This window comes from Salinivibrio sp. VGrn1 (genome assembly GCF_009377995.1).
Taxonomy (GTDB): domain Bacteria; phylum Pseudomonadota; class Gammaproteobacteria; order Enterobacterales; family Vibrionaceae; genus Salinivibrio; species Salinivibrio siamensis.
Genome location: NZ_SATA01000013.1, coordinates 1 through 57,671 on the forward strand (window position 1 = coordinate 1; position 57,671 = coordinate 57,671).

The window sequence follows — 57,671 nt, forward strand, 5'->3', positions numbered from 1 at the left end:
CACAGATTGCATAGGTCAAATTGTTAAAGAGCGTGTTGACTGAGTGGTTGGCATTTCGTGACTTGCGTCTCGTTGCCCCGTCAACAGGAAGCGCAGTATAGAGATCTCAGTTTTTCCCGCAACCCCTTTTTGCAAAAAAAATGTCACCTGAACAAAAAGCGTACAGAGCAAGATATTTTGCCTACTTTACCTGCTATATTTTGCCGCTCGTGTTCACATTGGCTTACATGTCCGATCGTGTCTTTCACTCTTCTCTACTCAAAATGAGGCATACATCATAAAAATTGGCTGGTAGCATAGCTCACCTGTTTCTCACTTGGGAGTCATCGATATGAAGCATTGGCTTTTTCTAGGGTTTGCTATTGTGGCAGAGGTGATTGCAACCGCATCACTCAAAAATAGTGACGGCTTTTCTAAGCTCGTTCCTTCGATATTAGTGGTAGTGGGATACAGTTTCTCTTTCTATCTACTCGCCCTCACTTTACGCGCCATTCCTGTAGGCATCGCCTATGCGATATGGGCGGGCGCGGGCGTGACATTGATAGCGCTCATTGGTTGGTTGGTGTTCGACCAGAAGCTCGATACGCCGGCGGTGATTGGGATGACACTGATTGTTGCCGGTGTGGCCGTGATGAACTTATTCTCATCCACTTCAACACACTGACGATTAAAATCGATTCTGGCAGCACACAACGAAAAAACCCAGCCGAAGCTGGGTTTTTCATTTCTGAGGGAAAGGCGATTACATCATGCCGCCCATTCCGCCCATGCCACCCATACCAGCAGCCGCGCCCATATCAGCACCGCCGTCTTTTTGTGGCAGATCGGTAACCATGGCTTCCGTCGTGATCATCAGACCCGCAACAGAGGCAGCGAACTGTAGTGCACTACGTGTCACCTTGGTTGGGTCAAGGATGCCCATCTCAATCATGTCACCGTATTCGCCGGTTGATGCATTGTAGCCAAAGTGGTTGTCGCCAGATTTCACTTTGTTAGCAACCACTGAGTCTTCATCACCCGCGTTAGTCGCGATTTGACGAAGTGGTGATTCCATGGCGCGCAGTGCAACACGGATGCCGACGTTTTGCTCTTCGTTGTCACCTTTCAGCTCGCCAACTTTGCTCGCCGCACGGATTAAGGCAACACCGCCACCGGCAACCACGCCTTCTTCAACCGCCGCACGTGTTGCATGCAGAGCATCTTCAACGCGATCTTTCTTCTCTTTCATTTCGACTTCGGTCGCTGCGCCGACTTTGATCACTGCAACACCGCCAGCCAGTTTCGCGACGCGCTCTTGCAGTTTTTCTTTGTCGTAGTCTGAGGTTGCTTCTTCGATTTGTTGACGAATCTGCGCAACACGCCCTTCAATCGCCGCTTCCTCACCGACACCGTCAACGATAGTGGTGTTGTCTTTAGTGACAGTGACGCGCTTCGCTTGACCTAGGTCTTCCAGCGTCACTTTCTCTAGATCCATGCCGATTTCTTCAGAAACCACAGTGCCTGCCGTCAAGGTTGCGATATCTTGCAGCATCGCTTTACGACGGTCACCAAAGCCAGGCGCTTTCACGGCAGCGACTTTGACGATGCCACGCATGTTGTTGACAACCAATGTCGCCAGCGCTTCACCTTCAAGGTCTTCTGCAATGATCAGCAGAGGACGAGACGCTTTTGAAACCGCTTCTAGCGTTGGTAGCAGCTCGCGGATGTTCGACACTTTTTTGTCGATCAGTAGGATAAATGGGTTATCCAGTTCAACGTTACCGGCTTCTTGGTTATTGATGAAGTAAGGAGATAGGTAACCACGATCGAACTGCATGCCTTCTACGACGCTCAGTTCGTCTTGCAGTGATTGACCTTCTTCCACGGTGATCACGCCGTCACGGCCCACTTTTTCCATCGCTTGAGCGATGATCTTACCAACGGTGTGGTCAGAGTTCGCTGAAATCGTGCCCACTTGCTCGATGGCATTATTGCTGGTGCAAGGCGCTGACAGGTTTTTCAGCTCTTCCACCGCGGCCACAACCGCTTTATCGATACCGCGTTTCAGATCCATTGGGTTCATGCCCGCTGCAACCGCTTTCAAGCCTTCATTGACGATAGATTGCGCCAATACAGTTGCAGTTGTCGTACCGTCACCCGCCGCGTCGTTTGACTGAGACGCCACCTCTTTCACCATTTGTGCGCCCATGTTCTGGAACTTGTCTTCCAGTTCAATTTCACGGGCAACAGAGACACCATCTTTGGTGATGGTTGGGGCACCGAATGATTTGTCTAGTACTACGTTACGGCCTTTAGGGCCCAGTGTGACTTTCACGGCATCAGCCAGAACATTCACACCTTCGAGCATTTTCGCACGCGCGTCGTCACTAAATTTAACGTCTTTAGCAGCCATGATTCTATTCCTTTCTTAATTTATTGATTGGAGGTGAAATGAATTATTCAACGATTGCCATGATGTCGCTTTCAGACAAGATCAGAACTTCTTGACCCTCGATTTTTTCCGTCTTGGTGCCAAAGCCTTCAGAGAAGATAACAGTGTCACCCACTTGAACGTCCAATGGCTGCACGTTGCCGTTTTCAAGAATACGGCCTTTGCCTACCGCCAGCACTTTGCCGCGGGTAGACTTTTCTGCAGCAGAACCAGTTAACACGATGCCGCCTGCTGATTTAGACTCAGCTTCTTGGCGCTCAACGATAACGCGATCATGTAGTGGACGAATGTTCATCGGTCGTCTCCTGAATTAGTAATGATGTTCCGTTTGATGAAGTAAGTATGCACACAGGCCGTACATGCGTCCGGTTCCTGATGTAATTCCCTATGTGGGGACGCCCTTTTTCTTTCCCAAGGGTTTTACAGTAATTTTTTTGTTTTTTTAGACTGGCAACTTTCTCCGATTGTGAGGATCCGCTAGGGTAAGCCGTCCCAACCCAGTGATAAGCGATTATGAACGACAAACACGGGCTACTCTCCGCCCCGATCAACCTCACATTGCGTAAGATGACCGTGCCCATGGTATTTGGGCTGTTCGCGATCATCATGTTCAATGTGGTGGATACCTTCTTTATTTCACTGCTTGGCACGGAAGCACTCGCCGCGGTGAGCTTCACCTTCCCCATCACCTTTGCGGTTAACTCCATCACGCTCGGGTTAGGGGTCGGCATTGCCGCCTTGGTGGCGCGATTGCTTGGTCAAGGCGATCATCAAGATGCCGCGCGGGTGTCGAGTCACGGCTTGATCTTGGCGGTATTCATTGTGATGACCGTCGGCTGGTTAGGGGCCGTCACCATCAATCCAGTGTTCTCCGCACTGGGAGCAAGCGACAACTTATTGCCGTTGATCCACGACTATATGCAGGTATGGTACTTCACCATTCCATTACTCGTGGTACCCATGGCAGGAAACGCCGCTATCCGCGCCACGGGCGACACCAAAACGCCGGCGAAAATCATGATGGTCTCCGGCCTGATTAATGGGACGCTCGACCCCTTACTGATTTTTGGCTTGGGTCCGTTTCCCGAGCTGGGCGTAAAAGGGGCCGCCATCGCCAGCGCCGTCAGTTGGGCGGGGGCATTGATAGCCGCGCTAAGTATACTGATTCGCCGTGAACGGCTACTAATCGCACCACAATGGACCAAACTGGCGACAGACGTGCGTCAAATCCTTAAAATTGGCATGCCCGCTGGGATGACCAATGCCTTAAACCCGGCGGCAGGTGCCATTTTAATGATGATGCTCGCCTCGCAAGGGACAGAGAGCGTTGCCGCCTATGGCGCCGCGCAACGCATTGAAGCTATTTTATTAATTGTGATGATGGCGATGACGTCATCGCTCACGCCCTTAATGTCGCAAAACTTTGGCGCGCAATACCATCAACGGGCCTTTCAGGCACTGTTTAGCGCGATGCGCTTTGCCATCTTGTTCCAGTTTGCCTTGTACTTGTCGCTATGGCCTTTTATCGATCTGATTGCGAATTTGTTTAGTGACGATGTGCGGGTTCAACAAGAAATTGCCCACTATTTGATGGTGGTTCCGGCCAGTTACGGCTTACAAGGCACCTTGATGTTATTGGTCGGCGGCCTGAATGCGATGAAGCGTTCATTGCATTCGTTCGCCTGCAACCTCGTCCGTTTGTTTGTCTTCTTGGTGCCCTGTGCGTGGCTGGGCGGCATGGTCAACGGCACCCATGGCCTGTTTGCGGGAATCGCCATTGCTAATCTACTGGCCGGTATTATGGCGTACCTGTATGCCGTGGTGCTGCGCCGTCAGACACTCGCGGCATCATTGTCCGTCTGAGCCAACTCAAGAACGCGGTGCTGCAGAGCGTCTAACGCCTGATAAAGCGCTTGATACTGCGCCGCACTGAGTCCCTCAAGCATGGCTGTTTCCCACTCCAACACCTTGGGGACAATAGTCTGATAATGGGTGCGTCCTTTATCGGTCAAATGGACTAACGCGGCGCGCTGATCACCTTGGCACGCGCGTCGCTCTACCAGTTGGTGCTGCTCTAAACGGGTAAGCAAGCGCGACACTTTTACTTTATCCAGCCGCGTTTCTGCGGCTAAATCTTTCGCCATCACGCCATCCCGTGCCCCCAAAGAGGCCAGCACGCGCCATTCTGGACGCGATAATCCAAACTCTGCTTCATAACGTGCCGCAAGACTATCGGCCACCAACTCCGCCGTGTGAACCAGCTTATAAGGCAAAAAGCTATCGAGCGCTAAATGAGGAAGGGTCATATCAGTTAGTTTCAAGTGAAATCATATAACCTACTTTACGAGAGGCTTCGATAAGATGCAAAGGTAGTGCTTTGTTTACACTTACGATTTTTAGGCGGCAAAAATACTGAACACTCAAAGTAAAATATTTGTTAACAGAGCGTTGCTTTTTCTCGTCTCTGATCGCTAGTATAAACGGATAGATTGTTTCTTTTGAAACTATTTGGCCGTCCCGGTGAGCACGGCCGCCCAGCACAAGGAGCGAGTTATGCGAAAGTGGTTTTCATTCCCCATTCGTGAAGGGGATGCCTCACGTCAAGCCCACTGCGACTTTCCCGAGGGAACCTACGAGCGCGAGTGTGGCAAGGAAGGCTTTTTTGGCCCGGCCAGTCATATGTATCACCGCCATCCCCCGACGGGCTGGAGCGAGTGGGAAGGCCCATTACGACCGCATGCTTTTGATACCAACCGAGTTGAAACGCAAGGCACGTCGCCAATGGATGCACCTGTGCTGTTATCCAATGCCAACGTTCAGGTTCGCTTATGGCGCACCGATACCGCCATGTCTTATCTGGTGCGCAACAGCGATGGCGACGATTGCTTGTTTGTCCATCAGGGCGAAGGCTCGCTGTATTGCGATTATGGCCACTTGCGCTACAGCAAAGGCGATTATTTGATCGTTCCTCGCGCCACCAGCTGGCGACTGGTGCCGGATGAGGTCACCACCTTGCTGATGATTGAAGCGACACATGGCTCCTACATGAGCGCCGAACGAGGCATTGTCGGCGAACATGCGGTGTTTGACCCTGCGGTGTTAGAACATGCGCGCATTGACGATAGTTTTAAAGCCCAGCAATCCGACAGCGAAAGCTGGCAAGTGATGATCAAATCGCGCCAACAGCTTAACCGTGTCACTTACCCTTATAACCCACTCGATGCCGTGGGCTGGAAAGGCAACCTCACCGTATTCCGGCTCAACTGGCGAGATATCCGCCCGTTGATGAGCCATCGTTACCACTTACCACCATCCGCGCACACCACCTTTGTCGCGCAAGGTTTTGTGATTTGTACCTTTGTCCCCCGCCCGATCGAGTCAGATCCTGGCGCACTGAAGGTGCCTTTCTACCACAATAACGATGACTACGATGAAGTGCTTTTCTATCACCAAGGTGACTTTTTCAGCCGCGATAACATTGATGCCGGCATGGTGACTCTACACCCTTGTGGCTTCCCACATGGTCCTCACCCAAAAGCCTTTGCCGCAGGCAAAAAGCATCAGAAAAAAGAGACCGACGAAGTGGCGGTGATGATTGATACCCGCATGCCACTTGATATGGGCGACGCGGCGAAAGCCACCGAACTGACCGATTATGTTCACTCTTGGCGCACGCCAAGTGACGCAGAATAGCGAAGGAGAAAGCAATGAAACTGGCTTCACTCAAACACGGACGTGATGGCAAATTGATTTTGGTCTCTCGTGACCTTACTCGCGCCGTCCACGCCGACGATATTGCGCCCACACTACAAGCGGCGCTCGATAACTGGGCGACACTTGCGCCCAAACTGACTCAACGCTACGACGCGCTCAACGACAACCAAGTCAGTGAGTCCTTTGCCTTTGACCCGAGTGTCTGCGACTCTCCACTGCCCCGCGCCTTTCAGTGGGCGGATGGTAGCGCCTACGTTAACCACGTTGAACTGGTGCGCAAAGCACGCGGCGCACAAATGCCTGAGAGTTTTTGGACCGACCCACTGATGTATCAAGGCATGTCTGATGGCTTTCTCGGCCCACGTGACGAGATTGAATTGGTCGATGATGCGTGGGGCTGTGACTTTGAAGCCGAGCTTGCCGTCGTCACCGATGATGTCCCCATGCATCTTAGTGCTGACAAAGCGGGCCAACACATTAAACTGCTGATGCTGGTCAACGACGTTTCACTGCGCAACCTCATCCCCGGCGAGCTTGCCAAAGGGTTCGGCTTTTTCCAATCCAAGCCGGCTTCTGCATTTTCACCAGTGGCGGTTACCCCAGATGAGCTGGGCGATCACTGGTGCGATCATAAAGTCCACTTACCGATGCATGTCACCCTCAACGGCGAATGGTTCGGGTCACCCGACGCCGGTGTCGATATGACCTTTGATTTTGCCGAGCTGGTCGCGCATGTGGCGAAAAGCCGCCATGTCAGTGCGGGGACCATTATTGGCTCCGGTACTGTGTCCAACACCGATCGCAGCAAAGGCTCGTGCTGCTTAGCCGAAAAGCGCATGCTGGAAATTATCGACCAAGGTGAGGCAAAAACCCCGTTTATGACCTTTGGCGATAGCGTCACCATCGATATGCGCGACAGCCAAGAGGCATCTATTTTCGGCGCCATTGAGCAAACCGTGACCCGTTACATCCCGGAGTAACCTTGATGCGCGCCTAGAGTCTCTAGGCGCGCTTGACGTTGACGCCGTCTAGGAGCTTGTATGCTGCTTTATGATTACAGTAAGTCGACCGCGGCCTACCGCGTCCGCATCGCCCTTGGCCTTAAAGGCCTCACCTACCAACGAGAAACCGTGTCCCTGCTGGATAAACACCAGCACAGCGACGCCTATCGGTCGCTCAATCCCGCCGGTTTAGTGCCTACCTTGGTCGATGGCGATGTCACCTTGAGCCAATCGCTCGCCATTATCGAATACCTCGACGAGCGCTATCCACAGGTCAAACTGCTCCCCAGTGATCCAGTGCAAAAAGCCCAGTGTCGATCACTGGCGCTCGACATTGCCTGTGATGTGCATCCACTCAATAACTTGCGGGTTCTGCAATACTTAACCGGCCCCTTTGGCCACAGTGATGACGACAAAATCACTTGGTATCACCATTGGCTAAAACAAGGGTTCGATGGTTTGGAAGCCAAATTACAAGGATTAGACAGCTCCTTTATTGGCGGCGAAGCGCCCAATTTGGCCGATATTTGTTTGGTCGCGCAGCTGTTTAATGCACGCCGGTTTGCGTTTGATTTAACGGCCTACCCAACCCTGACGCGCATTGAATCACAATGCCAAGCGCTGGATGCATTTATACAGGCACACCCTGATAAGAGCTAAGGAGAGGACATGAAAGACGGATTGTTGTGGGCACCGGATAAGGAACGTCAAACCCACACCTTACTCGCCGCGTTTATCCGTGCCGTGAATCAAGATCACGACACCCAGCTGAGTGGCTATGACGATCTTTATGCATGGTCAGTACGCCAAAGCGGCGATTTTTGGCAACAGTTATGGCAATTTGCTGGCGTGATCGGCGATCCGGGCGAGAGAGTGTGCGATATCGACCCCGAGCACCCTAATCGGGATAGCCAGTGGTTTCCCACCGCACGTCTGAACTATGCCGAAAACCTGCTCAAGCACGCAGAGCAATATGCCGACCAACCGGCGATGATTTTTAGCGGTGAGCATGAGGTAGCACGCACCCTCACTTGGCGTGAGCTCGTCGATCAGGTGGCGGCCATCCGTCACTACCTAGATACGCAAGGCGTTCAACCAGGCGATGTGGTTGCCGGCTATTTACCCAACCTACCGGAAACCGTGATTGCGATGCTTGCCACCGCGGCACTAGGCGCGATTTGGACCTCAACTTCACCGGACTTTGGCGTCGACAGTGTGTTGGACCGTTTTGGCCAAACCGAGCCCAAAGTGCTGTTTACCACCGATCACTATCATTACAACGGCAAAACCTATGACTGCCTGAATAAAGCGCAGCAGGTGGTGGATAAGGTATCGGCCATTGAGCGCCTAGTGGTGATCCCTTTTGATGGCGATCGACCTTCTTTACCTGCTGGCGTGGATAACTGGCAAGACTTATTAGCTAACGACGCGCCGCCGCTTCGCTTTACCCGCGTGGCGTTCAATGCCCCACTCTTTGTGCTGTACTCTTCCGGCACCACGGGAAAGCCCAAGTGCATTATTCATTCGGTGGGGGGGATATTGCTCAATCATTTGAAAGAGCATCAGCTCCATTCGGATGTGCGCCCCGGCGATCGCTTTTTCTATTTCACCACCTGCGGCTGGATGATGTGGAATTGGCAAGTCAGCGCTTTAGCAAGTGGCGCGACCTTGGTGCTTTATGATGGCTCGCCGTTTTATCCGGATGCGGGAGTACTTTGGCGACTGGCCGAGCGGCACCAGCTCACCCTTTTTGGCACGGCGGCGAAATACTTAGAGGCATTGGAAAAACAAGGTGTGGCGCCAAAAGATGATTACTCGCTGGCGTCGTTACGTGTCCTGTGTTCGACCGGCTCGGTACTTGCGCCCGAGCAGTTTGATTATGTCTATCAAAAGATAAAGTCCGATCTGCAGTTAAGTTCGATTGCGGGTGGTACCGACATTTGTGGCTGTTTTGTTCTTGGCAGCCCACTGTCACCGGTTTATCGCGGCGAAAGCCAAAAGCGAGGCTTGGCGCTCGATGTACAAGTGTTTAACGCCCAAGGGCAAGCGGTTGAAGAGCAGAAAGGGGAGCTGGTGTGTTGTAATAGCTTCCCCAACCAGCCGGTTGGCTTTTGGCACGATACCGATGGCAGCCGCTACCACAATGCCTATTGGAACAAGATTGATGATATCTGGTTTCATGGTGACTATGTACGCCTGACTGCACAAGGTGGTATGGTGTTCTATGGCCGGTCTGATGCGGTATTAAATCCAGGCGGGGTACGAATTGGTACGGCGGAAATCTATCGCCATGTGAATCAGCTTAGCGAGATCATGGATTCGGTGGTCATTGGTCAGCAATGGCAAAATGATGTCCGCGTGGTGCTATTCGTCAAACTCGCCGCCGGAGTCACACTGGATGAGTCACTCAAGCAAACCATCAAAAAAACCATCCGCACCCAGTGCACGCCGCGTCACGTTCCCGCCGTAATTGCCGAGGTGAGCGATATTCCACGCACCAAGTCAGGGAAACTGGCCGAGTTGGCAGTGCGCGATGTGGTCCATGGCCAAGACGTGGCGCAGTTAAGTGCGCTGGATAACCCAGCATCACTCGACCAATACCGTCAGCGCCCCGAGCTCACCGAGTAAGCGGGACGCCATGATCGAAAAAGGCCGCATCCTCATGCGGCCTTTTGGCTGGGTTTAACCCCGACATGGCTTAGCGCAGGCGATGGTCATCATCGTCGTCATCTTTGCGCTCATATTCCCCCTCAAAGGTATTGCCATCCTCACCACGGCCTCCGCGACGGAACGGATCCTCACCAAAAGGACCTTGCGCATTGCCCCCTTGATGGAAGTTACCTTGGCTAAAGCTCGCTTGAGACACAGTGACGCGCTTCATCACTTGTTTGGCGAGCGCGGCTCGCGGCCCAGGCAAAAGCACCAACATCCCCATCGCATCGGTCATGAAACCTGGCGTTAACAGCAGCACACCGGCGACGGCCAGCATCACGCCTTCAAGGATTTGCTGGGCGGGTAACTCACCGCGGTTGAGCCTATCTTGCACCGAAGCCAGAGTCATCAGTCCTTGACTCCGTACCAAAGAGGCGCCGACGAATGCGGTGATCAAAACCAGCGCCAGTGTTGGCCACAATCCCAACCAACCACCAACCTGAATGAACAGGCCGATTTCAATCACTGGGACCAGAATAAATAGCAGCAATAAGATTGGAAACACGGTTCACCTCGCGCTGGAAATGGACTGTTCATCCTAACATCAAAATCCGCCAAAAGCCGAACAACGAAACCGAATTTAGCCCTTGAATCAAAGTGCAAGAAAGCGCATTTTGTCTGTGCGCCATGCTACAGCTGTGACCGGGGTCAGCCCTTTTCACCGCATTATATGCTGTAATGGCGGCTGAAAGGATGTAACAGATAATACATCCAGCCAAAATCTCTGAGGAATGGATTCTACAGCAAAATTTGTGGCGACGTTTTAATCATTATAATAACTTGATGTTAAGGCCAACGCATGTCTCAGACGATTATAACACCCAATGAAACCTCAACCCTAACCACAGCAACCCGTTTAGAAGAAGATTTACTCGGCCAACGCGCGGTACCTGCCGATGCCTACTACGGCATCCATACGCTGCGGGCGATCGAAAACTTTACTATTTCCGGCACCCGGATTTCTGATATCCCCGATTTCGTACGCGGCATGGTTTACACCAAAAAAGCCGCCGCGATGGCAAACCAAGAGCTCGGCGTGATCCCCGCAGATGTCGGCGATTACATCATCAAAGCCTGCGACCAAATCCTACAAACAGGCAAATGCATGGATCAATTCCCCTCGGACGTCTTTCAAGGCGGCGCAGGGACGTCAGTCAACATGAATGCCAATGAGGTGATTGCCAACCTTGCGCTTGAGCTGATGGGGCACGAAAAAGGTGACTATGATGTGATTAATCCCAACGATCACGTCAATAAGAGCCAATCGACCAATTGTGCCTACCCCACCGGTTTTCGTATTGCCGTTTACAACAGCATTCTAAAACTAATGGATGCGATTGATTATCTGCAAAAAGAATTCGACGCCAAGGCCGAAGCCTATGCACACGTGATCAAAATGGGCCGCACCCAGCTGCAGGATGCGGTGCCGATGACGGTCGGGCAAGAGTTCAAAGCCTTCTCAGTGCTACTGCGCGAGGAGATTAAAAACATCAAATACACCGCAGCGTTACTGTTAGAGGTAAACCTCGGCGCGACCGCGATTGGTACTAAGTTGAATGCCGCCGAAGGCTATCAACAACTGGCGGTAAAACGCCTAGCTGAAATCACGGGCTTACCCTGTATCCCGGCCGAAGATTTGATTGAAGCCACGTCAGACTGTGGGTCCTATGTGATGGTGCATGGTGCGCTAAAACGCCTGGCAGTGAAACTATCGAAGATTTGTAACGACCTCCGTCTACTTTCCTCGGGCCCACGTGCGGGGCTCAATGAAATTAACCTACCCGAAATGCAGGCCGGTTCATCCATCATGCCCGCTAAGGTTAACCCGGTGATCCCTGAAGTGGTTAACCAGGTTTGCTACCGGGTAATGGGGAATGACACCACCATCACCTTTGCCGCCGAAGCCGGTCAGCTCCAGCTTAACGTGATGGAGCCCGTCATTGGGCAGGCGCTGTTTGAGTCTATCTCGATTTTAGCCAATGGTTGCCGCAATCTCGGTGAAAAATGTGTGAGCGGGATTACCGTTAACCAAGCGGTGTGCGAGCACTATGTGCATAACTCGATTGGCATCATCACTTATCTTAACCCCTTTATCGGCCACCATGAAGGCGATATTGTCGGCAAGATTTGTGCTGAAACAGGTAAGAGCGTTAAAGAAGTGGTGCTCGAGCGTGGTTTAATGACCGAGGCGGAGCTGGACGAGATCTTCTCGGTTGAAAACCTGATGCATCCTAAGTATCGCGGTAAACGTTTTAACGCGTAGTGGGTCAGTCATCGTAGTGGGTCACTCACAACAGACACCGACGACCGATAGAGACAACAAAGGGCGCTGATAGCGCCCTTCTTTTATACCGTAAACCGCCGTTACAGCACCTGCGTAATCAGCAAACCACAAGCGATACTGAACACCATACTCAGCAAGCCTGGTGCCATAAAGCTGTGATTAAAAATGTACTTACCTATCCGCGTGGTGCCGGTTCGGTCAAAGTCGATGGAGGCAATGATAGGCCCGTAGTTAGGAATAAAGAAGTAGCCATTCACCGCTACAAAGGTCGCAATAATCATCGAAGGCGGTAGCCCCAAGGTAATCGCCACCGGCACCAACACCGCTGTCGTTGCACCTTGGCTGTTCACCATCACTGACAAGGCGAACAGCGCAAACGCAAATGTCCACGGTGCCATCTCAACCAAGCCAGACACCGCCTCTTTGACCATCTCGCCATGGCCACCAATCAAAGTATCACCTAGCCAAGCAATACCAAAGATTGCGACGATGGCACGCATCCCCGCATGGAATACCGAACCTTGGCTAATCGCATTGCCGTCCGGCTTACAGGTCAAAATGATCAATGCACCCACTGACAGCATCACGATTTCAATGGTATGCGCCATCCCCATTGGCTCGCCATCAAAGGCCGGGCGCAGGGTTGGGAATGCCCCCATTATGACCACGGCTAAGGCACCAAATAAGAACAAGCCAACCGATTTCTTCGCCTCCGGCGTGACTTCGATATCTTCCACCGCCAAATCCGCTTCCATTTCTCGACGAAAGTCGGGATCTTGTAAACGGCGTTGATATTCAGGATCGTCTTTAAGCTCTTTACCCAGCTTATTAACAATCACACACGCCAAAGCAAGACCAATAAAGGTGCTAGGAATGGTGACCGACAGCACATCGGTAAGGGTAATGCCTTGCGGCTCTAAAAAGGCCACACATGCAACCACCGCTGCCGCGATGGGGCTGGCTACAATCGCAAATTGCGAGGCAATGACCGCCATACCCAAAGGGCGAGCCGGACGAATGCCGCTTTTGCGACTGACTTCAGCAATCACCGGCAATACCGAATAGGCAACGTGTCCGGTTCCCGCCATCATGGTGAAGACATAAGTCACTAAAGGGGCAACAAAGGTAATGTGACGTGGGTTTTTACGTAATATATTGGTGGCAATTTTAATTAAAAAATCCAAGCCACCTGCAGCTTGCATGGTGGCTGCAGCGGCGACCACCGCCATGATCATCAGCAACACGTCGATAGGTGGATGCGTGGGTTGCAAACCGAAACCAAAACTGAGTACCGCGAGCCCGACCCCGCCCATCACACCTAAACCAATGCCGCCGATACGGGCACCGATTAAGATGCAGCTGAGTACCACTAATAACTCAACCAAGAACATAACTTTCTCCTACTTTGGATAGACGTCCCCACGCGTCCGTTCACATGCATTCATTGTCTATGGCACGCCCATGGCGTATTGGGGGTAGATACGATATGACGGCTCCTCCGTCGGCCTATCGCCACTAATAAGCACCATCCTTGGTGGGAGATGTGAGCAACCGCGCTCAGCACCATGGCCAAATCCTAACCAGGTGCCGTCACGCGCATGTTGATTCAGGTAAGAAAAAGTAACACTTTTCGCGAACTGACAACAAAAAGTTGGGGAAATGAGATCTTTAACCTGGACGCTGATGCACTTTTCATCCTCCTTAGTAAGTGTTATGTTATATCATAACAAACAATAGGGAGTCGTTATGAAAGCCAATATCCATCCCGAATACCGTTCTGTCGTTTTTCATGACACCAGTGTTGACGCCTATTTTATTGTCGGCTCAACCTTGCAAACATCACGTACCATCGAGTGGCAAGATGGCAAAACCTATCCTTACTATCCACTGGATATCTCGAGCGCCTCACACCCGGTATATACTGGGAAGGCACGAGCGACGAACAAAGAAGGGCGCGCGGCACACTTCGCGCGTAAGTTTGGCCAAGTAGGCCGCCGCAAAAAGGCGTCGTCATGAAGGTCGTTAACTCACTAAAAAGCGCCCGTCAACGTCATCCTGACTGTCAAGTCGTTCGGCGTCGCGGACGCATGTTCGTCATTTGCAAAACCAATCCACGTTTTAAGGCGGTGCAAGGCCGCGCGAAAAAACACGCCTAAGCGTCGGCGACGCACTGCCACTGATGGGGCAGTGCTTCTCGGCGTGCAAACATCTTGATGTGGCTACTGACCGTCTCAGTCACCAAGGTTAAGCTCGCTTCATCATCGGCATGGCATGTAACACGCAACTGGGTTCCTTGCACCTGCATATCACACACTCCCGCAGGGAAATGTACGCGTCCTGTTTGCTCATCCCAGCTCGCCTCGACTTTGCGACCAAAGTGACGACACAAGGTCTGCAAGTAACGTGGGGCATGCTCGGAGTCAATCATCGTCGTCATACTAGGCATCAATGCTCCTTGATAGGTGGGCGCAAGCGCCCACCTCTTTGCGATTAAAATTGATAGGATGCCGTCAATTTAATATTGCGACCGGGCTCGTAATCGAGGATTTCTGCGCCTCGTTTACCTGACGTTGACGCATGCGAGCGATAGCGACTGTCAAACAGATTGTCGACCCCTGCCGTCAAAGTGAATCCGTCTACTGCCATCGGTTGCCACTGAGCGAACACGTTGTGGACTGTGTAGCCCGGCTTGGTCAAGTTGCTATCAGGAACGGTGGTCGATCGCTGAATTTGAGTGTTCCACCCCAGCAAAACATCCCAACGGGTCAACGCGTAATCCGCATTCAAGGCTACGGTATCGCCGAGGTGGCGGGCGCGACCAAAAATCTGATCCAGTTGATACGCCTCTGAATAACTCACATCCGTGCGACTGTAACTGGCTGACGCCGTCCACTGCTGCCATGCCCAATAGGTACTGGCCTCAAAGCCACGATAGGTGGCATCGCCACGGTTGGTGGTTTCATACGCCCAATTACCACTGCCATCTTTGTAACTACGCACCACAATTTCATCATCGAGCTCAGTGCGAAACACCGTCAGATTGGCGGTTAATAAATAGTTTTCTTGCGCCGCGGCATTCGAGAGGCGCACACCAATTTCATCGGTCCGGCCATGCTCGGCTTTCAAGTCTTTATCCGCGCTTTCACTCAGTGCTGTGGTGGTAAATGATTCATTCAATGGCGGTGCTTTGTGCAGCTCTCGACTGTTGGCAAACACGGTGAGATAGTCGTTAGCGACAAACTCGGCCCCCAATGCCAACGACACATCATCATAACGCTGACTCGAGCTGGTCGCTCGGCGATCAAAGCTGTCATAACGCGCCGCGGGCGTCACCGAAAAACGTGGGGTAAGCGCGATCTTGTCTTCCACATACAGCGCAATCTTGTCGGCCGATTCCAAAATCTGTACACCCGGTTTGGCAAATTGGGTGTCGTTGTCTTGATTTTCATAGTGCGCACCGTACGCGAGTTGGTGATCGCCAATACGCTGTGACACACTGAGTTTTACCCCAAGGTTCGTGTCTTCCGCCACGTTGACGCCTTTGCGGTCAGCAAGAAATGGGTGGGTGGCAAATTCGGTTTCATCACGGGTGAGTGACAGCTGGTTATAATAGGCCAGCGCTTTCAATTCGATAGCTTGTGACGGGGTGTATTCGTAATTGATCGTGGCGGTATCACGATCGTAGGTCACTGGCAGTATCATTTCACCGGTACGATTACGGTTGAAGCTTACACCCATATCAGGACGCGGCAGATAGTCGCCCTTATCGCGATACTTATCATAACTGAGTTCAAAGCGATGCCCACTTGCAGGCTCCCAGCCTACTTTTACTAAGCCATTAGTGATCTCTCCCTCACCGCCAAAGGTGCGATGCCCATTACCATCTTTAAAGTTGTCCCGATCAAAACGGCTAATATATGCCATCGCATCCCATTCATCACTCAACAACCCATAAACGGTCAACGAGCCTTGTTGGGAGTCATTACTGCCCCAACCAGCACTTAGGCGTGCTCCAAATGTCTCATTAGCACGCAAGAGATCGTAGGGATCTTTGGTTTCAAACGCGACCGCGCCCCCCAGCTCGCTGGTGAGAATCGACGAGGCGCCCACCGCGACATCAACACGCTGCAAAATGTCAGGATTTAAAGTGAGGTTGCTGATGTGGTGGAACATTTTACCGCCTTGAGAGGCGCCATCGACGGTGATATCCAGATCTTGTTCGGTAAAACCACGGATATTAATGCGCTGGGTGAGCGAGTGCGTGCCCCCCACATCCACACCGGGGATATCACGCAATAGATCAGAGAGGTGATCCGGTTGCTTGACGGTGAGATCCGTTTCTCCCAGGTAACGGGATGAGCTGGACACTTGCGTCCCCCATACTGAGACAGTTTCTATGCTTTCATCCTCAAGATTATCAGCAGCCACCGCAGGGGCATATAGAGCACTGGCTATACTAAGCGTCAGCAAGCCCAGACGTGCTGGGACAGGTAGTAACAACGTCATACTTCATTTCCTTCGTCGATAACCCAAACAACTAAATGGTAATAATTCGCATTTATGTTACTATTTCAGTGCTTTTCAGGAAGAAAAAACAATTATGCGCACGCATCAAGCTTTTATGCGCAGAGCGTTTATGCATAGCACGTTTATGCGGCGTGTTACGGAGGAATACGATGGCAGCACCCGTCTCTGTTGTTTGCACACAGCGAGAGTCCAGCGCAGATGGTCACGCCGAGATCATGGCTAATCACTCAAAACGGACGCAACCCTTGGTACGGGGACAGTTTTTACATACTTCATGTCCGGGTGGGTTGCATATCGATAGCGGGATCACCGATGAATTATGTGATGCCAATGTCCTCCACCGTGCCCATCAGGGGATCATGCTAGTGATAGTCCTCGAGGGCGTGCTGGAGTTTGCCTACGATGACCACACGTATCGGTGCAATGCATGCCACCAGCCCCAAGCACTTGCCGTCTCCGTGTGCCGTGACAGCACCTTTCGTCGTCGCTTAATTGCAGGGAATCACCTTAAAAAAGTGAATATATTGCTACCGCCCGAGTGGCTTGATGGATATGCAGACGAGCAAGCCTTGCCACTGCTTAGTGCCTTGCATCGTCATCATTTAGGCTGTGTACGCTGGCAACCTAGTACCGCCATATTCGACCCCATTCAAGCCTTATTACCCCGCTTTAGTAGGCAAAACGAGGCTGATCCCCTGACCCAGCACTTACATGCACTCACCATCATCAAGCACCTGTGTGAGCAAGCCTCTCATCTCACCATTGAGTCTGTTACCGAACTCATCCCTGCAACTCATGAACCACAAATCGCAAAAGCCGTCGCGTATATTGAAACTAAGCTGCACACCGCATTAACCTTATCGACCATTGCACACGCATGTGGCCTGAGTCGCAGCACACTGCAGCGCCGTTTTCGTACCCATCTAGGCATGCCCGTTTCAGATTACATCCGTCGTCGTCGGTTGGTGGTGGTCAAAGAAAAGTTACTGCATGAGGCGATTTCAATTGGCGAAGCGGCTTACTGGGCGGGCTACCATCATCCCTCTAATTTTGTTACCGCCTTTAAGCGTCAGTTTGGCATGACCCCCGGCCAGTTGATTCAATCGCAAACCCATACAATGTGATCATGGTATGTGTGTATACTCATCCTATTGGCATGAAAAGGAAAAAGTATGAGACAAGGTCGCCGCTTTGCACTAACGGCTGGGTTATTGATTGCCGCACTGGGTGCTGGTGCGCTTCACATCGTTCGCTCGCAACAAGTCACCGCGCCGCCAAAAGCGTCTGCTACCGCACCGCCATTTATCACCGTCAACTCGCAAGAAGCACTTGATGCAGAGCTCGCCAGCGCTGCGGCTAATCAACAAATAGCCTTGGTTGATTACTACGCCGATTGGTGCATTCCGTGTAAACAATTCGCCCAAAAAACCTTCACGGATCCGGCTGTGGCTCAGCAGCTCAGCCGCATGCACCGCATTAAAGTGGATCTGAGTGAAAATCGTCCTGATGATTTTGCGTTAATGCGCACCCAAGACGTGGCCGGGCTGCCCACACTCGACTTTTGGTTGCCCAATGGAGAGCGTCATGCGACAGCTCGCATTACCGGCTTTTTAGCACCTCAAGCTTTCATGACTCACCTACGCCAGCATGGATTGAAACATGAAGTAAAAAGCGAGCAATGATCAATCTCTTAGTTCTCTTGTTACAAAATTGATAAACCCCATATCTGGTGGTAGCTTTATTGAAAACAAAGGGAAGATAGCCGCATTATGGAAGCGCAACACACCATCGTTATCGCTGATGATCATCCACTGTTTCGGAACGCCCTCTTTCAATCCGTGCATATGGCGATAAGCGGAGCCAACCTGCTAGAGGCAGACAGCTTAGACAGTTTAAATCAGATCTTAGCGCGAGATGCTGAGGTCGACTTGGTGCTGCTCGACCTAAAAATGCCTGGCGCGAATGGCATGTCAGGGCTGATTGCGCTGCGTCACCAATATCCCACCCTACCGATTGTGGTGATCTCTGCCAGTGAAGAGCCGAGTGTGATCCGTCAGGTACGCGCTCATGGTGCCTTTGGCTTTATTCCTAAATCCAGCGATATGCGTGCGTTGGTACAGTCGTTAACCCAAGTGCTCGACGGCACGCCCTGCTTTCCAGATAATCTCGGCGAAGACGATGAGAGCGAAAGCTTATCTGACAAACTCGCCACACTGACCCCACAGCAGTACAAAGTATTGCGAATGCTTTGCGATGGCTTGCTGAATAAGCAGATCGCTTATGACTTAGCGGTATCCGAAGCGACCATTAAAGCCCACATGACGGCTATATTTCGTAAATTGGGCGTGAAAAACCGCACGCAAGCGGTGATTTTATTGCAGCAATCTAATATCGAACTTTGATACGCTAGCGCTCTAGACACCGACTTTGGAGCGCCTATGTTAAGTATTCTTGCGACGCAATTCGTAATTTTATGGGCCGTAATCGACCCTGTCGGTAGCGTGCCCATCTATCTGTCACAAACCAGCCACATGTCTGCCAAACAAAAGCGCCGCGTCGCGGTGAAAGCCGTGGCAATTGCCTTTGCCATTTTGCTGTTCTTTTTAATTGTCGGTCAGATTTTGCTTGAAGCCATGCAAATCCCGTTACCCGCATTCCAAGCGGCCGGTGGCTTGGTGTTGCTATTGTTTTCCCTCACCATGATTTTCGGTGAAGGAAAACCCGGCCAAGAAGCCAAAATGCTGAGTGAAGACGTTGATAAAGCAGAAATTGCCGCCACCGCGGTTTATCCACTCGCCGTCCCTTCCATTGCCTCCCCCGGTGCCATGATGGCGGTAGTCATGCTCACAGATAACAATCGGTATGCCATTGCGGAACAAGCGGTGACCGCTGGGGTGATGTTTGTTGTTTTGGTCGCGACCTTGGTCTTACTCCTCGGCGCCAATGTGATTCACAAAGTGATTGGGAATGTGGGGGCGTCGATTATCAGCCGCGTCATGGGGCTGATCCTTGCCTCGGTCGCCGTTGCGAATTTACTCGAAGGCATCCAAAAGTTTTATCACCTCAGTTAGACCTTTGGCGAAAGACTTGGCTGGCTCAACCCGAGTCAGCCGTACCTAGCTCACAAAAACCCTGCTTTTTCCGCTCATTATCGCTGACTGCGCTCGACTAAAGTTGCAATGTCGCTTCGTCCATCCCCTGCTATCGTCTTCAAGTAACATTCCATTAACGTGCTAAACAAGGAGAAGGCGATGGCGTTTCAAAGCAAGGAACACGCGAAAGCCTACTGGGACAGAAACGTCAAACTGATGATCAGTCTGCTGATTGTCTGGTTTGTTGTCTCATTCGGCTGTGGGATCTTATTCGTGGATGCCCTCAATACTATTCAAATTGGTGGCTACAAACTTGGGTTCTGGTTTGCTCAGCAGGGATCGATTTATACCTTCCTCGGCATCATATTTGTGTATGCCAAACAAATGCGCAAACTCGATCGCGAGTTCGGCGTGGACGACGAGTAAGAGGACTAACACATGGATTTAAGAACCATTACTTATATTGTTGTCGGGTTCACGTTCGCCCTCTATATTGGGATTGCGATCTGGGCACGCGCAGGCTCCACCAAAGAGTTCTATGTCGCCGGTGGCGGGGTGAACCCAGTGGCGAACGGGATGGCGACCGCTGCCGACTGGATGTCAGCTGCCTCGTTCATTTCTATGGCCGGCTTAATCGCGTTTATGGGCTATGGGGGCTCGGTCTTTTTGATGGGCTGGACGGGCGGCTTCGTGCTCCTCGCACTGTTGCTCGCCCCTTACCTACGTAAGTTTGGCAAGTTTACCGTGCCAGAGTTTGTCGGTGAACGCTTCTATTCAAAAACCGCGCGCATTGTTGCCGTTGTTTGTTTGATCATCGCCTCCGTCACCTATGTTATCGGCCAGATGAAAGGGGTGGGCGTCGCCTTTGGCCGCTTCTTAGAAGTCGACTATTCCACCGGGCTATTAATCGGTATGGTCATTGTCTTTATGTATTCCGTGATGGGCGGGATGAAAGGCATTACCTACACCCAAATTGCTCAGTATTGCGTGCTCATTTTAGCTTACACTATTCCCGCAATCTTCATCTCCCTCAAACTGACGGGTAACCCATTCCCACAGCTTGGTTTAGGTAGCACCATGGCGGGGACGGATCAGTACTTGCTCGACCGACTCGATCAGGTGGTGACCGAACTCGGCTTTGTCGAATACACCACCGCCGTGCGGGGTAGTACACTCAACATGTTTGCCTACACCATGTCACTGATGATAGGTACGGCCGGTTTACCCCACGTTATTATTCGCTTTTTCACCGTCCCTAAGGTGCGTGATGCACGGACATCTGCCGGTTGGGCACTGTTCTTTATCGCGATTTTGTATACCTCAGCACCTGCGGTGGCGGCAATGGCGCGCTTGAACTTAATGGACACGGTGAATCTACCGAACGGTGACAACCTCGCCTATGACCAGCGTCCAGACTGGTTTAAGAACTGGGAAACCACCGGGCTGCTAGGCTTTGAAGATAAAAACGGTGATCAGAAAATTCAATACACCTCGAATGCAGAAACCAATGAGCTACGTGTTGACCGCGACATCATGGTGCTGGCCAACCCAGAGATTGCCAAGCTACCTAACTGGGTGATAGCCCTGGTCGCCGCCGGTGGCTTAGCCGCGGCACTGTCGACTGCCGCCGGGTTGTTGCTTGCGATATCGTCAGCCATATCCCACGACTTAATTAAAGGGGTCGTCAATCCAAATATCAGCGAAAAAGGCGAGCTGCTGGCAAGCCGGATATCTATGGCATTAGCCATCGCTGGGGCCGGCTACTTAGGGCTCAACCCACCAGGCTTTGCGGCCGGGACGGTGGCACTGGCGTTCGGCTTAGCCGCGTCATCGATTTTCCCGGTACTCATGATGGGGATCTTTACCAAGACCATTAACAAAGAAGGGGCGATTGCCGGTATGGTCGCGGGGATCAGCGTTACCCTGTTCTACGTATTCCAACACAAGGGGATTTTGTTTATCTCTGACTGGACATACTTAGAAAGCCTCGGTAGCAACTGGATACTGGGTATCGAGCCCAATGCCTTTGGCGCAGTAGGGGCCGTGTGCAACTTTGCCGTGGCGATCATTGTCTCGCGCATGACCAAAGAAACACCGCAAGAGGTGCAAGATTTGGTCGAGCACGTTCGTATGCCGTCTGGAGCCGGCGATGCGCAATCACACTAATCCCGTGTTAACCTATCAAGCCCCTGCGGGGGCTTTTATACTGTTGGTTACGACCAGCCAAGGAGAGGCATGATGTCAACGGTCACGCGTTTACTCACCAATAAACATGTGGTTATTGCGATGCTGGTTGCGCCAGTGTTAGCGGTGATCGCCTATTTTGCCGTCGATGCCAGTGTGTCTGAGACGCCCAAAGCCGCTCAGCCAGGGCAAAGCTATCCGCTGGCGGTCCGTTCTAATTGCCGTTATACCAGTGGGTTTTGTCAGCTCGAAAATGGCGATATGAAACTCAAACTGGAATCGCAAGGCGTCGAAAACAATCGGCTAACGCTGCGGTTGGTCAGCGAGCTGCCCCTGGAAGGCGCACAAATCGGCCTGACAAACATCGCACCGCAAACCATGCAAATCCGCGATGAACAAGGCATGACCTGGACGGTCTCTCTGCCAGCACCACGCAGCGAAGAGACGCAAATCCGCCTGGCCGTGAGTATGAAAGGAAGCCACTATTATGCCGAAACGCCAGTGACCTTTATCGAACATAAAACGTTTTATACCGAGCACCAACAGGCGCAGGATGCGTCATAATGTGAGACGGTTGCCATTCACGCGTCAATTGACATCAACGATGTTCGGATCGCCGCTACGATGGTGGCGATTTTGTTTTCATACGCTTGCTCTGTCAGCCAATGACTCACATCCGCCCACCCATCACCGTCTAGGTGTGCCAATTCATCAACCTCGATATGCCCATCAACAGGGTTAAAGTGCCCTGCCACTTTAACAATACCCACATCTGTCTCTAGGCGCGGTAGGGTAAAAGGGGTCATTGTTTTCCTCGCTGTTGTAATAATGCACGCAACTTAAGCGGCTTTACCGGTTTAGAGAGATACATAAAGCCTAGTCCAGTCACGGTCTGTTGTGTCTCGGCGCTGCGGTCAGCACTGATGATCACCCCCTGAAAGCAGCACCCTACTTTTAGTTGGCATTGTTGTAGCACTTGCAACCCCGTTTGCTGGTTCGTTAAGTGATAGTCACTCAGGACAAACTCAGGCTGCCATTGCTCGCCGATCGTCTTGATCGCACCACTCACGTCAGGGGCGCAGCGAACGTCGCATCCCCACCGTGATAAAAGCTGCGCCATCCCATCCAAGATGTCTTGCTCATTGTCCACACATAAGACACGGCAACCTTCGAGCTCTCGCGCCGATGAAGTGACAGGCGCCACAGGACTTGGCTCGATCTTTTCCGCTTGACTCGCATTCACTGTCATCGAGAACACCGTGCCTCGACCCGGCCAGGATTTCAACGCCAGAGGCTGAGAGAGGATTTGGCTAATGCCCTTCGCGATCGCCAACCCTAAGCCCAACCCCTGCTCCGCACCTTCGTGATCAATGCGTGTGAACTCTTGAAAGATATCTTGCTGACGATCGACAGGGATCCCGTCGCCATCGTCCCACACCTCAATGCGGTAGTCGCGCCCTGCCCGTCGCACACCTAACAACACTCGGCCCTCAGGGTTGTAGCGAAAGGCATTGGTCAAAAAGTTTTGCAGCACCCGGCGCAGCAAGTTCTTATCAGACTGAACAAACACCTGGCTGGTCACAACGCGAAAGTCCAACCCCTGGCGGCGAGCCAGTACGCCAAACTCCGCCTCTAGCGCATGAAACACCTCGCTTAATGCAAAGGTCTCGATACGTGCTTTCATTTTGCCCGACTCCAGGCGTGAGATATCGAGCAAATCACCAATCAACACTTCCGCACTTTCTAGTGCGCTTTCTATGTGCTGAGCAACGGCTTCAGTATCTCGGTTTGCCGCCATCTCACTGAGTGACGAAGCAAACAAACGTGCAGCATTAAGTGGCTGCATCAAATCGTGACTGACCGCGGCCAAAAAGCGACTCTTCGACTGTGAGGCGGATTCAGCCTTGCGGGTCGCATCAATCAATCGGCTATTTAGCCGCTCTAATTCACGCGTTCGCTCAGTCACCCGCGCTTCAAGGGTTTCATTAGACTGCTTGAGCGCCGCTTCCGCATCCCGAAACGCGGTGATATCGGTAAATGTCATAACAAAACCACCGCCCGGCATCGGGTTGCCCTGCAGCTCAATCACTCGTCCGTCTGGATGCACTCGCGAAGAGGTATGCGGTTTTCGTCGTGTTAAGTGCAGCACTCGCTTGCTGACATGCTCTTCCGGATCACCCGGCCCACAAAGTCCGCGCTGAGCATTGAATCGGATTAAGTCCGCGACCGGTCTCCCGACCTGAATAAGCCCAGGTGGAAATTGAAACATATCAATGTAGCGCTGATTCCATGCCACCAGCCGCAGTTGCTTGTCCACCACAGAGATCCCTTGGTTGATATGCTCGATAGCCCCTTGAAGTAATCCCCGCGAGAAATCAAACAGCTCAGAGGCCTCATCAACAATGGTGGCAATTTCTTCCAACTGCATATTGCGCCCCTGAAGGGCCGATGAAAGGACTAAGCGTGCCGACGACGAACCAAACACGCCTGCCAACACCCGCTCGGTATGACGTATCAGCGGTGCGCTGGCTTGTTGTTGGGGCATCAGCTCTTCACCACGCTGCTCTGCAAATTGGCTAAACGCCTGGCGCATGCGCCGGCGACCCACGAAGCGAGCCGCGAGCATCTCCAGCTCCGCCACTGTCACCCGGCTTTGATACAAGCGCGCATCATCGTTTTCCGGCAGTGGCATGCCAACAAACGCGGCGGCCTGTAAACGCTCACTCAGTGATGGTCGCGTGAGTAAAGAAATCACCACAAAGCCAAGAGCATTCATTAACACACTGAAGGCCAGGCCCCAATCCACGGTATTGAGGTGAGTAAACGGTGAAAAGTCGGGAGGGGTGATAAGCCAAATCAATAGGTTAGATTGGCCATCTCCTGCCAGCATGCCGGTTTGGGTCATCATGGTCACCAGCCACAGTGAAAACCCCACGAGTAAGCCAGCATATACGCCTTTTTTGTTGCCTTGACGCCAGTACAAGGCGCCAATCATCGCAGGGGCAAACTGAGCAATGGCCGCAAAGGAGAGAAAGCCAATTTCCGATAAAGTGGGCACAGTGAGGATCAGATGATAGAAGCCCCACGCGGCAATTAAGATCAAAAAGATCAGCGCACGGCGAACATTAAGTAACAGCCCAGAGAACTGCGCAAAGTTACGGGATTTCAGCTTCATTCGCCGCAACAACAGTGGCATCACCAGATCGTTCGATACCATGATCGCCAACGCAATGGTTGAAACAATCACCATCCCGCTGGCAGCCGATGCGCCCCCCATAAAAGCCAGTAGCGCCATCCCCTCAGCCCCTACCGATAGCGGCAGCCGAATCACATACGTATCAGCAGGTGCCCCAGGTAACAACGCTTGCCCCGCATAGGCGAGCGGTAGCACAAAAATCAGCATCAGTAACAAGTAGGTCGGGAAGACTTTACGCGCCGTATTCAAATCACTCGCGCGCGTGTTTTCCACCACCATGGTGTGAAACTGGCGCGGCAAGCAAATGATTGCCGCCCCTGTGAGCAAGGTGTGAATGATTAAGCTGCCCACATCCGGGCGACCAATCACGCCAGAGTCCTCAAGACTCACGGGCAAGCTGGGCGCTTGGAATAGCAGCCATACCACAAAAATACCCACCCCGAGAAACGCGACCAGCTTGACGATCGACTCGAAAGCGACCGCCATCATCATCCCTCGGTGGTGCTCCGTACTGTCAATATGACGCGTACCAAATAACACGGTAAATGCAGCCAAGGAGAGACACACGAGCCAGGCGATTTGGGGCTGTGCCAAGCCAATGCTTTGCCCCAGCTCTGGCGACAGAACATCGAGCCCCATGGCAATACCGCGCAGTTGCAACGCGATATAGGGCAGCACACCGACCACGGCAATCAAGGTCACCATCACCGCTAAGCCCTGCGATTTGCCATATCGCGCCGCGATAAAGTCGGCAATGGAGGTAATGTGCTCGCGCTTGGCGATCAAGATCATTCGGGCAAGAAAACGCCACCCAAGGGTAAACACCAAGATAGGGGCAAGGTAAATCGGTAGGAATGACCATGGTGAGCTGGACGCTTGGCCAACCGTGCCAAAAAAGGTCCAAGAGGTGCAATACACCGCGATAGAAAGGCTATAAATCCACGGGCGCCATGAGCGTAACCAGCGCGGTTGACGATCACCATACCAAGCAATCGCGAACAGTGCGCCCATATAAAGCAGTGAAACAGAGACAATTACCCAGCCTTGTGTCATGGCTCCCTTCCTGACGCAATCCTTTGCCGAACCCTTGAGCTGGGTGTAACACGGTATCGGCGCCCACTCAATCGTCTCGTATTCGCTTTGTGGGCACCTTAGCTAACTTTACTGCAAGCCTAATCGTGGTTTATTACAGCTTAGGCCTGTTTATGCCACCTTAGCTTGCTTGGCACGCCAAAATGCCGGCTCACGCAGGGGTAAAACGAAAACAGGCAACGCAAGCAGCGCCATGGTATAAAAAGTGCCAGAGGGCGATACAGCATAAATCCACCCACTTGCCGTGGTCAGCGCCGCCACCACTGCGCCCATTGGTAGCGCATTGTACGCCGCTTGTGTGGCCACCAATCGCGCCCCACACTCGCGCTGAATGTACTGCATCGCGCCAAGGTGTGCGCCGGCAAACGTAATACCATGAAGCAGTTGCACCAGTATCACAGGCACCGCAGCGGTCGTCGTCCCTGTGATCCCCCAGCGCAGCAATACACCCACAGCCGCCAATTGGAACAAGGCTTTTGATGACCAGCCATTAAAAAGCCGCGCCCCCAAGGCAAATACTGCCACTTCCGCGACAACCCCGAGGCTCCACAAATAGCCCACGATGCTCTCGCTATATCCAGCCTGCTTCCAGTAGATCGCACTAAAACTGTAGTACGCTGCGTGGCTGCCTTGCAGCAGGGAGGCGATTAACAAGAACACGACCACCTGACGGTCGCGGAAAAGCTGACGCATCGAGACTTTGCTATTGGTCATATCGTGCTCGCTTTGTGGCATCAATGTCGGTCGACGCAACGTCAGTAGCAAACAGGCAGACAAGCCGCCAATCGCGATCCAGGGAATAATCGCCGCCGATTGCTCGGTCACCAGCCATCCGGTCAAACTCGACCCAACAATAAAGGCTATCGATCCCCAGAGGCGAGTTCGACCATAGTCGATAACTTTATGGCGCGCATAATAGTTGGCGAGCGCATCTGACAGGGGGACGGAGGGACCAATGGCTAAATTAAATAACACGGTCACCAAAGCCAGCCACCACACATTGGCACCCATCATAGGATGCAAGGCACACGTCACTAACGCCATGAGTGTCAAGGCCCGCAGCGCCGGCAACAAGGCTTCAACCTGTTGTACGCGCGGTGTGAACACTAAGTTGGCCACACAACGGGTTGCAAAACCAAGCCCAATCAAGGTGCCGATCACGCCTGAATTGAGACCAAGATACTCAAACCAAACCGCCCAAAACGGGAGATACACACCATAGGAAAAAAAGAAACCGCCAAAGTATTCTGACAGCCAGCGAAACGGGGAACATTGGGTTAAGGTCATCTCATTACTTCACATTAAGATAGATACCCGCTAAGTGTCGCAGCTCTGTGCGAGGAAAAAAAGACACGCGCGCCACGATTGTCGACAAATACATGGTGGTGACCAGTCCAGGTGCATGACTGGCTAGACTAAAGTCGGCTAGCGAGATCGGAAAGGGTGAGACACACTGTGAATATCACAGTGAGGAGTGCGACTATGCCTGAACCTTTTGACACCTCTCATGCGCCCTTTGACTGCCTAACCGCATCACAAGTCAAACAATGCCGCCAAGCACTCGACGTCGCCTACTTTCGCCGTGGCGACACCCTGATCCAGCCCGGTGATACGGGCGAGCAGCTCTTTATCATTATCAAAGGCAGCGTGGAAGAAGTGTCAGAAGACGGCAAGGAAGTGTTTTCTCATTACACCACCGACGACTTGTTCGACGTGCCAGCACTGCTTAATGGCACCGCCAAACACCGATACCGCGCGCTAGAAGATACCCTCTGCCACCTGTTACCCGCCGAGGTGTTCCTCGCCATTTATCATCATAATCACGCGTTTCGAGGCTACTTTGATACCAACCTTCAGCGCCGACAAGCACTGATGGTGCAAGCTCGTCAGCAACAAAATCTCGCCGAGTTTATGCTGACAAGAATTGATGACAGCAATATTCAACCTGCCTTGTGTGTCTCCCCCGACGTGCCCCTGCATGCCGCTACCGCCCAGATGAAAGCGGAGCGCTGCGACTGCGCCTTGGTCGATGATGAAAATGGCGACTGCGGTATTATCACCCGCACCAATTTGCTTCATGCGCTCGTGCTCGAAGGCTACGATCAATCCGTGCCTGTTGGCGAGGTGGCCACACGTCCGGTGATCAGTGTGGAACGCGGCGACTTTCTCTTTCACGCCATGATTAAGATGACACGCCAGCGTGTAAAACGTGTCCGGGTCGTCAATGAACACGGAAACACCGCAGGGATGCTCGATCTTCCTCAGGTACTGAGCCTCTTTTCGACTCACTCTCACGTGCTTAACTTACAGATTGCCCGCGCACAAACCATCGACGAACTGGTGATCGCCGCAAACAGCCAGAGCAAGCTGGTACACACCTTATTTAACAATGGCATTCATACCCGCTTTGTGATGCAGCTTATCGCCACGGTGAATGAGCAAATCATGGAAAAAGCCTTTCGCTTGTTAGTGCCCGAGGCTTACCAACGTCAGTGCTGCTTGGTGGTCATGGGCTCTGAAGGGCGCGGCGAGCAAGTACTCAAAACCGACCAAGACAACGCCTTGATTCTCGCCGACGATCTCAACTGGCCCGATTGCCAGCAAGTGATGGAGACCTTTTCACATACACTGTATCAACTCGGTTACCCGCCCTGTCCAGGTCACGTGATGGTCAGTAATCCCAAGTGGGTAAAAACCGCCACGCAATGGCAACAAACCGTGCGTAATCTGGCACAAAGTGCCAACCATCAAAGTGTCATGGACTTGGCGATCCTTGCTGACAGCCAGCCGATCGCTGGCGATCTTAGTCTGATTGATGCGATCCAAGCACCACTCAAAGACAGCTTGACCGACAATATGTTGACGCTCAACACCTTTGTCCGTCCTGCGCTCGCCTTTCGCGTTCCTTTGACCGTATTTGGCTCCCTCAAAAGCAGCAAAGAAGGGCTGGATATCAAAAAAGGGGGGATTTTTCCCATCGTCCATGGCGTACGTACCATGAGCTTGGAAAAAGGTGTACCACACACCAACACCTTTGAGCGGCTGGAGCAGCTTGCCAACCTAGGGGCACTGGCGGAAGAAACGGCGGAAAACCTCTCCGAAGCCTTGAAGCTATTTATCCGATTACGTTTAAGACAACAATTGAGTGGCGAACCACAAAGCAACTACCTCGACGTAGCTCAACTCCCTTCTAGCGAACGCGACTTACTGCGCCACGGGCTGCATGTGGTGAAAAAGTTCAAAGAGTCACTCGCTTTCCATTATCACGTGAGGGATTAATTTGAATTGGCTGACTCGGCATTGGTACCGTCATCGTCTACGACACTCACCCTATCGGGACTTATTTTTGCCCCCCGACTCAAGCACGCTGATTTCACTGGACTGTGAAACGACCAGCTTGGATCCGCGCCGTGCAGAGCTGGTTACGATTGCGGCCACTCCGATTAAAGGCAATCGGATCCTCACCAGTCACGCTCTCACCTTGACACTGGCCGCGCCAGAGAGTTTGAGCGCCGGCTCGGTCAGAATTCATCGTCTGCGCCACCAGGATCTGGTTCACGGTGTCACTGCAGATCAAGCAATCACCGCACTGGTCGACTTTATTGGTAATCATCCATTGGTCGGCTATCACATTCGTTATGATAAAAGTATTCTCGATCGCTACGCGCGGCATTTTCTCGGCTTTCCTCTCCCCAACCCTCTGATTGAAGTCAGTGATATTTATCAACGCAAACTCGATCGCCTGCTACCTAATGCCTATCACGACATCAGCATGGAAGCCATTAGTCGTCACCTCGATGTCCCTTTGCCGGCCCGGCATGATGCATTGGATGATGCGCTCGCCGCCGCATTGATTTATGTCCGCCTCACCCAAGGTGAGATGCCCATGCTGCAATCCAAATAACGCATCGAAGCCGCGACTTGCGCACGAACGCAAAGACAAAGTGGGATCTAGCCCCCACTATCTGGCCTGACAACTGCGCAAATCGCTTAAAAATCAATGGGGTCATCCTAAAGTCTAATTGTCGGACGTCCCGATATGTCACATCTTTACTGCATGGTTTTCGTTTGCCAGGCAGCGGTAACGCCTGACATCTCATGACATGGAAGCGCCGCGTGGAGCATCGCGGACACGAGGAGAAACAGGATGAGCGATAGTCACGTATACCCCGTCATGCCTTCAATAGCACAAAAGGCACACGCGGATGAAGCCAAGTATCAAGCACTCTATCAGCAGTCAGTGGCCGACCCAGAAGGCTTTTGGCGCGAGCACGGGCAAATTCTGGATTGGATGACGCCTTATACCAAAGTCAAACACACCTCGTTTGATACCGGCCACGTGGATATCCGCTGGTTTGAAGATGGCACACTCAACGTCGCAGCCAACTGTATCGATCGTCACCTCAAGGCGCGAGGCGATCAGGTTGCCTTGATTTGGGAAGGCGACGACCCCAAAGACGATGCCACGCTCACCTATCACCAACTCCACCAGCAGGTATGCCAATTTGCCAATGTCCTAAAAGATAACGGCGTAAGAAAAGGCGATGTGGTGTGTCTTTATATGCCGATGGTGATGGAAGCCGCCGTCGCGATGCTGGCGTGCGCCCGTATCGGTGCGGTGCATACCGTGGTATTTGGCGGCTTTTCTCCCGAAGCATTGGCCGGTCGGATTATTGACTCCAATGCCAAAGTGGTGGTGACAGCCGATGAAGGGATACGTGGTGGCCGTGCGGTGCCCCTGAAGAAAAACGTCGATGATGCCCTAGCAAACCCCAAAGTGAAATCGATTGAAAAAGTGGTGGTGTACCAACGCACCGGGGGACACATTGACTGGCACAGTCATCGTGATGTGTGGTGGCACGAGGCCGCCGCGAAGGTGTCAGACGACTGCCCCGCCGAAGAGATGAAAGCCGAAGACCCTTTGTTTATTCTTTACACATCAGGCTCCACAGGCACCCCAAAAGGGGTACTGCACACGACCGGTGGCTATCTGGTGTACGCGGCGATGACCTTTAAGTATGTCTTCGACTATCAAGAGGGAGACGTGTTCTGGTGTACCGCAGATGTCGGCTGGATCACCGGTCACAGCTACCTTGTCTATGGTCCGCTTGCCAATGGTGCGAAAACAATCTTATTTGAAGGTGTCCCCACTTATCCAAGCACGGCACGCATGAGCGAAGTGGTCGATAAGCACCAAGTGAATATTCTTTACACCGCGCCCACCGCGATTCGCGCACTGATGGCAAAAGGCAACGAAGCGGTCGCGGGCACCCAACGCGACTCACTGCGGATCATGGGCTCGGTGGGTGAACCCATCAACCCAGAGGCTTGGGAGTGGTATCACAGCACCATAGGGAACCAAGCCTGTCCGATTGTCGACACTTGGTGGCAAACAGAAACCGGTGGGATCTTGATTACCCCGCTACCGGGCGCCACCGCGTTGAAACCAGGCTCGGCAACCCGTCCTTTCTTTGGCGTACAGCCTGCATTAGTGGATAACATGGGCAATATACTCGACGGTGCCACCGAGGGTAACCTGGTCATGCTTGACTCGTGGCCAGGACAAATGCGCACCGTCTTCGGTGATCATGACCGCTTTGAGCAAACCTACTTTTCCACCTTTAAAGGGATGTACTTTACCGGCGATGGGGCGCGTCGCGATGAAGATGGCTATTACTGGATAACCGGCCGTGTCGATGATGTCCTCAATATCTCGGGGCACCGGATGGGAACGGCAGAGATCGAGTCGGCGCTCGTCGCATTCGATAAGATTGCCGAAGCCGCGATTGTTGGTGTGCCACACGATATCAAAGGCCAAGCGATCTATGCGTATATCACCCTCAATGCGGGTGAAGTGCCCAGCGCCGAACTCCACAAGGAAGTCAAAGAGTGGGTGCGCAAAGAGATTGGCCCCATTGCGACACCCGACTTCATCCACTGGACGGATGCACTGCCTAAAACCCGTTCAGGCAAGATCATGCGTCGCATTCTGCGCAAAATCGCCACTGGTGATACCGGTAGTCTTGGCGATACTTCCACATTGGCCGATCCTAGTGTGGTCGATAAGCTTATCGCAGAAAAAGAAAGTGTGGTTTAACCCTAACGAAAGATTGCTTAGCAACCTTTGCCGCCTTCGGGCGGCTTTTTTGATCCCCAGCACACGGTAAACTGAACTCTTTCCCTCCCTCGCAATCACACAAAAAGTAGGGACTTGCGGTGTCATCCCGCATCAAACCGCCGACGAGCAACCCTTTTGATATCGCTAACAGACAAACTGTGCTGATTAGACCAGTATTTTGCTGCGATTTGCGCTGAAGTCTCTATAATTGCTGTCAGTAAGGACAAAATTGCATGGTATGCGCCGTCATAACATGTCCATCGGCTGGAATCCGCGTTAAGCTGCACAATAACAGCGAATAGGAGAAGTAAGCGTCAAGATGTCTACAAGAAACCAAGTTTTAGTGTTAAATGGCCCAAACCTTAATTTGCTCGGTCAGCGTGAGCCCGAACATTACGGCGCCCAAACGCTTGGCCAAATCATGGCGGCTCTCGAGGCACAAGCCACGACCTTGGGGCTCAATCTTGAACACTTTCAATCCAATAGCGAAGCTAGCCTTATCGATAAAATCCACCAAGAGATGGAGACCGTGGATTTTATCATCATCAACCCAGCCGCGCTGACCCACACCTCCGTAGCCCTGCGTGACGCTTTACTGGGTGTGAGTATCCCCTTTATCGAAGTGCATTTGTCGAATGTTTATGCCCGAGAGCCCTTCCGGCATCACTCGTACTTATCAGACAAAGCCGTCGGGGTGCTCAGCGGGTTTGGCGCTGATGGTTATGAATTCGCCTTAACAGCGGCCGCGCGTCATTTAGCGTTTGCGGCTGAGTAAAACAAAACATATAGAAGAGACCTATCATGGATATCCGTAAGATTAAGAAACTGATCGAACTTGTTGAAGAGTCTGGCATCTCCGAGCTAGAAATTGCCGAAGGTGAAGAGTCAGTTCGTATCAGCCGCTCTTCCCCTGCTGCACCGGTACAAATGGCCGCCCCGCAATACGCGGCACCAGCGGCCCCGGCCCCCGCGCCAGCCGCCCCTGAAGCGCCGGCTGCTGAGCCTGCAAGTGCACCACAACCGACGGGACACCAAGTGCTTTCCCCAATGGTCGGTACCTTCTATCGCGCTCCAAGCCCTGAGTCTGCCGCATTTGTTGAAGTCGGCAGCCAGGTGAATGAAGGCGATGCTCTGTGCATTGTCGAAGCGATGAAGATGATGAACCAAATCCAAGCCGACAAGAGCGGTGTGGTCAAAGCGATTCTATGTGAAGACGGTCAGCCCGTTGAATTCGACGAACCACTCGTGATCATCGAATAAGCGAGGGCGCATGTTAGATAAAATTGTAATTGCTAACCGCGGTGAAATTGCACTGCGCATTTTACGTGCGTGTAAAGAGCTGGGGATTAAAACCGTCGCGGTGCACTCTACCGCAGACCGTGATCTTAAACACGTGTTGCTCGCCGATGAAACCGTGTGTATTGGCCCAGCGCCAAGCAACCAAAGTTACCTCAACATTCCCCGCATTATCAGCGCGGCTGAAATTACCGGCGCGGTGGCGATTCACCCCGGTTACGGATTCTTATCCGAAAACGCGGATTTCGCCGAACAAGTTGAGCGTTCAGGGTTTGTCTTTGTCGGCCCCAAAGCTGACACCATCCGTTTGATGGGCGATAAGGTGTCGGCCATTGAAGCGATGAAAAAAGCAGGGGTGCCCTGTGTGCCTGGTTCAGACGGTCCATTGGGCAGCGATCAGGAAAAAAACAAAACCATTGCTAAGCGCATTGGCTACCCGGTAATCATCAAAGCATCAGGCGGCGGCGGTGGCCGGGGAATGCGCGTGGTTCGCTCCGAAGCTGAATTGGTTGATGCGATTGCGATGACCCGTGCTGAAGCCAAATCGGCGTTCAGCAACGACATGGTTTACATGGAAAAATTCCTGGAAAATCCACGCCATGTTGAAGTACAGGTGCTCGCCGACGGTCAAGGCGGGGCGATTCACCTGGGTGAGCGCGATTGCTCGATGCAGCGTCGCCATCAAAAAGTGGTTGAGGAAGCGCCAGCCCCTGGTATTACCGCAGAGATGCGAAAATTCATTGGCGAACGTTGCTGCCGCGCATGCGTTGAAATTGGCTATCGCGGCGCAGGTACCTTTGAGTTCTTATATGAAAACGGCGAGTTCTACTTTATTGAAATGAACACTCGCATTCAGGTCGAGCACCCCGTTACCGAAATGGTGACCGGGATTGACTTGGTCAAAGAGCAACTGCGTATTGCAGCAGGTCAACCTCTGTCGTTCACCCAAGACGACATCCAAATTCGTGGCCATGCGGTTGAATGCCGGATCAACGCTGAAGATCCAGAGCGGTTTATCCCTAGTCCAGGGAAGATTGAACGCTTCCACTCGCCAGGTGGGATGGGCGTGCGTTGGGAGTCACATGTGTACGCAGGCTATCAAGTACCGCCCCACTATGACTCCATGGTCGGCAAGCTTATCTGTTACGGTGAGAACCGCGATGTCGCCATTGCGCGCATGCGTAATGCCCTCGCGGAAACCGTCATTGATGGGATTAAAACCAATATTCCTCTACAACTCGATATTATGAATGACGAGCACTTCCAACATGGGGGCGCTAACATTCACTACCTCGAGAAAAAGCTTGGTTTGTCTTAAATAAGACACTACATATAATCAGCCGCCGTTTATCCGGCGGCTTTTTCATGCTTTTATGTCATCTCGCGTTCTAATGCTTCAATGCCCGCCACAACTTGCTTAGAAAGCGGTTCAATCTGCAAATATTTCTCTTCTGCGCCCGCGCGATCGCCCTTCTCATCAAGTTCAATAATTGATTTTATCGTCCGATGCAGCTCAGCGTGTGGTTTCTCGAGTGCACGATAGCTATTGAGGTGGCCATACTGATCCTTACCCTCGCCATAGTACCACTGGCCGAGCGCACACTTGTGATGCGAGCAAGCAACCTCACGATTCATGGCGGTACTATCACCACTTAAAAAGTCTCTTACTTTGGTTTTCCAAGCTAAATGAGCATTTTTAATCGCACTAAAATCTTTTTTCGACGACTGTCCACTGACGGTAAAATCACTCAATATGTCACTCAACATATGCGACTGTTCAGTCAATTGACGAGCAATGTGTGACGTCTCTGTTGCTTCACTGCTGGCACTTTGGCTTTGTGTGTGAATGTTTTCCACCGCTTCACTCATCTCCTTGGTCACACTGGCTTGTTGATCAGCCGCCGCTGCCACCTGAATGCCCATTTGTTTGACATCATTAACCTTATCCAATATGTCATTGAGTACCTGGTTGGACTCAGTCACATACGTGAGGGTTTGTTGTGCCGTTTGGTTATTACTCACAATCCGCTCTGAGGACTGGCGGATACCCGATTGTAACCCTTCTAGCATCTCTCGGATGTCGCCCGTCGCCTGCTGTGTACGCTGAGCCAAACCACGCACTTCATCGGCCACCACCGCAAAGCCGCGTCCTTGCTCGCCCGCTCGAGCGGCTTCGATAGCCGCATTGAGCGCGAGTAAATTGGTTTGCTCGGCAATATCACTGATGGTCTCTGTCACTGTGGTGATTTTCTGACTCTCATCCGCGCTCTTTTGGATCTGCTCAATGGTCGCTTCCAGTTCGCCAATAAAGGTTTCCATACTCGTCGTCGCTTGGGTAACGACGCCCGCGCCCTCATTCACTCGCGCTTGCGTTTGTTCAATCGTTTCCGCCGTGCGATTCATATTTTGCGCAACTTCATCAACAGTGGAGGTCATTTGTGACATAGAACTGGCCACTTGTGTCGTCTGCCCTACCTGCGATTCCATTGAGTGTTGAACGCCATGTCCTTTATCGGACAACTTGTCGGCTTGGCCAATAAGCGAATTGGTATTTTCAATCACTTGACCAATCACTGCGCCAAAGCGTGCTTTTACCATTTTAAAATTATCCGCCAGCTGGCCCATTTCGTCATATCTGACCGGCTCATTGGCATTTTCAAGGTTACCAGAGGCTAAGTTATTTAACGCCTCACTGGTCATTTTAATGGCGTCGATTATACGTTTTTGCACCACCCACGTGCTCACTGCGGACAAGGCAACCATGGTGCCGACTAGCCACATGACGCCAAAGTTGTCTTGGCGGTACGCCATATAACCACTCGCGAGGCCAAGCAGGCACATCACTGCCAAAACGGTGTAAAAAAAGTGGCGAAGCTGGATGCGCTGAGTAACCGGAGGCTTGGGTAATTCCCGTGATGGATCCTGCCGCATTTTTTGGTACAAATTCTCAGCCTGCTCAACCTCTTCGCGGCTTGGCTCGCTGCGCACCGATTGAAATCCAATCATGTTGCCGTTTTTAATCACCGGCGAAACAAACGCTTGTACCCAGTAATGATCGCCATTTTTACAGCGGTTTTTCACCATACCACGCCAGTTATTGCCCGCTTTAATGGTTTTCCACATATCAGCAAACGCCGCTGGCGGCATGTCTTTATGGCGAACTAGGTTGTGATCGCTGCCCATTAATTCATCACGGGTAAAACCACTGATAGAGACAAACGCGTCGTTAACGTATTGGATCTTGCCACGTAGATCGGTGCGCGATACCAGCTCACCGCGCCCCTCAAACCGCACCTCTTTTTGCGTAACCGCTCCATTATCCCGCATACTCTCTCCTCATCTGCTACTCGTGACACCTCAATCGTTAACTTTGTTCAATTTTTGTTCCGTATCGCTATAAGGCTATATGATCAACCCCTTGTGTGTTTTATCACCATGCAAATTTGCCAAATTACGCACAAGAACCAAGGTTAAAAGCAAAATGCAAATCAAATTGCGAAGCTGAGAACACGAGCGGTTTAGGTGCCAGTTTGATAAAATGGAGAGATATTTTCCGACACGAGATACACCATGCCTTGGATCCAACTCAAACTGAATGCAACGTCTGACAACGCCGAAGCGATTGGCGACCTGCTAATGGAAGAAACGGGCGCCCTATCTGTCACCTTCTTAGATGCCAAAGACACCCCGGTATTTGAGCCTTTACCCGGCGAAACGCGCTTGTGGGGCGAAACAGACATCATGGCCTTGTTCGATGCTCAAGCCGATATGGGCACGGTGTTAGCGGTATTACAAGCCAGTCCATTGCTGGCTGAAAACTTTGCTCATAAAGTCGAGCAGTTGGAAGACAAAGACTGGACACGCGCATGGATGGATAACTTTAAGCCAATTCAATTTGGCGAGCGGTTGTGGATCTGTCCAACTTGGTGTGAGGTACCTGATGACAACGCGGTGAACGTGATGCTCGACCCGGGCCTCGCCTTTGGCACCGGCTCGCACCCGACCACCGCACTATGCTTGGAATGGCTTGATAGTCTGGATTTAAGCGGCAAAACCGTGATTGATTTTGGCTGTGGCTCCGGCATTCTCGCGATTGCGGCGATTAAACTTGGGGCCGAGCGTGTGATTGGTATTGATATTGACCCACAAGCGCTGCTGGCATCAAAAGATAACGCCGAGCGCAATGGTGTCGCCGACCAACTTCACCTCTATCTTCCTAACGATCAACCGGCTGACTTAAACGCCGATGTGGTGGTGGCCAATATTCTTGCCGGACCATTGCGTGAATTATCGAGTGTCATCAAAGGCTTGATCAAACCCGGTGGTCAGCTGGCGATGTCTGGCGTGCTAGAAACTCAAGCGGATGACGTGGCGAACCATTACCGTGATAGTCTCACTATCGACCCGATTGTCGAGCGCGAAGAGTGGTGCCGGATCAGCGGTCATTTGCCCGAGTAACTGGCCAAATGATGATGCCATTGGCTTACCGCCCCTATTCACTGTCGTCGGTAAGCCATGGCTGACGTGCTACTCGAACTGCTTGATTAATCAGCGAAACACCATCGATACAAAAACTGCTGTAAAAATCAAGCCATCAATGCTCAAATATTGTCCTTTTCAGATGCTGAAAAAATGCGTAAAATGCGCGCCCTTGCTGACTCAGAGCGGCTGAAGAGGATTTAGAGCTTTTGCGTATCGGACCCTACACCCTGGATGTCCCCTTGATCGTTGCCCCAATGGCAGGCGTGACAGATAGACCATTTCGTGAGTTATGTCTTGCACATGGTGCGGGCATGGCTATTAGCGAAATGATGTCGTCGAATCCAGCGTTGTGGCGGACGAGCAAATCGCAAAAGCGCATGGTTCATATTGACGAGTCCGGTCTGCGTTCGGTGCAAATCGCGGGGGCTGAACCCGAGCTTATGGCTGACGCAGCGCAGTTTTGTGTTGAAAACGGGGCGCAAATTATCGACATCAACATGGGTTGTCCGGTGAAGAAGGTCAATAAAAAGTTAGCAGGCTCTGCCTTGCTAACGCGGCCTGATCTCATTGAGCAAATCCTCAAAGCCACGGTAAACGCGGTGGATGTTCCCGTGACACTCAAAACGCGCACAGGCTGGGATCCAGACAATAAGAATTGTGTTGAGATCGCCCGGATGGCGGAAGATTGTGGCATCCAAGCCCTTGCACTGCATGGCCGCACGCGTGCCTGTATGTACAAAGGTGAAGCAGAATACGACAGCATTAAGGCTGCCAAGGCAGCGGTATCCATTCCGGTGATTGCCAATGGCGACATTGACTCACCAGAAAAAGCTCAGTATGTCCTCGACTACACGGGTGCGGATGCGGTAATGATTGGTCGCCCTGCTCAAGGACGCCCGTGGATTTTTCGCGAAATCCACCACTATCTCACCACAGGTGAGCACTTGCCTGCCCCTTCACTAGAAGAGGTTAGGACAATTTTGTTGGGTCATGTTCAAGAGCTTCATCAGTTTTATGGGGAGCTCAAAGGGTTACGTATTGCCCGTAAACACGTGGGCTGGTACCTAAAAGAGCATGACCAAATTGGCGACTTTCGCCGCACCTTCAACGCAATCGAAGATGCACCACAGCAGATCGATGCGCTGCAAGGCTACTTCGACAACGTTGCATAAATACGAGAAGAGCTGACAGAATATGTTCGAACAAAACCTGACTTCCGAAACATTGACAGTAACGACTGTAACTTCACAAGATCAAATTACGCAAAAGCCACTTCGTGACTCTGTAAAAGCGTCCTTGAAGAACTACCTCGCGCAATTGAATGGCCAGGAAGTCAACGATCTGTATGAGCTTGTCCTCGCAGAAGTTGAGCAGCCACTGCTGGATACCATCATGCAATACACGCGCGGTAACCAAACGCGCGCAGCCACCATGATGGGCATTAACCGCGGTACATTGCGTAAAAAACTGAAAAAATACGGCATGAACTAATCAACCATTGGTTTGGTTGTGATAAAACGGGCTAACCGTCAATCGGCTAGCCCGTTTTTGTTGCCTCTGACTGCGCATAAGTGCTCCCTCTTTAGCAGCATGAGTTGGAGTCCTCACTCTCCGCCAGGGTTTCCAATATCGAGCAATGGGTCGCGTCATCGTCGTCCATACCGCAGCAGGCGGCATTTAAACGTGTCAGTGCATGCTTGACCCGCTCAAGCGCCGCTATCTTCTCTGAGACCTCATTCAGGCGCCGCTGGGTGATCCCTTTTACTTCTGCACAAGTGTGTAAGGTCGCTTCTTCGCGAATGTCGGACAACTCGTGAATTTCATCAAGCGATAACCCCATCTCTTTGCCGCGCAAAATGAACATCACTTGGCTAATGGCCTCATCGGCATAAAGCCGGTATCCACCTTCGGTGCGCGCACTCGGCGCCAGCAAGCCTGATTTTTCATAAAAACGCAGTGTGTCGGTAGAGACACCACAGTGCTTGGCAAGCTCGCCAATTTGCAGCAATTTGGTCATCACCGCTCCTCTATCGTAATGCGATTGATCCTTCTTTTTGTAGCAAAGCCGCGACCTTATGACCAGCATTGCATGAGAACCAGAAAAAGCTGAAGTGTAAAAACAATAAAAGTGTCGCCATCAGCAAATAGCAATCGATTGCGCAAACAAAATCAGATAGAATATCGCCGCTTTGACAATTGGCGATTTAATAAAGCTTATCCATGTTGATAGACACGATGGGCTTTGATAAGCATTCAATCTGTCAGTGAAGAGAACTAAGCCATGGAAAATCTGCGTCCTATTCGTCGCGCGTTACTCAGCGTGTCTGATAAAACCGGTGTGGTCGAGTTTGCCCAAGCACTCGCCCAACGCGGTGTCGAACTGCTATCGACCGGCGGTACTGCCCGTTTACTCGCAGAAAACGGCCTCGCGGTCACCGAAGTCTCCGAGCATACCGGCTTCCCCGAAATGATGGATGGCCGCGTGAAAACCCTCCATCCGAAAATTCACGGCGGCATTTTGGGCCGACGCGGTCAAGACGATGCGGTGATGGAAAGCCATCAGATCGCACCGATTGATATGGTGGTGGTGAATCTCTACCCGTTCGCACAGACCGTTGCCAACCCAGACTGCACACGTGAGCAAGCCATCGAAAATATCGATATCGGCGGTCCGACCATGGTACGTTCAGCGGCGAAAAACCATGCCGACGTCACCATTGTGGTGAACAGCCAAGACTATGATCGTGTGCTGACCGAGATGGATCAGCATCAGCACTCTTTGACACATGCCACGCGCTTTGATTTAGCCATTGCCGCGTTTGAGCACACCGCGGCCTACGATGCCATGATTGCAAATTACTTTGGCACCCAAGTCCCTGCCTACCATCACGCCGAAGAGAGCCAAGACTCGCCATTCCCGCGCACCCTGACGCAACATTGGGTCAAAAAGCAAGACATGCGCTATGGCGAGAACAGCCATCAGGCAGGCGCGTTTTATACTGAAACTCAACCGCAAGAGGCCTCGGTAGCGACGGCGACCCAACTACAGGGCAAGGCGCTGTCTTATAACAATATCGCTGACACCGATGCGGCATTAGAGTGCGTGAAAGAGTTTGAACAGCCTGCTTGCGTGATTGTAAAGCACGCCAATCCCTGTGGCGTTGCCATCGGTGAAGACTTACTCAGCGCCTATCAACGTGCTTATCAAACCGATCCTACCTCAGCATTTGGTGGCATTATTGCCTTTAACCGTGAACTGGACAGCGACACGGCACACGCCATTGTCGAACGTCAATTTGTTGAAGTGATCATCGCACCTCGCGTCAGTGACGCCGCCAAAGCGGTGGTCGCAGCGAAGAAGAACGTACGCCTTCTCGAGTGTGGTCAATGGCAAACGCGCACCACAGGTTGGGATAGCAAGCGGGTTAACGGCGGCTTGTTAGTCCAAGCCCGCGACCAAGGCATGGTCGGCTTAGACGATTTGCGTATTGTCACTGAGCGCCAGCCCACAGACAAAGAGCTAAACGATGCGCTATTTTGCTGGAAAGTGGCAAAATACGTGAAATCGAACGCGATTGTGTATGCTAAAGACAGCATGACCATTGGCGTCGGCGCCGGCCAAATGAGCCGCGTCTACTCGGCGAAAATAGCCGGTATTAAAGCGGCCGATGAGCATCTCGAAGTGGCCGGTAGCGTGATGGCCTCCGATGCTTTCTTCCCTTTCCGTGACGGCATTGATGCTGCGGCAAACGCTGGGATCACCTGCGTGATCCAACCGGGTGGTTCGATGCGTGATGAAGAAGTGATTGCCGCCGCCAATGAGCATGGCATGGCGATGGTCTTTACCGGTATGCGCCATTTCCGCCACTAAGTGGGTATGAAGGAGAAAACATGAAGGTATTAGTGATTGGTGGCGGTGGCCGTGAACATGCCCTGGCGTGGAAAGCCGCGCAGTCATCAAACGTTGAAATCGTATATTGCGCACCGGGCAATGCCGGCACCGCCCACGAGGAAAAAGTCAGCAATATCGCCATTGCTGCTGATGACGTTGAGGGATTGCTGGCCTTTGCGCGCGAGCAACAGATTGGCTTAACCATCGTGGGCCCAGAAGCGCCACTGGTCTTGGGCGTGGTCGATGCCTTCCGTGAGCACGGCTTGGCTATCTTTGGCCCTACTCAAGCAGCGGCACAACTTGAAGGCTCAAAAGCCTTCAGTAAAGACTTTTTGGCACGTCACGGTATTCCCACCGCTGACTACCAAACCTTTTCTACGGTTGAGCCCGCGCTAGCCTACATCGCTGAAAAAGGTGCGCCCATTGTGGTCAAAGCCGATGGCTTGGCCGCCGGTAAGGGCGTCATTGTGGCAATGACCGAGCAAGAAGCCACCGACGCGGTACGCGATATGCTCTCGGGTAATGCATTTGGTGAAGCAGGCCACCGTGTGGTCATCGAGGAATTCCTGCAAGGTGAAGAAGCAAGCTTTATCGTCATGGTGGATGGCGAGCATGTGCTCCCCATGGCCACCAGCCAAGATCACAAACGGGTCGGTGAAGGCGATACCGGCCTGAATACCGGCGGGATGGGTGCATACTCACCCGCCCCTGTGGTGACCGATGCGATTCACCAACGCGTGATGGAAGAGGTGATCATGCCCACCGTGAAAGGGATGCACGAAGACGGTGTGCCCTACACCGGCTTTTTGTACGCAGGACTCATGATTACCGCCGATGGCACCCCAAAAGTGATCGAGTTTAACTGTCGCTTCGGCGATCCGGAAACCCAACCAATTATGATGCGCTTGCAATCTGACTTGGCTGCGCTTTGCTTGGCGGGCACAGAGGGACGCCTTGATAAGGTCGAGTCTCACTGGGATCCGCGTGCAGCCGTGGGTGTGGTCTTAGCCGCTGGTGGCTATCCAGGTGAGTATCGAAAAGGCGATCGTATCACTGGGTTGCCCACCGATAGTGAGACGGCCAAAGTGTTTCACGCAGGTACCGCGCTAAAAGACGGCGATATCGTGACCGCTGGCGGACGTGTACTCTGTGCTACCGCATTAGGTGAGAATGTGACCACGGCAAAACAAGGGGCTGACGCGCTCGCGGCCTTGATTCATTGGCCCGGTTGTTTCTACCGCTGTGACATCGCCCACCGCGCCGTTTCACGCGAGCAAATGGCATAATTGTCGCAACACATGATATAAAAAATGCGCCAAGTAGGCGCATTTTTTCACCGCTCTTCACTTTACTCATCCAGTAAGCGAGGGCGCTGTAAACAACGCTTTTCCCCCTCGACATGTACCAAAAAGTCTATCTGGTCGCGACCGATACTTGGGCTCCCTCCTGCAATCACAAACGTGCCAGGCTGGTTGAGACGCTGCACTAAAGACGGTGTCATCGTCTCGGGAAATGCCCAACGCTGACGGTCGTCGTCGCAATCAAGCCAATATTCACCTTGTCGCTGCGCTTGCAGCACCGAGACATTGTTGGCTAATTGCGCCTGCGCTTGGCGCTCAATTTGATTCGCTTCTTGATACAGGCGGGATAAAGTCGCACTGTCTAAAGGCAACAGCGCATCACCTTGATGATAGCGCTGGAAAACCGGCTCACCATTGGCGTCAAACCGTACGTGCATCGAAAAGGGCACCAAGCGGTTATCGACCAGCTTTTTCCCTTCACGCTTTAACGCACGCAGACTACCCGCTCGCCAAGCATATTCACTGCGGTACTGACCGTAATCGCCTTGCCACGCTTTCTCCGCCAAACCGATAACCTGCCCTTGTTGGCTATCTAGCCAATAAACGGCGCGATAATCTCCCGCTGAGAATGCGGTAGTATGAGTGACGGGCTTTGGCGGTTTACCGCTAGAACAGCCTGTCAGTGCCATTACTAAGGCAAGTATACAGAGGTAAAATCGCATGGCGGGCTCAGAGACAAAAACGCCATAGCAGGAGGCTATGGCGACATCAGCATGCGTGCTTACTTAACCGCGTCTTTTAACGCTTTACCTGCGACAAACGCAGGGACGTTTGCTGCAGCGATTTGAATTTCTTGACCCGTTTGTGGGTTACGACCGGTGCGTGCTGCACGGTGGTTAAGCTTAAACGTACCGAAGCCAATCAGTTGTACCTGCTCGCCTTCTTTTAAGGCGCCTTCAATACCGCCCAAAGTCGCTTCCAAAGCTGTTTTCGCTTGTGCTTTTGAAAGGTCTGCTTTTTCCGCGATCAGGTCGATCAGTTGGGTCTTGTTCATTATGTCTTCCCTTCTAGGTTTTTTAGAGACGAAGTCACTCTAATTCAAAAGAAGCCCGGCTGGCAAAGGTTTGTGGCGCTGAGTGTGGCTGTATGGAGGCTCTTTAACCACAAACTGAGCGCGATCTCACAATTTGTTGCGTTTTTTCTCAGTTGAATGGTTGTAAAAGCCCGCCAATGGCCTGATCTTTAGGGTGTTGATTGGCTTTTAACTCCGGAAACCTATGCTCATTCTGGTTCTTTTTATTTCGCTTTCTATTGGTGTCTCATTCATCTGCTCTGTGCTCGAAGCGATTTTGCTTAGCATCACCCCTAGCTACATAGCGAACCTGCGCCATCAAGCGCATCCTGCCGCCGAGCGGCTCAATGCGCTTAAGAAGGATATTGATCGCCCTTTGGCCTCCATTTTAACCCTCAATACCATCGCCCATACAGTCGGGGCAGCTGGCGCGGGGGCGCAAGCGGCTCACGTGTTTGGCGATGCGTGGGTCGGGGTTTTCTCTGCCGTATTGACGCTTGCGATTCTGCTTCTCTCAGAAATCATCCCTAAAACCATTGGCGCGAACTTCTGGCCGCAATTGGCACCTGGCGCGGCGCTGGTACTCAAGTGGATGGTGTGGGCGCTGACGCCATTCGTTTGGCTGTCTGAACAAATTACCAAGCGACTTAGTGCGGACACCACCCATGTTAAACTGCGGGACGAAATCTCAGCGATGGCGATGCTGGCCTCAGAAAGTGGAGAAATGGGTGAGGACGAAACGCAAATGCTTCATAACATGCTGAAGTTACGTGACCTGCCCGCAACACAGCTGATGACACCGCGCCCGGTCCTGTTTCGCATTCCTGCCGAGATGGATGTGAATACCTTCCTCGACGAACACGGTGACTGCCCATTCTCTCGCCCACTGGTTTACGGTGAACAGCGTGACGATATTCTAGGCTTTGTCCACAAGTCCAATATCTATGAAGCCAAAACCCAAGGCGCTGGCCAAACGCCGATAGGCAATCTCATGCGCCCCCTCGCGGTGATCCTTCCCGGCAACAGTGTTTTGCAAGCGTTTGATATATTGATGATCCGCCGCGCCCAGTTGGCGATGATTGTCGATGAATATGGCACGGTGCAAGGTATTATCACCTTGGAGGATGTGTTTGAGTACTTAACGGGGCGAGAAATCATCGATGAGGCGGACACGGTCACCGATATGCAACAACTCGCTTATCAGCGTTGGGATGCTTGGAAGAAGCAGCACAACATGATTGAAAGCCAAGATGACGATGAACCCCCGGTGCAGCGACATACGGATGAGTCATGATCAGAAAAGGCGGCTCGCGCCGCCTTTTTATCGGGTGACGCGTGCTTACTCGACACCTAATCCAAGGTTACTCACGCCCGCCTCACGCAGCTCTTGGCGGATGCTTTTGATCATCTCCACATCACGGCTTTCCGCACTTTTTAGCAAACGGAAAATCGCCCATTGGGCATCCCACTCTTCGCAAACCGCTTCAAACGTCTTTTGATTCTCATCCGTCACCGCCTCACCCGTTTGCGCCTCTTCTAGCTGCGCTACGCTGTGGACAGACTGCTGAGAGACTTTCAGAGTAATAGGGAGTATTTCATCACGATCCAACAGGGCGTGAAGAAGCTGAGACAAGGCGATGCAAGCATCAATTGCCGGGTAGGTCAGGTAAATGGCCTCATCGTCAGCCACCGGGATCAATGGCTCCAGCTTCTCCAGCTGCCGCTCAAAATCAATCTTGGCCGTTTTGACTGTTTGCGACTCCCACACTGCATCGAGAATATTGCGAAACGCTTGGGGATCAGCAAACTCGGTTTGCGCACAGTAAAGGGCATAGTTGGGCACCATACGCTCCACCAGCGCAGCCATAAAACAAATATGCTGCCAATTCTCACATTTTTCCAAACGTAGTTGTAAAGGGTTTCGTAACATAGCCAGTTGATCTTTAATAGCGAGAAGGAGTGTTATCCTCATAGAATGCGCTCAGTGTACTTGATTCCCCCCACCATAAAAAGGAGCCTTTGTGGATAAAATTTACGTTGTCAGCGAGCATGCCGAGACTTATCACCAGTTGATTGAAACGGCTCAGCTCCCCGATCTCGCTATCACCTCATCCGCAGAGGAGGCCAGTATCTGGTTGGCCGATCCGCCGCTTGCGGCCCCGCTATTGCCCAAAGCCAAGGCGTTGCGTTGGCTCCAGTCGACCTTTGCCGGTACCGATACCCTGATTAAAGCCCCTTTCCGTCATTATCAACTCACCAACGTGCGCGGCATATTCGGGGCACTGATGGCCGAATATGTCTTCGGGTTTGTGCTCAATGAAAGCCGACATATTGGTCAGTACGCGAAGCAACAAGCGCAGTGTCACTGGCAGCCTCAGCCCTATCAGTCATTGCGAGGGCAAACGCTCGCCATCTTAGGCACAGGGGCGATTGGCCAGCATATCGCGACCGTCGCACACGCCTTTGGCATGACGGTACTTGGCGTCAACCAAGATGGGCGGCCAGTCGATAGCTTTGATCACACACTGACGCTGCCAGCATTACAGCAACGCTTGGGCGAGGTAGATGTTTTGGTCAGTACCTTGCCCGCGACGCCAGCCACATACCAATGCCTGAATGCAGTTTTTTGGCAGCATGGGCAACATCTCTTGTTTATTAACGTTGGCCGTGGCGCGACCGTGGATGAGCTCGCCCTGCTCGACGCTTTAGACAACAAAAAACTACGCCTGGCGGTCTTGGATGTGATGCAACAAGAGCCGCTGCCGAAGCAGCACCCCTTTTGGACACACCCCAACGTGAGCGTGACGCCACATATTGCTGCCGTCAGTTTTCCTGAGCAGGTTTTTGCGCTCTTTGCGGATAATTATCGTCGCTGGCATGCAGGCCAGCCTCTGATTCACACTGTCGACTTTGATAAAGGGTACTAATGCTCTTTCCGGATTTAGACACGGCTTTAGCCGCAGCACGTGAATGCCGTTTGTGTCAGCATTGGCTAGCAGACGGCCCTCAGCCGGTGATCCAGGCCAGTGCTGACGCTCGCGTTCTGATTATCGGCCAAGCACCAGGTAGACGTGTCCATGAGAGTGGGCTGCCGTTTAATGACCCCAGTGGCGACCGCCTGCGTGAATGGCTGGGGGTCACACGTGAGCAGTTTTATCAGTCGGATTTATTTGCCATCATGCCCATGGGCTTTTGTTATCCCGGCAAAGGTAAATCGGGCGATCTACCGCCGGCGCGTATCTGCGCCCCCGTATGGCACCAGGCAATCAAAGCGCACCTTCCTCATGTTGCGGTAACCTTGCTGATTGGCCAATATGCACAGCAGTACTATTTAGCCAATAAACCCAAAACTTTGACCGAGACCGTCAAGCACTGGCAAAAGTGGGCCCCTCATACCTTTGCACTGCCTCACCCTTCTCCCAGAAATAGCTTATGGCTGCGCCGCAATCCGTGGTTTGAAGAGCAGGTGGTGCCCGCCATGCGTTATCACGTTCAACAGGCTTTATACGATTGAGGCTAAAAAGAACAACGCTCGCCAGACGGCGAGCGTGTTTGACTAATCGTGGTAAGGGCGCGAGAGTTCATGCACCGCATCAATAAAGGCGCCTGCGTTTTCTGGCGGCACATCCAAATGAATGCCATGCCCAAGGTTAAACACATGGCCCGTGCCCCCTCCAAACCCTTCGAGGATGGTGGCGACCTCTTGGCGAATGCGCTCTGGGCTCGCATAGAGCATCGATGGATCCATATTGCCTTGCAGCGCCACTTTGTCGCCAATTCGCGCTTTGGCATCCGCAATGTTAATGGTCCAGTCTAGTCCCACACCGTCGCACCCTGTGGCCGCGATATGCTCTAACCACATCCCCGCATTTTTGGTGAACAAGGTAACAGGGACACGGCGACCGTCATTTTCGCGAATAAGGCCATCAACGATTTTCTGCATATACTGCAAAGAAAAGTCGTTGTAGTCGCGTGGCGTGAGCACGCCCCCCCAGGTATCAAACACCATAACCGACTGGGCGCCGGCCTTAATTTGCGCATTCAAATAACTGGTCACGCTGTCAGCGAGTTTATCGAGTAAGGCATGCAGAGTTTGAGGCTCGGCATACATCATCTTCTTAATTTTGGTAAAGGCTTTTGAGGTGCCACCTTCCACCATGTAGGTCGCCAAGGTCCACGGGCTTCCCGAAAAACCAATTAACGGCACGTCACCGTTTAACTCACGACGGATGGTACGTACCGCATTCATTACATACTGCAGTTCCCCTTCGGGATCAGGCATGCCAATTTTATCCACGTCGGCTTTACAAGTGATGGGGCGGGAAAACTTGGGTCCCTCGCCCGTTTCAAAGTACAGCCCGAGCCCCATCGCATCCGGAATGGTGAGGATGTCTGAGAACAAGATCGCCGCATCTAAATCGAAACGACGCAGTGGCTGCATGGTGACTTCGCAAGCCAGCTCGGCGTTTTTACACAATGACAAAAAATCCCCCGCTTGCGCACGCAATTCACGATACTCCGGTAGATAGCGACCCGCTTGGCGCATCATCCATACGGGGGTGCAATCGACTGACTGCTTGTAAAGGGCGCGTAAATAACGATCGTTTTTTAATTCGGTCATTGTGTTAAACCTGTGTGCGAATAGTGGCGCTCATTGTATCACTGTGCGGTAGCAACAAAAGCCAAGCTTTGTTAACAGGATCATAAAACTGTCACCTAGGGGCAGCAAAGGATTGCTGATCATTTAACCGCATGTTACAACCGACCCATAACGACAATAGGTCTACGAAAGACAATATGTTCGCATCTTACCCCGGCTCCCCTACGGCCGGGTTTTTTTATGCCTGCGCCCAGGTGCAACTGGCCTCAATCAAGCGTCGGGCAATCGTCCCCCTTGGCGCCACTGGCGGTAGGGCGTCGCAATCAAACCATTGTGCGTCACTGAGCTCTTCGTAGTCAGGCTTTAGCTCACCGCCCGCATACTCTGCCAAAAAGCCCATCATCAAATTAGAGGGAAACGCCCAAGGCTGGCTATCCATATAACGGATATTTTTAACCTGAATCCCCGTCTCCTCCTCGACCTCGCGCGCCACACACTGTTCGAGCGTTTCTCCGGGCTCGACGAACCCAGCAATCACGGTATAAATCCCGGTTTTATGCCTTGGATGTTGTGCCAGTAGTAACCGCTTATCATCGCGCACCGCCACAATCACACACGGCGAGACACGCGGATAATCGTGACGCTGACAGTTAGCGCACCGCATCGCCACCGCCTGAGCGTCGAACGCAGTGCGCTGACCACAACGACCACAGAATGCTTGCTGCTGGCGCATATAATCGAGCTGAACCACACACCCCACTAACGCAAATAAGTCGGCTGACAGGAAGGGAAGTAAGTCTCGTAAACCCGCCATCTCATCATGGGGAAGCATCGGGTTACAATTAAATACCCCCACGACGGGCGTGTGCTGATAATCACCGACTGTTACGGTTTCACCGCCAGAAAAGGGTAACTGCGACAAGGGGATACATGGCAGCTCCCCCTTGGGTAGCCAGAGTTTACCCTTAGTAATCGCGCACACATAGACGGCTTGTTGATTCTGAGACATGGTCACTTCCTTAGCCTTGCAGCTATACTTGAATACTGGCAATCTAGCTTTATAACGTGATGCAAAGGATTGAGCAGCCCGTTAATTTTCAGCTGGCCTTTTATAGTGCCATTCATTCGCTGGTCGATCACGAGGATACCGATCATGCTGAGACAACTCGAACGAACCAAAGCACAATGGAGCGGTTACGACGAGGTTATCGATTACTGGCTCGAGCTACGTCGCCAACTGTTGGTGGAGTATTACAATGTGGCCGGCGTGGCCGCGAAAAAGAAGCAAGCCTTGCCAACCAAAGCCGAGCTTGACCGTTTTTGTGACTACCTAGTCGATTACATCTCCACCGGTCACTTCAAAATTTATAACATGGTCATGGAGCGTTGGCAGTCGACAGGCTTCTCTGCCACCAAAGAGACCGACAACCTCTATTTCCGTATTGTCGATACGACCGATCCACTGTTGGACTACAACGATAAATTTAGCGCGATCGACCTCGACGATGATGATTATGACGCCACGGATTTCGATCAAGATATGTCTGCGATTGGCGAGTGGTTAGAGCAGCGTTTTGAGTTAGAAGATACCCTAATTCGCGTCATTGCCGACAGCCTTGCTCACCCACCGGGTGCGTAAGTCAACCTGCCTGTCAGCTGTATAACGCCGCCAACCTAGGCGGCTTTTTTGTTGCTGTCGTCACTGACAACCCCACACGCCAGATAAACAAAAGGCACCTCCGAAGAGGTGCCTTTTTATTTCGCTGTGGGCGTTGATGTTATCAACGCTTCCACGCTTAGCTATCGTCGTTCAGACCCGCGTTCAGTAGCGCAGCAAGATCTTGCGAAGCTTGCTCTGCATCGACCTGAGGGGCTACTGGCTGCTCTGGCTCGGCACGTTTTGCTTGACGGTCTTTGTGATACGCGAAGCCGGTACCGGCTGGGATCAGACGACCCACAATCACGTTCTCTTTCAGACCACGCAAGTCATCACGCTTACCTGCCACGGCTGCTTCAGTCAGCACGCGCGTGGTTTCCTGGAACGATGCCGCTGAGATGAATGACTCAGTCGCCAACGAGGCTTTGGTGATACCCAGCAGATCACGACCAAAGGTCGCCGGCTGCTTGCCTTCCGCTTCGAGATCACGGTTAGCAATCATCACACGAGAGTATTCCACCTGCTCGCCTTCCAAGAACTCCGTATCACCGGCAGACTTAATGGTCACTTTACGCAGCATCTGACGCACGATGGTCTCGATGTGCTTATCGTTGATCTTAACACCCTGCAGACGGTAAACGTCTTGGACTTCGTTAGTGATGTATTCTGCTACCGCGTGAATACCACGCAAACGCAGAATGTCGTGTGGTGATTCAGGACCGTCTGCGATCACATCACCTTTCTCGACTTTTTCACCTTCGAATACGTTGAGCTGACGCCATTTTGGAATCATCTCTTCGTAAGCTTTACCCTCTTCTGGCGTGATAATCAGGCGGCGCTTACCTTTGGTTTCTTTACCGAAGGAAACAGTACCTGTGATCTCTGCCAAGATAGCAGGCTCTTTTGGCTTACGTGCTTCAAACAGGTCAGCAACACGTGGTAGACCACCAGTGATATCCTTGGTACCGCCGCTTTCTTGCGGGATACGAGCAAGGGTGTCACCAATACCAACGCTTGCGCCGTCGTCCAGTTGAACGATCGCTTTACCAGGCAAGAAGTACTGAACTGGCATATCAGTGCCAGGTACCATCACATCGTTGCCTTGTGCATCCACCAACTTCACCGCAGGACGCTTGTCTTTACCGGATGATGGGCGCTCAGAGGCATCCATAACCACGATAGAAGACAGACCCGTGAGCTCGTCCGTTTGACGCTGCATAGTCGCACCATCAATCATATCCACGAAGCGAAGGCTACCTTCTACCTCAGTGATGATTGGCATGGTGTGTGGGTCCCAGTTAGCTACCACGTCGCCGGCTTCAACGGCTTCGCCGTCTTGCTTGCTCAGCATGGCACCGTAAGGGACTTTGTAGCTCTCTTTGGTACGGCCAAACTCATCCACAATGGTCATCTCTGACGCACGCGAGGTAATCACTAGCTTACCGTCGCTATTGGTCACAGATTTCACATTGTGCAGGTGCATAGAACCTTTGTTCTTCACCTGGATGTTGTTTTCTGCTGCTGCACGCGATGCCGCACCACCGATGTGGAAGGTACGCATGGTCAGCTGTGTGCCTGGCTCACCGATAGACTGTGCGGCGATAACGCCCACAGACTCACCGTGGTTAACCAAGTGACCACGTGCCAAGTCACGGCCGTAACAGTTCGCACAGCAACCAAAGTCAGTTTCACAGGTCACGACAGAGCGCACTTTTACCTTGTCGACAGAGTGGTGCTCAAGAATGTCACACCATTTCTCGTCCAACAGGGTGTTACGTGGCGCCAGCACTTCTTCTGTGCCCGGCTTAAGCACATCTTCAGCCACGACACGACCCAGCACACGCTCACGCAGGGCTTCTTTTACGTCGCCACCTTCGATAACCGCCATCATGTGGATACCACCTTCGGTACCACAATCGGTTTCGGTCACCACCACGTCTTGGGCAACGTCAACCAGACGACGTGTCAGGTAACCTGAGTTCGCTGTCTTCAGTGCGGTATCGGCGAGACCCTTACGCGCACCGTGCGTAGAGATAAAGTACTGCAGTACGTTCAGACCTTCACGGAAGTTCGCGGTGATCGGCGTTTCGATGATAGAACCATCTGGCTTCGCCATCAGACCACGCATACCCGCCAGCTGACGGATCTGTGCGGCAGAACCACGCGCCCCGGAATCGGCCATCATGTATACGCTGTTGAACGAGCTTTGCGTCTCTTCTTCACCGTCACGGTTAATCACTGTCTCATTAGACAGGTTATCCATCATGGCTTTCGCGACTTGCTCGTTCGCCGCCGCCCAAATATCGATCACTTTGTTATAGCGCTCACCAGCGGTCACCAGACCCGACTGGAATTGCTCTTGGATTTCCGCAACTTCGCTTTCAGCCGCTTCAATCAGATCGTATTTCGCTTGTGGGATCACCATGTCGTCGATGCCGACAGAGGTGCCCGATAGCGCGGAATAGGCAAAACCTGTGTACATGATTTGGTCAGCAAAGATAACCGTATCTTTCAGACCCAGCTTACGATAGCACGTGTTGAGCAAATTAGAGATTTGCTTTTTGCCTAGCGGCTGGTTAACCAACTCGTAGGGCAGGCCGTCTGGAACAATAGTCCACAGCATGGCACGACCGACGGTGGTATCGACGAGCGCTTCTTTCTCAGTGCGTGCACCCATCTCATCGATATCGATTTGCTTGATGCGCACTTTTACACGGCTATGCAGTTCAGCATGACCGGTACGGTAAACTTTTTCAGCTTCGCCTGGGCCTGCCAGGTACATGCCTTCGCCTTTGCCGTTCACCTTCTCACGGGTCATGTAATAAAGACCCAGTACCACGTCCTGAGACGGTACGATGATAGGATCACCGGATGCTGGCGATAGGATGTTGTTGGTCGACATCATCAACGCACGCGCTTCGAGCTGGGCTTCCAGCGTCAGCGGTACGTGAACCGCCATCTGGTCACCATCGAAGTCGGCGTTATAGGCCGCACACACCAATGGGTGTAGCTGAATCGCTTTACCTTCGATAAGCACAGGTTCAAACGCTTGGATACCCAAACGGTGAAGTGTTGGTGCACGGTTTAGCAGCACGGGGTGTTCACGGATGACTTCATCCAAGATGTCCCATACCACGGCTTCTTCGCGCTCAACCATCTTCTTGGCCGCTTTGATGGTGGTCGCTAGACCACGAGTCTCAAGCTTGCCGTAGATAAACGGTTTAAACAGCTCTAGTGCCATTTTCTTTGGCAGACCACACTGATGCAGGCGCAAGTATGGACCCACGGTAATCACCGAACGGCCAGAGTAATCAACACGTTTACCCAGCAGGTTCTGACGGAAACGACCCTGCTTACCTTTGATCATGTCAGCCAGCGATTTCAGCGGACGCTTATTCGAACCGGTGATCGCACGACCACGACGGCCGTTATCCAGCATCGCATCCACAGACTCTTGCAGCATGCGCTTTTCGTTGCGCACGATGATGTCTGGGGCAGCAAGATCAAGCAGGCGCTTCAAACGGTTGTTACGGTTGATCACGCGGCGATACAGGTCGTTAAGATCTGACGTCGCAAAGCGACCACCATCCAACGGTACCAATGGACGCAGATCCGGCGGCAGCACAGGCAGCACGGTCAGGATCATCCACTCAGGGTTGTTACCTGATTGCAAGAAGGATTCAACCAGCTTCAAACGCTTGGTGATCTTCTTACGCTTGGTCTCAGAGTTGGTCTCTTCGAGCTGCTCACGCATTTGTTCTGTCTCAACCGACAGATCCATGTTCGCCAGCAGTGCTTTGACTGCTTCAGCGCCCATGCGCGCGTCAAATTCGTCGCCCCACTCTTCGAGTGCGTCTAGATATTGTTCTTCAGACATCATCTGACCACGCTCGAGGTTGGTCATGCCTGGTTCAATAACAATGTACGACTCAAAGTAAAGCACGCGCTCGATGTCACGCAGTGGCATGTCCATCAGCAAGCCGATGCGCGATGGCAGCGACTTCAGGAACCAAATGTGGGCAACAGGAGAAGCCAGCTCAATGTGACCCATACGCTCACGGCGTACTTTGGTCTGAGTAACTTCAACGCCACATTTTTCACAAATGACGCCGCGGTGCTTGAGGCGCTTGTACTTACCGCAAAGACACTCATAGTCTTTGACCGGGCCAAAGATACGTGCACAGAACAAACCGTCACGTTCAGGCTTAAAGGTACGGTAGTTAATGGTTTCTGGCTTTTTCACTTCACCAAACGACCATGAACGAATCATGTCAGGTGAGGCAAGACCGATCTTGATTGAATCAAATTCTTCGGTCTTATGTTGTGCTTTCAGAAACTTAAGTAAGTCTTTCACAATCGGCTCCTGTGAGGAGTTGACCCATAAAGGCGCTGACCGGCAGCGCCTTCATATTCTTACCGGAGAGAGTAGCGCGTGGCTTACTCGTCTTCCAGCTCGATGTTGATACCCAACGAGCGGATTTCTTTCAGCAATACGTTGAAAGATTCCGGCATGCCCGGCTCCATACGATGGTCGCCATCAACGATGTTTTTATACATCTTGGTACGGCCATTAACGTCATCCGACTTCACGGTGAGCATTTCTTGCAGGGTATAGGCAGCACCGTATGCTTCCAGTGCCCATACTTCCATCTCACCGAAGCGCTGACCACCGAACTGTGCCTTACCACCCAGCGGCTGCTGAGTTACCAAGCTGTAAGAGCCTGTTGAACGGGCGTGCATCTTATCGTCAACAAGGTGGTTGAGTTTCAGCATGTACATGTAACCCACGGTTACTGGACGCTCAAACTTCTCACCCGTGCGGCCATCGTAAAGGTCAAGCTGACCTGACTCTGGCAAATCACCCAGTTTCAATAGCTCTTTGACAACCGGCTCAGGCGCACCATCAAAGACAGGAGACGCAGTTGGCAGACCATCACGCAGATTATTGATCAACGTGCGAACTTCCTCGTCAGTCAGTTTACTGATGTCCACTTCCTGACGGGTCTCACCCAGATCATAGACCTTCTGCAAGAACTCACGGAATTTCGCCAGTTCCTGCTGCTCTTTGAGCATGCGATTGATCTTGTCACCAATACCTTTCGCCGCCAGACCCAAGTGTGTTTCTAGGATCTGACCGATGTTCATCCGCGAAGGAACACCCAGTGGGTTCAGCACTAAGTCAACAGGCTCGCCTGACTCGTCGTAAGGCATATCTTCGATCGGGTTGATCTTAGAGATAACACCTTTGTTACCGTGACGACCGGCCATCTTATCGCCTGGCTGAATGCGACGTTTCACCGCAAGGTAGACTTTAACAATCTTCAACACGCCTGGGGCAAGGTCATCACCTTGAGTGATCTTGCGACGCTTGGTGTCGAATTTCTTATCAAAGTCGGCTTTGATTTCGTCGTATTGCTCAGCCAATTGCTCAAGCTGGGTTTGCTGTGCTTCATCATCCAGCGTTTGCGTCAACATGGTCTGACGATCCATGCCGTCGAGCTGGTTGTCGGTATAACCGGCTTGAGAAAGCAGTGTGCGAACACGCGCCATCAGACCGCCTTCAAGGATAGAGAACTCCTCGGTCAGGTCTTTCTTGGCTTCTTTCAACTGCATTTCTTCGATTTCGAGTGCACGCTTGTCTTTCTCTACGCCATCGCGAGTAAAGACTTGTACATCGATAACCGTACCAGACACACCATTCGGTACACGCAGTGACGAGTCTTTCACGTCAGACGCTTTTTCACCGAAAATGGCACGCAGCAGCTTCTCTTCTGGTGTCAGTTGTGTTTCGCCTTTTGGCGTCACTTTGCCGACCATGATATCGCCGCCTTTCACTTCGGCACCGATATACACCACACCTGACTCATCCAGCTTAGACAGCGCAGCTTCACCCACGTTTGGAATATCCGCGGTGATTTCTTCGCTACCCAGCTTGGTGTCACGCGCCACACAAGACAGCTCTTGAATGTGGATAGTGGTCAAACGGTCTTCCTGAGCAACACGCTCAGAAATAAGGATGGAATCCTCAAAGTTGTAACCGTTCCACGGCATAAACGCGATACGCATGTTCTGACCCAGTGCCAGCTCGCCCAAGTCAGTCGATGGGCCGTCAGCCAGTACATCACCTTTTGCCACTTCGTGGCCCGGCATCACTGTTGGACGCTGGTTAATACAGGTGTTCTGGTTAGAACGTGTGTATTTGATCAAGCTGTAGATGTCGATACCGGCTTCGCCTGGTACCAATTCATCTTCATTCACTTTCACTACGATACGTGAGGCGTCAACGGACTGAATGGTACCGCCACGTTTTGCTACCGCGGTAACACCCGAGTCAACGGCGACATTACGCTCGATACCCGTACCAACCAGCGGCTTTTGCGCACGCAATGTTGGCACGGCCTGACGTTGCATGTTCGCGCCCATCAAGGCACGGTTCGCATCGTCATGCTCAAGGAACGGGATCAGAGAAGCAGCCACCGATACGACCTGGTTGGTCGCAACGTCCATGTACTGGACATGGTCTCGTGGGTGCAAGCCTGATTCGCCTGTCTTACGCGCCGTGATCAGTTCGTCAGTGAATGAGCCATCTTCATTTAACGCGGCGTTTGCCTGCGCAATGACGTAGTGACCTTCTTCAATTGCTGACAAGTAATCGATTTGATCCGTCACTTTACCGTCAACGACTTTCCGGTAAGGTGTTTCGAGGAAGCCATAAGCGTTGCAACGCGCAAACGCAGACAGTGAGTTAATCAGACCGATGTTCGGCCCTTCCGGTGTTTCGATCGGACAAAGACGACCGTAGTGCGTCGCATGAACGTCACGCACTTCAAAGCCGGCGCGCTCACGCGTCAGACCACCTGGACCCAAGGCAGAGATACGACGCTTATGCGTCACCTCAGACAATGGGTTGTTTTGGTCCATAAACTGGGACAGCTGCGAAGAACCAAAGAACTCTTTCACTGCCGCAGAGATAGGCTTGGCGTTAATCAAGTCTTGTGGCATCACGTTATCGAGATCGCC

50 protein-coding genes (1 of these 50 running past the window's edge) are annotated in these 57,671 nt (G+C 52.2%); 31 read left to right on the forward strand and 19 right to left on the reverse strand.

Annotated features, from left to right (window positions below; all coding sequences use genetic code 11):
* Positions 1 to 331: 331 nt before the first annotated feature.
* The gene (locus EHW56_RS14280) at positions 332 to 664 is read left to right on the forward strand and encodes an SMR family transporter (protein WP_046074556.1); all 333 of its coding nucleotides are present in this window, start codon (positions 332 to 334) and stop codon (positions 662 to 664) included.
* A 78-nt stretch (positions 665 to 742) separates the two neighbouring features.
* Here EHW56_RS14280 and groL read toward each other — a convergent pair whose 3' ends face one another.
* Together groL and EHW56_RS14290 are read right to left on the reverse strand one after the other, a co-directional pair.
* The gene (gene groL, locus EHW56_RS14285) at positions 743 to 2,392 is read right to left on the reverse strand and encodes a chaperonin GroEL (RefSeq protein ID WP_046074555.1); all 1,650 of its coding nucleotides are present in this window, start codon (positions 2,390 to 2,392) and stop codon (positions 743 to 745) included.
* 43 nt (positions 2,393 to 2,435) lie between these two features.
* Positions 2,436 to 2,726 (reverse strand): co-chaperone GroES, encoded by a 291-nt coding sequence (locus EHW56_RS14290; protein ID WP_046074554.1) that lies wholly within the window; start codon positions 2,724 to 2,726, stop codon positions 2,436 to 2,438.
* 218 nt (positions 2,727 to 2,944) lie between these two features.
* On the opposite strand from EHW56_RS14290, the gene EHW56_RS14295 reads away from it, so the two are divergent.
* Positions 2,945 to 4,294 (forward strand): MATE family efflux transporter, encoded by a 1,350-nt coding sequence (locus tag EHW56_RS14295; RefSeq protein WP_152797149.1) that lies wholly within the window; start codon positions 2,945 to 2,947, stop codon positions 4,292 to 4,294.
* Here the strand turns inward: EHW56_RS14295 and EHW56_RS14300 are convergent.
* Positions 4,264 to 4,752: a MarR family winged helix-turn-helix transcriptional regulator gene (locus tag EHW56_RS14300; RefSeq protein ID WP_227486564.1), complete on the reverse strand. Its 489-nt coding sequence runs from the start codon at positions 4,750 to 4,752 to the stop codon at positions 4,264 to 4,266. The genes EHW56_RS14295 and EHW56_RS14300 overlap by 31 nt on opposite strands.
* Positions 4,753 to 4,984: 232 nt before the next feature.
* Here EHW56_RS14300 and EHW56_RS14305 point away from each other — a divergent pair, with 232 nt between their 5' ends.
* Genes EHW56_RS14305 through EHW56_RS14320 form a run of 4 tightly spaced genes read left to right on the forward strand, consistent with a single transcriptional unit; the run spans position 4,985 to position 9,774 of the window.
* Positions 4,985 to 6,124 (forward strand): homogentisate 1,2-dioxygenase, encoded by a 1,140-nt coding sequence (locus EHW56_RS14305; protein WP_152797147.1) that lies wholly within the window; start codon positions 4,985 to 4,987, stop codon positions 6,122 to 6,124.
* Positions 6,125 to 6,138: 14 nt separating this feature from the next.
* The gene (locus tag EHW56_RS14310) at positions 6,139 to 7,125 is read left to right on the forward strand and encodes a fumarylacetoacetate hydrolase family protein (protein WP_152797145.1); all 987 of its coding nucleotides are present in this window, start codon (positions 6,139 to 6,141) and stop codon (positions 7,123 to 7,125) included.
* A gap of 60 nt (positions 7,126 to 7,185) precedes the next feature.
* Positions 7,186 to 7,806 carry a maleylacetoacetate isomerase gene (maiA, locus tag EHW56_RS14315; protein ID WP_152797142.1) on the forward strand — a complete coding sequence of 207 codons (621 nt, stop codon included), beginning with the start codon at positions 7,186 to 7,188 and terminating at the stop codon, positions 7,804 to 7,806.
* A gap of 9 nt (positions 7,807 to 7,815) precedes the next feature.
* Entirely contained in the window at positions 7,816 to 9,774 is a 1,959-nt protein-coding gene (locus EHW56_RS14320) for an acetoacetate--CoA ligase (RefSeq protein WP_152797140.1), read from the forward strand.
* A 70-nt stretch (positions 9,775 to 9,844) separates the two neighbouring features.
* Here EHW56_RS14320 and EHW56_RS14325 read toward each other — a convergent pair whose 3' ends face one another.
* Positions 9,845 to 10,363 (reverse strand): FxsA family protein, encoded by a 519-nt coding sequence (locus EHW56_RS14325; RefSeq protein WP_172970060.1) that lies wholly within the window; start codon positions 10,361 to 10,363, stop codon positions 9,845 to 9,847.
* A gap of 294 nt (positions 10,364 to 10,657) precedes the next feature.
* Between EHW56_RS14325 and aspA the strand changes: the two genes are divergently transcribed.
* A complete protein-coding gene (aspA, locus tag EHW56_RS14330; protein ID WP_152797137.1) occupies positions 10,658 to 12,121 on the forward strand; it encodes an aspartate ammonia-lyase in 1,464 nt (487 codons plus the stop codon).
* A gap of 101 nt (positions 12,122 to 12,222) precedes the next feature.
* On the opposite strand, the gene EHW56_RS14335 is transcribed toward aspA, so the two are convergent.
* Positions 12,223 to 13,533, reverse strand: coding sequence for an anaerobic C4-dicarboxylate transporter family protein (locus EHW56_RS14335; protein ID WP_069361517.1), 1,311 nt, complete (start codon positions 13,531 to 13,533; stop codon positions 12,223 to 12,225).
* A gap of 355 nt (positions 13,534 to 13,888) precedes the next feature.
* Here EHW56_RS14335 and EHW56_RS14340 point away from each other — a divergent pair, with 355 nt between their 5' ends.
* A complete protein-coding gene (locus tag EHW56_RS14340) occupies positions 13,889 to 14,158 on the forward strand; it encodes a type B 50S ribosomal protein L31 (protein WP_069361518.1) in 270 nt (89 codons plus the stop codon).
* On the forward strand, positions 14,155 to 14,298 hold the full coding sequence (ykgO, locus tag EHW56_RS14345) for a type B 50S ribosomal protein L36 (RefSeq protein ID WP_069361519.1): 144 nt from the start codon (positions 14,155 to 14,157) through the stop codon (positions 14,296 to 14,298). Before EHW56_RS14340 ends, ykgO begins: the two co-directional genes overlap by 4 nt.
* On the opposite strand, the gene EHW56_RS14350 is transcribed toward ykgO, so the two are convergent.
* Complete coding sequence (locus EHW56_RS14350) at positions 14,295 to 14,588, reverse strand: DUF2218 domain-containing protein (protein ID WP_069361520.1); 294 nt, start codon at positions 14,586 to 14,588, stop codon at positions 14,295 to 14,297. The genes ykgO and EHW56_RS14350 overlap by 4 nt on opposite strands.
* 44 nt (positions 14,589 to 14,632) lie before the next feature.
* Entirely contained in the window at positions 14,633 to 16,648 is a 2,016-nt protein-coding gene (locus tag EHW56_RS14355) for a TonB-dependent receptor domain-containing protein (protein ID WP_152797135.1), read from the reverse strand.
* A 170-nt stretch (positions 16,649 to 16,818) separates the two neighbouring features.
* Between EHW56_RS14355 and EHW56_RS14360 the strand changes: the two genes are divergently transcribed.
* The 7 genes from EHW56_RS14360 to EHW56_RS14390 all read left to right on the forward strand — a co-directional run bounded on the left by EHW56_RS14360 (position 16,819) and on the right by EHW56_RS14390 (position 22,509).
* Entirely contained in the window at positions 16,819 to 17,793 is a 975-nt protein-coding gene (locus EHW56_RS14360; protein WP_172970059.1) for an AraC family transcriptional regulator, read from the forward strand.
* 48 nt (positions 17,794 to 17,841) lie between these two features.
* Complete coding sequence (locus EHW56_RS14365; protein ID WP_152797131.1) at positions 17,842 to 18,351, forward strand: thioredoxin fold domain-containing protein; 510 nt, start codon at positions 17,842 to 17,844, stop codon at positions 18,349 to 18,351.
* An 87-nt stretch (positions 18,352 to 18,438) separates the two neighbouring features.
* Positions 18,439 to 19,071, forward strand: a complete 633-nt coding sequence (locus EHW56_RS14370; RefSeq protein ID WP_046074542.1) for a response regulator transcription factor — start codon at positions 18,439 to 18,441, stop codon at positions 19,069 to 19,071.
* Positions 19,072 to 19,107: 36 nt separating this feature from the next.
* Positions 19,108 to 19,740: a MarC family protein gene (locus tag EHW56_RS14375; protein WP_046074541.1), complete on the forward strand. Its 633-nt coding sequence runs from the start codon at positions 19,108 to 19,110 to the stop codon at positions 19,738 to 19,740.
* A 180-nt stretch (positions 19,741 to 19,920) separates the two neighbouring features.
* Positions 19,921 to 20,187 (forward strand): DUF4212 domain-containing protein, encoded by a 267-nt coding sequence (locus EHW56_RS14380; RefSeq protein WP_046074540.1) that lies wholly within the window; start codon positions 19,921 to 19,923, stop codon positions 20,185 to 20,187.
* 12 nt (positions 20,188 to 20,199) lie between these two features.
* A complete protein-coding gene (locus tag EHW56_RS14385; RefSeq protein ID WP_077579408.1) occupies positions 20,200 to 21,927 on the forward strand; it encodes a sodium:solute symporter family protein in 1,728 nt (575 codons plus the stop codon).
* 69 nt (positions 21,928 to 21,996) lie between these two features.
* Complete coding sequence (locus EHW56_RS14390; RefSeq protein ID WP_046074538.1) at positions 21,997 to 22,509, forward strand: hypothetical protein; 513 nt, start codon at positions 21,997 to 21,999, stop codon at positions 22,507 to 22,509.
* A gap of 17 nt (positions 22,510 to 22,526) precedes the next feature.
* Here the strand turns inward: EHW56_RS14390 and EHW56_RS14395 are convergent, their stop codons facing one another.
* From EHW56_RS14395 to EHW56_RS14405, 3 genes are all read right to left on the reverse strand, one after another.
* Positions 22,527 to 22,751, reverse strand: coding sequence for a hypothetical protein (locus tag EHW56_RS14395; protein WP_077579409.1), 225 nt, complete (start codon positions 22,749 to 22,751; stop codon positions 22,527 to 22,529).
* Positions 22,748 to 26,194, reverse strand: coding sequence for a hybrid sensor histidine kinase/response regulator (locus EHW56_RS14400; RefSeq protein WP_152800433.1), 3,447 nt, complete (start codon positions 26,192 to 26,194; stop codon positions 22,748 to 22,750). Before EHW56_RS14400 ends, EHW56_RS14395 begins: the two co-directional genes overlap by 4 nt.
* A gap of 150 nt (positions 26,195 to 26,344) precedes the next feature.
* Positions 26,345 to 27,520: a 3-phenylpropionate MFS transporter gene (locus EHW56_RS14405; RefSeq protein ID WP_046074535.1), complete on the reverse strand. Its 1,176-nt coding sequence runs from the start codon at positions 27,518 to 27,520 to the stop codon at positions 26,345 to 26,347.
* A gap of 195 nt (positions 27,521 to 27,715) precedes the next feature.
* Between EHW56_RS14405 and EHW56_RS14410 the strand changes: the two genes are divergently transcribed.
* The 6 genes from EHW56_RS14410 to accC all read left to right on the forward strand — a co-directional run bounded on the left by EHW56_RS14410 (position 27,716) and on the right by accC (position 34,965).
* Positions 27,716 to 29,512 (forward strand): DUF294 nucleotidyltransferase-like domain-containing protein, encoded by a 1,797-nt coding sequence (locus EHW56_RS14410; protein WP_077639292.1) that lies wholly within the window; start codon positions 27,716 to 27,718, stop codon positions 29,510 to 29,512.
* Between the two features lies 1 nt (position 29,513).
* Positions 29,514 to 30,137: a 3'-5' exonuclease gene (locus EHW56_RS14415; RefSeq protein ID WP_152797126.1), complete on the forward strand. Its 624-nt coding sequence runs from the start codon at positions 29,514 to 29,516 to the stop codon at positions 30,135 to 30,137.
* A 243-nt stretch (positions 30,138 to 30,380) separates the two neighbouring features.
* Positions 30,381 to 32,330: an acetate--CoA ligase gene (acs, locus tag EHW56_RS14420; RefSeq protein WP_077607351.1), complete on the forward strand. Its 1,950-nt coding sequence runs from the start codon at positions 30,381 to 30,383 to the stop codon at positions 32,328 to 32,330.
* 340 nt (positions 32,331 to 32,670) lie between these two features.
* On the forward strand, positions 32,671 to 33,126 hold the full coding sequence (aroQ, locus tag EHW56_RS14425; RefSeq protein ID WP_077666938.1) for a type II 3-dehydroquinate dehydratase: 456 nt from the start codon (positions 32,671 to 32,673) through the stop codon (positions 33,124 to 33,126).
* Between the two features lie 26 nt (positions 33,127 to 33,152).
* On the forward strand, positions 33,153 to 33,611 hold the full coding sequence (gene accB, locus EHW56_RS14430; RefSeq protein ID WP_046074530.1) for an acetyl-CoA carboxylase biotin carboxyl carrier protein: 459 nt from the start codon (positions 33,153 to 33,155) through the stop codon (positions 33,609 to 33,611).
* A 10-nt stretch (positions 33,612 to 33,621) separates the two neighbouring features.
* Positions 33,622 to 34,965, forward strand: coding sequence for an acetyl-CoA carboxylase biotin carboxylase subunit (accC, locus tag EHW56_RS14435; RefSeq protein WP_046074529.1), 1,344 nt, complete (start codon positions 33,622 to 33,624; stop codon positions 34,963 to 34,965).
* Positions 34,966 to 35,018: 53 nt separating this feature from the next.
* Here the strand turns inward: accC and EHW56_RS14440 are convergent, their stop codons facing one another.
* A complete protein-coding gene (locus EHW56_RS14440; protein ID WP_152797125.1) occupies positions 35,019 to 36,974 on the reverse strand; it encodes a methyl-accepting chemotaxis protein in 1,956 nt (651 codons plus the stop codon).
* 243 nt (positions 36,975 to 37,217) lie between these two features.
* On the opposite strand from EHW56_RS14440, the gene prmA reads away from it, so the two are divergent.
* The 3 genes from prmA (at position 37,218) to fis (ending at position 39,620) form a co-directional block, all read left to right on the forward strand.
* The gene (prmA, locus tag EHW56_RS14445; protein ID WP_046074527.1) at positions 37,218 to 38,105 is read left to right on the forward strand and encodes a 50S ribosomal protein L11 methyltransferase; all 888 of its coding nucleotides are present in this window, start codon (positions 37,218 to 37,220) and stop codon (positions 38,103 to 38,105) included.
* 230 nt (positions 38,106 to 38,335) lie between these two features.
* Complete coding sequence (gene dusB / locus EHW56_RS14450) at positions 38,336 to 39,301, forward strand: tRNA dihydrouridine synthase DusB (RefSeq protein ID WP_046074526.1); 966 nt, start codon at positions 38,336 to 38,338, stop codon at positions 39,299 to 39,301.
* A gap of 22 nt (positions 39,302 to 39,323) precedes the next feature.
* Positions 39,324 to 39,620, forward strand: coding sequence for a DNA-binding transcriptional regulator Fis (gene fis, locus EHW56_RS14455; RefSeq protein WP_021024113.1), 297 nt, complete (start codon positions 39,324 to 39,326; stop codon positions 39,618 to 39,620).
* Positions 39,621 to 39,711: 91 nt separating this feature from the next.
* On the opposite strand, the gene zntR is transcribed toward fis, so the two are convergent.
* Positions 39,712 to 40,137 (reverse strand): Zn(2+)-responsive transcriptional regulator, encoded by a 426-nt coding sequence (gene zntR / locus EHW56_RS14460; protein ID WP_369795702.1) that lies wholly within the window; start codon positions 40,135 to 40,137, stop codon positions 39,712 to 39,714.
* A gap of 273 nt (positions 40,138 to 40,410) precedes the next feature.
* Between zntR and purH the strand changes: the two genes are divergently transcribed.
* On the forward strand, positions 40,411 to 42,000 hold the full coding sequence (purH, locus tag EHW56_RS14465) for a bifunctional phosphoribosylaminoimidazolecarboxamide formyltransferase/IMP cyclohydrolase (protein WP_152797123.1): 1,590 nt from the start codon (positions 40,411 to 40,413) through the stop codon (positions 41,998 to 42,000).
* 20 nt (positions 42,001 to 42,020) lie between these two features.
* Positions 42,021 to 43,307: a phosphoribosylamine--glycine ligase gene (purD, locus tag EHW56_RS14470; RefSeq protein ID WP_152797121.1), complete on the forward strand. Its 1,287-nt coding sequence runs from the start codon at positions 42,021 to 42,023 to the stop codon at positions 43,305 to 43,307.
* A gap of 62 nt (positions 43,308 to 43,369) precedes the next feature.
* Here the strand turns inward: purD and EHW56_RS14475 are convergent, their stop codons facing one another.
* Both EHW56_RS14475 and hupA read right to left on the reverse strand, forming a co-directional pair.
* Positions 43,370 to 44,044, reverse strand: a complete 675-nt coding sequence (locus tag EHW56_RS14475; protein ID WP_152797119.1) for a DUF1481 domain-containing protein — start codon at positions 44,042 to 44,044, stop codon at positions 43,370 to 43,372.
* 59 nt (positions 44,045 to 44,103) lie between these two features.
* Positions 44,104 to 44,376, reverse strand: coding sequence for a nucleoid-associated protein HU-alpha (gene hupA / locus EHW56_RS14480; RefSeq protein WP_046074522.1), 273 nt, complete (start codon positions 44,374 to 44,376; stop codon positions 44,104 to 44,106).
* Between the two features lie 223 nt (positions 44,377 to 44,599).
* Between hupA and EHW56_RS14485 the strand changes: the two genes are divergently transcribed.
* Entirely contained in the window at positions 44,600 to 45,688 is a 1,089-nt protein-coding gene (locus EHW56_RS14485; protein ID WP_046074521.1) for a CNNM domain-containing protein, read from the forward strand.
* Positions 45,689 to 45,733: 45 nt separating this feature from the next.
* Here EHW56_RS14485 and EHW56_RS14490 read toward each other — a convergent pair whose 3' ends face one another.
* On the reverse strand, positions 45,734 to 46,324 hold the full coding sequence (locus EHW56_RS14490; RefSeq protein ID WP_152797118.1) for a YjaG family protein: 591 nt from the start codon (positions 46,322 to 46,324) through the stop codon (positions 45,734 to 45,736).
* A 91-nt stretch (positions 46,325 to 46,415) separates the two neighbouring features.
* On the opposite strand from EHW56_RS14490, the gene EHW56_RS14495 reads away from it, so the two are divergent.
* Positions 46,416 to 47,321, forward strand: coding sequence for a D-2-hydroxyacid dehydrogenase (locus EHW56_RS14495; protein ID WP_172970058.1), 906 nt, complete (start codon positions 46,416 to 46,418; stop codon positions 47,319 to 47,321).
* Positions 47,321 to 47,908, forward strand: a complete 588-nt coding sequence (locus tag EHW56_RS14500; protein ID WP_152797116.1) for a uracil-DNA glycosylase family protein — start codon at positions 47,321 to 47,323, stop codon at positions 47,906 to 47,908. The genes EHW56_RS14495 and EHW56_RS14500 overlap by 1 nt, the downstream gene beginning before the upstream one ends.
* 42 nt (positions 47,909 to 47,950) lie before the next feature.
* Here the strand turns inward: EHW56_RS14500 and hemE are convergent, their stop codons facing one another.
* Positions 47,951 to 49,015, reverse strand: coding sequence for a uroporphyrinogen decarboxylase (gene hemE, locus EHW56_RS14505; RefSeq protein WP_152797114.1), 1,065 nt, complete (start codon positions 49,013 to 49,015; stop codon positions 47,951 to 47,953).
* A gap of 217 nt (positions 49,016 to 49,232) precedes the next feature.
* Positions 49,233 to 50,003, reverse strand: coding sequence for an NAD(+) diphosphatase (gene nudC, locus EHW56_RS14510; RefSeq protein WP_152800040.1), 771 nt, complete (start codon positions 50,001 to 50,003; stop codon positions 49,233 to 49,235).
* Between the two features lie 144 nt (positions 50,004 to 50,147).
* Here nudC and EHW56_RS14515 point away from each other — a divergent pair, with 144 nt between their 5' ends.
* Positions 50,148 to 50,633: an Rsd/AlgQ family anti-sigma factor gene (locus EHW56_RS14515; RefSeq protein WP_046074515.1), complete on the forward strand. Its 486-nt coding sequence runs from the start codon at positions 50,148 to 50,150 to the stop codon at positions 50,631 to 50,633.
* Positions 50,634 to 50,790: 157 nt separating this feature from the next.
* Here EHW56_RS14515 and rpoC read toward each other — a convergent pair whose 3' ends face one another.
* Positions 50,791 to 55,005, reverse strand: coding sequence for a DNA-directed RNA polymerase subunit beta' (gene rpoC, locus EHW56_RS14520; RefSeq protein ID WP_046074514.1), 4,215 nt, complete (start codon positions 55,003 to 55,005; stop codon positions 50,791 to 50,793).
* A gap of 83 nt (positions 55,006 to 55,088) precedes the next feature.
* Positions 55,089 to 57,671: the 3' portion of a DNA-directed RNA polymerase subunit beta gene (rpoB, locus tag EHW56_RS14525; RefSeq protein WP_046074513.1), read on the reverse strand. 1,443 nt of this gene lie beyond the right edge of the window; 2,583 of the gene's 4,026 nt are visible here — the last part of the coding sequence; its start codon lies off the right edge, out of view — the gene reads right to left on this strand; its stop codon occupies positions 55,089 to 55,091.

Coding starts and splice junctions, on each gene's coding strand:
- EHW56_RS14410 (WP_077639292.1), top strand. CDS start 27,716: ATGCCTGAACCTTTTGACACCTCTCATGCGCCCTTTGACTGCCTAACC.
- EHW56_RS14475 (WP_152797119.1), bottom strand. CDS start 44,044: ATGCGATTTTACCTCTGTATACTTGCCTTAGTAATGGCACTGACAGGC.
- EHW56_RS14375 (WP_046074541.1), top strand. CDS start 19,108: ATGTTAAGTATTCTTGCGACGCAATTCGTAATTTTATGGGCCGTAATC.
- aspA (WP_152797137.1), top strand. CDS start 10,658: ATGTCTCAGACGATTATAACACCCAATGAAACCTCAACCCTAACCACA.
- accB (WP_046074530.1), top strand. CDS start 33,153: ATGGATATCCGTAAGATTAAGAAACTGATCGAACTTGTTGAAGAGTCT.
- purH (WP_152797123.1), top strand. CDS start 40,411: ATGGAAAATCTGCGTCCTATTCGTCGCGCGTTACTCAGCGTGTCTGAT.
- EHW56_RS14490 (WP_152797118.1), bottom strand. CDS start 46,324: ATGTTACGAAACCCTTTACAACTACGTTTGGAAAAATGTGAGAATTGG.
- EHW56_RS14295 (WP_152797149.1), top strand. CDS start 2,945: ATGAACGACAAACACGGGCTACTCTCCGCCCCGATCAACCTCACATTG.
- EHW56_RS14500 (WP_152797116.1), top strand. CDS start 47,321: ATGCTCTTTCCGGATTTAGACACGGCTTTAGCCGCAGCACGTGAATGC.
- EHW56_RS14310 (WP_152797145.1), top strand. CDS start 6,139: ATGAAACTGGCTTCACTCAAACACGGACGTGATGGCAAATTGATTTTG.
- nudC (WP_152800040.1), bottom strand. CDS start 50,003: ATGTCTCAGAATCAACAAGCCGTCTATGTGTGCGCGATTACTAAGGGT.
- EHW56_RS14290 (WP_046074554.1), bottom strand. CDS start 2,726: ATGAACATTCGTCCACTACATGATCGCGTTATCGTTGAGCGCCAAGAA.
- EHW56_RS14340 (WP_069361518.1), top strand. CDS start 13,889: ATGAAAGCCAATATCCATCCCGAATACCGTTCTGTCGTTTTTCATGAC.
- prmA (WP_046074527.1), top strand. CDS start 37,218: ATGCCTTGGATCCAACTCAAACTGAATGCAACGTCTGACAACGCCGAA.
- EHW56_RS14305 (WP_152797147.1), top strand. CDS start 4,985: ATGCGAAAGTGGTTTTCATTCCCCATTCGTGAAGGGGATGCCTCACGT.
- EHW56_RS14280 (WP_046074556.1), top strand. CDS start 332: ATGAAGCATTGGCTTTTTCTAGGGTTTGCTATTGTGGCAGAGGTGATT.
- EHW56_RS14395 (WP_077579409.1), bottom strand. CDS start 22,751: ATGACCCCTTTTACCCTACCGCGCCTAGAGACAGATGTGGGTATTGTT.
- EHW56_RS14320 (WP_152797140.1), top strand. CDS start 7,816: ATGAAAGACGGATTGTTGTGGGCACCGGATAAGGAACGTCAAACCCAC.
- EHW56_RS14515 (WP_046074515.1), top strand. CDS start 50,148: ATGCTGAGACAACTCGAACGAACCAAAGCACAATGGAGCGGTTACGAC.
- EHW56_RS14440 (WP_152797125.1), bottom strand. CDS start 36,974: ATGCGGGATAATGGAGCGGTTACGCAAAAAGAGGTGCGGTTTGAGGGG.
- purD (WP_152797121.1), top strand. CDS start 42,021: ATGAAGGTATTAGTGATTGGTGGCGGTGGCCGTGAACATGCCCTGGCG.
- EHW56_RS14485 (WP_046074521.1), top strand. CDS start 44,600: ATGCTCATTCTGGTTCTTTTTATTTCGCTTTCTATTGGTGTCTCATTC.
- EHW56_RS14365 (WP_152797131.1), top strand. CDS start 17,842: ATGAGACAAGGTCGCCGCTTTGCACTAACGGCTGGGTTATTGATTGCC.
- EHW56_RS14400 (WP_152800433.1), bottom strand. CDS start 26,194: ATGACACAAGGCTGGGTAATTGTCTCTGTTTCACTGCTTTATATGGGC.
- EHW56_RS14405 (WP_046074535.1), bottom strand. CDS start 27,520: ATGACCTTAACCCAATGTTCCCCGTTTCGCTGGCTGTCAGAATACTTT.
- EHW56_RS14370 (WP_046074542.1), top strand. CDS start 18,439: ATGGAAGCGCAACACACCATCGTTATCGCTGATGATCATCCACTGTTT.
- EHW56_RS14360 (WP_172970059.1), top strand. CDS start 16,819: ATGGCAGCACCCGTCTCTGTTGTTTGCACACAGCGAGAGTCCAGCGCA.
- EHW56_RS14355 (WP_152797135.1), bottom strand. CDS start 16,648: ATGACGTTGTTACTACCTGTCCCAGCACGTCTGGGCTTGCTGACGCTT.
- EHW56_RS14380 (WP_046074540.1), top strand. CDS start 19,921: ATGGCGTTTCAAAGCAAGGAACACGCGAAAGCCTACTGGGACAGAAAC.
- hemE (WP_152797114.1), bottom strand. CDS start 49,015: ATGACCGAATTAAAAAACGATCGTTATTTACGCGCCCTTTACAAGCAG.
- maiA (WP_152797142.1), top strand. CDS start 7,186: ATGCTGCTTTATGATTACAGTAAGTCGACCGCGGCCTACCGCGTCCGC.
- fis (WP_021024113.1), top strand. CDS start 39,324: ATGTTCGAACAAAACCTGACTTCCGAAACATTGACAGTAACGACTGTA.
- EHW56_RS14335 (WP_069361517.1), bottom strand. CDS start 13,533: ATGTTCTTGGTTGAGTTATTAGTGGTACTCAGCTGCATCTTAATCGGT.
- EHW56_RS14385 (WP_077579408.1), top strand. CDS start 20,200: ATGGATTTAAGAACCATTACTTATATTGTTGTCGGGTTCACGTTCGCC.
- hupA (WP_046074522.1), bottom strand. CDS start 44,376: ATGAACAAGACCCAACTGATCGACCTGATCGCGGAAAAAGCAGACCTT.
- ykgO (WP_069361519.1), top strand. CDS start 14,155: ATGAAGGTCGTTAACTCACTAAAAAGCGCCCGTCAACGTCATCCTGAC.
- EHW56_RS14390 (WP_046074538.1), top strand. CDS start 21,997: ATGATGTCAACGGTCACGCGTTTACTCACCAATAAACATGTGGTTATT.
- aroQ (WP_077666938.1), top strand. CDS start 32,671: ATGTCTACAAGAAACCAAGTTTTAGTGTTAAATGGCCCAAACCTTAAT.
- accC (WP_046074529.1), top strand. CDS start 33,622: ATGTTAGATAAAATTGTAATTGCTAACCGCGGTGAAATTGCACTGCGC.
- acs (WP_077607351.1), top strand. CDS start 30,381: ATGAGCGATAGTCACGTATACCCCGTCATGCCTTCAATAGCACAAAAG.
- EHW56_RS14350 (WP_069361520.1), bottom strand. CDS start 14,588: ATGCCTAGTATGACGACGATGATTGACTCCGAGCATGCCCCACGTTAC.
- groL (WP_046074555.1), bottom strand. CDS start 2,392: ATGGCTGCTAAAGACGTTAAATTTAGTGACGACGCGCGTGCGAAAATG.